Here is a 56,956-nt window from a genome sequence, read left to right as displayed (position 1 = left end):
TTTCGGCCCGCCCGACCGCATGACTGACCGTGAGGGGTGGTCCCCGTCCCTGGGGGCCGCCCCTCACGGCTAGACCGGAGGATTCGTTGTGATCCCGGTCATCTCCGTGTCCTTGGTTTCATGCCGGGGGCGCGGGCCCGTTATTCTTACCGCAATCGCCGAGGCATTCGGCGGTCGCAAGAGCCTAGGAGCCCACGTTGGCTGAGCTGCACGTCGAGCTGGTCGCAGCCGACCGCAAGGTGTGGTCCGGTGCGGCCACCATCGTTGTCGCCCGTACGGCCTCCGGTGACACCGGCATCATGCCGGGTCACACCCCGGTGCTGAGCGTGCTGGAGACCGGTCCGGTCACCATCCGCACCACCGACGGTGGCACCGTCGTCGCCGCCGTGCACGGTGGCTTCATCTCCTTCGCCGACAACAAGCTTTCTCTGCTCGCGGAGATCGCCGAGCTGGCGGACGAGATCGACGTCGCCCGCGCCGAGCGCGCGCTGGAGACCGCCAAGAGCGAGCTCGACGCGCACGCCGAGCGTCGCGCCGAGGTCCGCCTGCTCGCGGTCGGTCATCGCAAGGCCGCCTGAACGCACGTCAGCCCCTTGCGGGCTGGGTAAGACCGACGGTCCCGGGGACGCGAGAGCGTGACCCCGGGACTGTCGTATCAGTTGGTAGGACAGTGCCGCCGTCGTTGATACGACCGGCAACGGGGATGCGGGTAGCGAGGAGGTCGGTGAGCATGGTCCTCGCCCTTGTGGTGTGCGCGGCGGTCGTGGCGCTCTGCGTGCTGGGTCTGGTGGTCTTCGCGGTACGCCGCCGGGTGATCCAGCGGGTAGGCGGCACCTTCGACTGCAGTTACCGGCTCAAAATGCCGGCCGACGCCTCCACGCAGCCCGATCTCGACAGTAACGGTGAGCCCACCTCCGCCCCGGTCCCGGTGACCGACGGCAAGGGGTGGGTTTTTGGTATCGGCCGCTACAGCGGCGACTCGATCGAGTGGTTCCGGGTCTTCTCCTACGCCCCGCGCCCGCGCAAGGTGCTGCCGCGCCGGGAGATCGAGGTGCTCGGCCGCCGCTACCCCGAGGGCCAGGAGGAGCTCGCCCTGCTCTCCGGCTCGGTCGTGCTGCGCTGCCTGCACAACGGCGTCCCGCTCGAACTGGCCATGAGCGACGACGCGTTGACCGGCTTCCTGGCCTGGCTCGAGGCGGCCCCGCCCGGCCAGCGAGTGAACGTCGCCTGAGCGCGCCACACTGGTTGCAGGGGGACCGCTCCGAGAAGGAGGCCCACTGATGTTGGCCGAAGCGACAACCCACACCACCCTGCCGGTCGCCGACCTGGACCGGGCCAAGCGCTGGTACCACGACAAGCTCGGTATGGACCCGGTCTCGGAGTTCCCCGAGGGCGGCGTCATGTACGAGACGGCCGGCGGTAAGTTCGGCCTCTACCAGACCCAGGTCAACGAGCGGGCCGGCCACACCCAGATGGACTTCGAGGTCGCCGACCTCAAGGCCGAGATGGCGCAGCTGCGTTCGAACGGCGTGGTGTTCGAGGACTACGACATGCCCGGCATCAAGACCACCGACGGCGTGGCCGAGTGGCCTGACGGCGCTGCCGCGTGGTTCAAGGACTGCGAGGGCAACGTGCTCTGCATCATGCACCAGGAGCATTAACGCACGCTAACTCGTGCCGTTAGGCTGCCGCGCATGGTCAATCTCACGCGCATCTACACCCGTACCGGCGATGACGGCACCACCGCGCTCGGTGACATGAGCCGCACGACCAAGACCGACCCCCGGCTGGTCGCCTACGCCGACACCAACGAGGCCAACGCCGCGATCGGCGTGGCGCTGGCCGTCGGTGCGCTGGACGAGGACATCGCCACGGTGCTGGTCCGGGTCCAGAACGACCTGTTCGACGTCGGCGCGGACCTGGCCACACCGGTGGTCGAGGACCCGAAGTACCCGCCGCTGCGGGTGCTGCAGTCCTACGTGGACCGCCTGGAGACCGACTGCGACCACTATCTGGAGCAGCTGGAGAAGCTGCGCAGTTTCATCCTCCCCGGCGGCACCCCCGGCGCCGCCCACCTGCACCTGGCCTGCACCGTGGTCCGCCGCGCCGAGCGGGCCACCTGGGCGGCGATCGAGGAGCACGGCGACAGCGTCAACCCGCTCACCGCCAAGTACCTCAACCGCCTCTCCGACCTGCTCTTCATCCTGGCCAGGGCGGCCAACAAGGAGCGCGGCGACGTCCTCTGGGTCCCGGGCGAGAACCGCTGACGGACGGTCAGCGGCTGCCCGCGGCCTTCTTCGGGAAGACCGTATAGCTGCCCGCGATCACCAGGCTGATCGCGAGCACCCAGCCCATCCGCTGGTACCAGAAGTCGAGCGCCCCGGTCCGCGACGGGTCGTCGACCAGCCAGCTCATGGCGGCGATCAGGGTCACGGTGATCGCCGCCGCGAGCGTGGTGCGGGCGAAGATCTTCCACTCGTGGACGGCCCGGGCGGAGCCGTACTTCGGGGCGGCGACCGGCTCGGGGCCGCCCGCGAAGCGGTGGTGGACGCGGGCGTCGGCCCAGGTCACCAGGTAGTGCCCGTAGGCGACGGAGAAGCCCACGTAGGCGGCGGCCAGGCCGTGCGTCCAGCTCGCCACCGTGCCGTGCCGCAGGTCGAGCACGGTGAGCAGCAGGATCACCAGGTCGATCAGCGGCAGGCCGAGCAGCAGCGCGGTGCTGACGGTGCGCCACCTGAGCAGGTAGCGGGCGGCCAGGGCGAGGGCGAGGACGACCCAGAAGCCGATCTCGCCGGCCACGACGAGTGTGACGATCATGGGACTTCTCCTCTTCGGGGACGGCTTCCAGCCTTTCGCACCGCGCGTTCCCCGGCGTCGTCGGTACTGCCGAACCGGCGGTGCATCCTTCGATGTAGCCCCCTCCTCCTCACGGCTCSCCCGGCCGGGGCACCCGCGGTGGTGAGATGGGGTCGTGCTCCCCTTCGATCTCACCCCGCGCCAGGAGGACCGGGCGATCGCGGCCTTCGGGCTGCTCGGTGGTCTGCTGCTGATCGCGTTCGGCGCGTACGACCGCTCCGACGACATCCCCGGGTGGCTGGTGGCCGTGCCGCTGCTGGCCACGGCGGTGCTGGAGCTGTTCCGCCGGACCCACCCGGTCTGGACGGCGTCGCTGGGCGGGCTGGTCTTCATCGGTACGGTGTTCGCCGGCTCGCTGGTCGCCTCCATGCTGATGTACACCGACCTGCTGTACGCGGCGGTGCTGTACGGCACCCCCCGGATGTCGCAGGTGCTGCACCTGACCGGGATCGGCTCGACGGTGGTGCTCTCCAGCCTGGCGATCCTCTACGGCTCGGTCTCCAGCGGTCTGCTGGTGGCGGTGCTCTGCGCGCTGATCTTCCTCGGCCCGGTGTGGACCGCCGACCTGGTCCGCAAGCACCGGGACGAGGCGGAGACCGAGCGGCTGCGGGCCCAGCAGACGGCGCTGCTGGCCGAGTTCGACCGGCGCGGCGCGGTGGTCGCGGAACGGGCCAGGATGGCAAGGGAGCTGCACGACGTGGTGGCCAACCACCTGTCCGCGATCGCCATCCACGCCACCGGCGCGCAGTCGCTGGCCCGGCGGCAGAACCGGGACCCGGACGACCCGCTGCTGGCCGCGATGGCGGTGATCCGGGAGAACAGCGTGCAGGGGCTGGCCGAGATGCGGCGGATGATCGGGCTGCTCAGGGCCGGTGACCAGGAGAGCTTCGCGGCGCCCCGGCTGGACGCGCTGGACAGCCAGCTGGCCAAGGCGGCGGAGAGCGGGCGGGCCGCCGGGCTGACCTTCGGACTGACCGAGCAGGGGGAGCGCGGCGAGCTGTCCGCGCCGGTCGAGCTGGCGGCGTACCGGATCGTCCAGGAGTCGCTGACCAACGCGCTCAAGCACGCCGCGCCGGGCGCCGTCCGGGTCCGGCTGGTGTACGGGGAGCAGGAGTTGACGATCGCGGTGGACAGCCCGTACCGGCCGGGGGAGGGCCGGTCGCTGCCCGGGGCCCGGGCCGGGCTGGTCGGGATGGCGGAGCGGGCGGGGCTGCTCGGTGGCAGCTTCACGGCAGGGCCGGAGGAAGGCTGCTGGCAGGTGCGGGCGATGCTGCCGCGCGAGCCGAGGACGAAGGGGACAACGTGATCCGGGTAGTGGTGGCCGAGGACCAGGCGGCGGTACGGGCCGCGCTGGTGCTGATCCTGCGCTCCGACCCGGGGCTGGAGGTGGTCGGCGAGGCGGCCGACGGCGAACAGGCCGTCCGGCTGGCGCTGGAACTACGGCCCGACGTGGTGCTGATGGACGTTCAGATGCCCCGGATGGACGGGGTGGCGGCGACCCGGCAGGTGGTCGAGGCGGGCGCCGGGCAGGTGCTGATGCTGACCACCTTCGACCTGGACGAGTACGTCTACGGCGCATTGCGGGCCGGGGCGGCGGGCTTCCTGCTCAAGGACCTGGAGGCGGACGCCCTGATCGAGGGAGTCCACACGGTGGCCCGGGGCGACGGGATACTGGCGCCCTCGGTGACGCGCCGTCTGATCGGGACCTTCGCCCGGCCCGGCCGCCCGGACCAGCCGAAGGCCCGGGAGGCGGTGGAGGCGCTGACCCCGCGCGAACGGGAGGTGCTGGCCTGCCTCGGCGGCGGGCTGTCGAACGGGGAGATCGCCGAGCGGCTGGAGATGGCGGAGGCCACCACCAAGACCCACGTCAGCCGGATCCTGGCCAAGCTGGAGCTGCGCAGCCGGGTCCAGGCGGCGATCCTGGCGCAGGACTTGGGGCTGGTGGCCCGGTGAGCACGTCAGGAGCGTCACACCGGTCATTCGCACCACGGGGGCCCTGCTGGCACTAGAGTCCGGCGCGTGAGCGGCGCGGCTCCGGCGGGTGATCCCTGCCCTGAGCCGCCTTCAGGAGCTTAGGGGTAGCCATGAGCAACGTAGCCAGCCAGCAGATCGCCGTGATCGGCGCAGGGCTGATGGGCGCGGGCATCGCGCAGGTCTCCGCGCAGGCCGGGCACCAGGTGGTGCTGCGGGACGTCACGGAGGCCGCGCTGCAGCGCGGGATGGACGGCATCCGCGCGTCGTACGAGAAGTTCGTGTCCAAGGGCAAGCTGACGGCCGACCAGGCCGAGGCGGCGCTCGGGCGGATCACCACCACCACCGACCTGGGCGCGGTCGCCACCGCGGACATCGTGGTCGAGGCGGTCTTCGAGCAGCTCGAGGTCAAGGAAGCGGTCTTCCGCGAGCTGGACAAGCTGGCCAAGGACGGTGCGGTGCTGGCCTCCAACACCTCGGCCATCCCGATCACCCGGATCGCCGCCGCCACCGCGCGGCCCGAGTCCGTGGTCGGCGTGCACTTCTTCTCGCCGGTGCCGCTGATGAAGCTGGTCGAGCTGGTCCGCGGCTACAAGACCAGCGACGCCACGCTGGCCACCGCCCGGGCCTTCGCCGAGGGTGTCGGCAAGGAGGTCGTGGTGGTCAACCGCGACGTGGCCGGCTTCGTGACCACCCGTCTGATCACCGCGCTGGTGGTCGAGGCGGCCAAGCTCTACGAGTCGGGCGTGGCCAGCGCCGAGGACATCGACACGGCCTGCCGGCTCGGCTTCGGGCACCCGATGGGCCCGCTGCAGACCGCCGACCTGACCGGTGTGGACATCCTGCTGCACGCGGCGCGGAACATCTACGCCGAGACCCAGGACGAGAAGTTCGCCGCGCCGGAGATCATGGCCCGCATGGTCACCGCAGGTGACCTGGGCCGCAAGAGCGGCCAGGGTTTCTACCCGTACAAGTAGCCGTCGGGGCGGGGTCGTGGGTGAGCTTGCTCACGACTCCGCCGCAGACGGGTGATTTGGGTGGGAATCGAGCATGCGTGTGGAGTCCGACTGCGTATATTCCCTCTATTCCATCGGACGAGTGAACTTGCCTCGGATCTGGTGGTGGCCAGCAACCTGACCGGCTGATCCACCGTCAGATGATGGAGGGGAGACCGGCTCTGGCCGTACCGACACGACCGGCGAAGGAGGAGAGCATGCGCATCATCGGCGACCACCGCGGCATGGCCATTCAGGGCCGCCTCGACGTGCGCAGCGCCGCCGACGCCCGCGCAGTGCTGCACCAGGCGGTCGACGGCGGACTGGGCGACCTGGTGCTCGACCTCTCCGGCCTCGAGTTCTGGGACGCCACCGGGCTCGGCGTCATCATGGGCACCCACCGCCGGGCCGGCCGGCTCGGCCGCAGGCTGGTGCTGCGCTGCGTCCCGGCCCAGCTCCAGCGCCTGCTGGTGGCCACCCGGCTGCACCGCATCCTGGCGGTCGAGGGCGCCGTTCCCGACCCGTACGGCAGCACCCTCCCGCTCGGCGCGACGACCTAGACCGCCCCGGGGGGCCCTGGATAGTGCAACGGGGCCGCGCTGCTCTAGTCTCCGGTCAGACAATCGGCCGAATGAGGGCGGAGCGAGATCGTGGGACAGCCACCCGGTGAGCTCGGGCAGGAGCCGTTGCGACTGCGGACCGGGGACCTGGTCAGCGGTGAACTGCTGCTCTCCGTCGGCAGCCCGGACGGATCCGAGGCACTACCGTGCCCGGACGACTGGCGGCCGGAGCCGCGCCGGATCTCGGTGGCCCCGGGTGGCCGTACGGTGGCCGCGCTCGGCCCCAGCCCCGCCGTCGGCCCGCTGGCGCTGGGCAGTGCGGCGGCCGACCTGCCGCTGCTCGACCGCGAGGCGGACGTCGCCCAACTGCTCGGTCTGCTCGCCGAAGGCCGGTCGATCCGACTGGTCGGCCAGGCCGGTGCGGGCCGTAGTGCGCTGCTGGCCGCCGTGGCCGACGCGGCGGGCGAGCTCGCCCCGGACGGTGTGGTGCGGCTCAGCGGCCACCGCCGGACCGCACCCGACCTGCTGCAGGACCTGTACGCGGCCACCCACCAGTCGCCTCCGTTCCACCCCGACCAGTACCAACTGCAGGCCCTGCTGGCCCGGTTGGGTGCCGTGGTGGCGATCGACGACGTCGAGCTGTCCAGCCCCGAGCTGGAGCAGCTGCTGGCCACCGCGCCGGACTGCGCCTTCCTGATCTCGGTGGCCCCCGGCAGCCCGCTGCTGGAGCCGGGCTCGCGGCTGGAGGACCATCCGGTGGCCGGGCTGTCCCGGGCTGCCTGTCTGGCGCTGATCGGCCGGCTGGCCGGGCGTCAGCTGGACGAGACCGAACGGGCCTGGGCGGTCGACCTCTGGTTCGAGTCGGAGGGGCTGCCGCTGCGCTTCGTCCAGGCGGCCGCGCTGCTCCGGCAGCGGGACGCGCAGGTGGACACCCTGGTGGCCGCGCACGAGGACCGCAGCCGGGTCTTCGGGCTGGTCAAGGAGATCGCCGACCCGGACGACCCGGCCGTGCTGGAGACCGAGCTGCGCCGCTCGGTGCCGCTGCCCTCGGTGGCCGAGACCGCCGCACCGGCGGCCCGGCTGGCCGCCGGACTGACCGAACCGGCCCGGGCGGTGCTGCGGTTGGCGCTGGCACTCGGCGGCGAGTGCCCGACCGCCCCGCACCTGCCCGCCCTGATCGACGTCGGCCTGGGCGAGAGCGCCCTGCACGAACTGACGGACTGTGGGCTGGCGATCTCGATCGGCGGCCACCACCGGCTCACCGACGGCGTACTGGACGATCTCGCCGAGGACTGGCCGCCCGGCGAGGTCGCGTACGGCGCCGCCCAGCACTTCTCCTGGTGGGTCGGGCACAGCTCGGTCAGCCCGGCGCAGATCGCCGCCGAGGCCGAGGTGGTGATCGGCGCACTGCTGGCCGACCGGGCCGCGGACCGGCCCGAGCAGGTGCTCCAGCTGGCCACAGCAGCCGCGCCCGCGCTGGCGCTGTCGCTGCGCTGGGGTGCCTGGGAGCAGGTGCTGCGGATCGGCCTGGAGGCCGCCAGAGCGGTCGGGGCGGCGGCCGAGGAGGCCTGGTTCCACCACGAGTTGGGGGTGCTGGCGTTCTGCACCGGATCGGCCCAGCAGGCCGCCGGTGAGCTGGAGGCGGCGATCGCGCTGCGGGCCGCGCTCGGCCAGCCGCGCGGCACCGCGGCCGCCCGCCGGATGCTGGAGCTGCTCCGGGCCGAGGTCGGCCGTCCCGTGGCGGGAGTCGAGGCGGCCCCGGCCGGTCGACGGCCCGTCATCCGGGCGATCGCGGCCCAGGTGCCGTTCCGGTTCCGCACCACCCCCGGCGCCACCGGCGGCACCCGCAGGACGGTGCTGGCGGCCTCGGCCGCCGTGCTGGCGCTCGGGGTGCTCGGTACGGCGGTCGGCTTCAGCCTGGTCAGGAGCGACTCCAAGACCCCGGGCCACAGCGGCACGGTGAACGAGGACGGCTACGCCGGGAACCTCGACCTCGGTACCGCCAGCACCTCGCCGAGCCCGTCCGCGATCCCGAGCCCGTCCACCGAGGCGACGGACTCGGCGAGCCCGTCGCCGAGCAGCTCACGCACCTCGCGCAAGCCCTCGGCCAGCCCGTCGCCGAGCGCTTCGACCACCACGCGGCCGCCGGTCCAGCCGACGACGGCCAAGCCGACCACCCCGCCCGCCCAGACCAGCAGCCCGCCCACTCCGACCCCGACGCCCACTCCGACCCCGAGCCCGTCGCCCAGCCCGTCACCCAGCGAGTCCACCGGATAGGTCTCGCGGCCGGCTCAGAACAGCTTGAGCTTGTCGTCGTCGATGCCGCGCAGCTCGTCGTAGTCGAGCACCACGCAGCCGATGCCGCGGTCGGTGGCCAGCACGCGGGCCTGCGGCTTGATCTCCTGCGCGGCGAAGACGCCCTTCACCGGTGCCAGCAGCGGGTCGCGGTTGAGCAGCTCGAGGTAGCGGGTGAGCTGCTCGACGCCGTCGATCTCGCCGCGCCGCTTGATCTCGATCGCCACGGTGGCGCCGTCCGAGTCGCGGCACAGGATGTCCACCGGGCCGATCGCGGTGGGGTACTCACGGCGGATCAGCGCCCAGCCGGCGCCCAGCACCTCCATCCGGTCCGCGAGCAGCTCCTGGAGGTGGGCCTCCACGCCGTCCTTCACCAGGCCGGGGTCGACCCCGAGCTCGTGCGAGGAGTCGTGCAGCACCTCCTCCAGGGTGATGATCAGCTTCTCGCCGGCCTTGTTGGTCACCGTCCAGGAGCCGTCGGCCTGCTTCAGCGAGCAGGGCGGCGACATCCAGTTCAAGGGCTTGTAGGCGCGGTCGTCGGCGTGAACGCTGACGCTGCCGTCGGCCTTCACCAGGATCAGACGGGTGGCGGACGGCAGGTGGGCGGAGAGCCGACCGGCATAGTCGACCGAGCAACGGGCAATGACAAGACGCATGGTCGACCACGCTAGCCCAGCGGGGCCAGTTGATGCGAAACCGCGACAGCCGGGTGAAGAACTCGCGGAGACGGCGAACCATGGAGTCGGCACCCTTTGCCTTTGCCACTACGGCAGTTGACTGTCCGGGCATCGGGTTCCACTCAACGGGGACGGAGAACTTCGATGAACGATCCGACGGTATCCGGCCAATCTGGCCGACCAGGTGGCGTTTGCCACACAAAACGGCGGATTCGCCAGCCGCACTGAATCCGGGATGTCACGCTGTGGTGAGCGGTCGTCGCTCCACCCGCGTCACCGCCACGGCACCGGTGTGCCGCGCTTCGTGCTGCCCGCAGCCGGGCGCGGGGGCATCAGGCATGCCCTGAGCCGGCGTCAGCCCGGCCGACACCCATGATCACCACGGCACCGTAACGCCACCTTCACGGCAGGCACGAGCAGAGCACGGCAGCGGGACCGGAACGGCACCACTCACGGCACGGCACCACCCGCACCAAGGCACCACCGCACCAAAGACACGGCAAGACCACCCGGCGGCCATGCCGGGTGGACCGCGAGAGGAGAACCCATGTCGCTCGACGTCTCACCAGCCCTGCTGGAGAAGGCCGAGAGAGGAGAGGTCGACGAGAGGGAGTTCGTCGACTGCGTCCGCACCTCTCTCCCGTACGCCTGGGAGCTGATCAGTTCGCTGGTTGCCCAGGTCAAGGTCGACGGCACCGAATTCGCCGACAACCAAGTACCGCCGCCCAGCGAGCAGGCCCGTGGCCAGCTGCTGCGCGCGATGGCCAGCGACGCGATCCGAGGTGCGCTGCAGCGGCACTTCGGGGTCCGGTTGGCGTTCCAGAACTGCCACCGGGTGGCGGTCTTCGCGCCCGCCGACTCGACCGAGGAGCGGTACGCCCGCTTCACCTCGGTCCGGGCCCAGCTGCTCAACCAGTCGGACGAACTGCGCGACTGCTGAGCAGTCCGAAGGGCCGCCCCCGTGCGTCACGGGGGCGGCCCTTCGGTCCGCTCAGCTCCGGTTCAACGCAGCGCAGCTCAGCTCAGCTGCGGGAGCACCTCGGAGCCGAGCCGGGCGATGTTGGCCATGGTCGCGGCGTGCTCGCCCGACCCCTCGGCGAGCAGCGCGAAGCGCCGCAGCCCGGTCCGTTCGGCGGTGGCCAGCAGCCGGTCCGCGCACTGCCGGGGCGTGCCCACCGCGTGCAGGTCGCAGAGCAGTTCGGTGTACTCGCGCGGGTCGCGCATCCGGCGCTCCCGGCCGTCCACCGTGCGGTGTGCGCCGAGCCCGTGCTCGAACCAGCCCGGCATCGCGCCGAGCAGCCTGGCCCTGGCCTCCGAGGTCCGGTCGGCGATCTGCACCACCCCGGCCGCCAGGTGCTCCCGCTCGACCCGGGCCAGCTGCTCCTCGCCCCGGCCGCAGGCCCGCCAGGCCGCTCGGTAGGCGGCCAGCATCTGCACCTTGTCCTCGTCGCCCGAGTGCATCCCGAGCAGCATCGGCAGGCCGCGCTCGGCGGCCGTGCGGACCCCGCCGGGCGAGGTGCAGGCCACCACCACGGGCGGCCCGGCGGATTCGGCCCGGGGCGCGCCGTCCAGCCGCTGCCGGGGGAACCGGTGCAGCGTGCCGGACCGCCCCTCCAGCCAGCCCGCCAGCTCGTGCCCGGGCACCTCCGCCCGGCTGTCGGCCCTGCTGTCGGCCCGGGGCACCACGGCCACCTCGGGGAAGCTGAACTGCGGTCCGTCCGCGCCGACCCGGGAGCCGCGCAGCCAGCGCAGCAGCAGGTCGAGCCGCTCGGTGTAGCCCTCCTCGTAGGCGGCCACCCCGGTGCCGAAGACGTTCAGGTCGATCCACGGACCGCCGCGCCCGACCCCGAGGGTGAACCGTCCGCCCGAGGTCAGGTGCAGCAGCGCGGCCTGCTCGCCGAGCGAGACCGGGTGGGTGGTGGAGAGCACGCTGACGGCGGTGCCGACCCCGATCCGCCTGGTCCGGCCGAGCAGCAGGGCCGCCAGGGTCGCCGCGTTCGGGCAGACGCCGTACGGGACGAAGTGGTGCTCGGCGAGCCACACCGAGTCCAGGCCGGAACGTTCCGCCGTGACGGCGGCGCTGACGGTCCGTTCGAGCGCCTGGGCATGGCTCTGGCCGGGGAACTGGGCGGACAGCAGGAACGCGCCGACCCGGATCGAGTCGGTGGCCGGGGGCTGCCGGATGCTCGGCAGCGGCAGTGTTCTGCGGGCCGGGGCAGTGGGTGAGCTGTCGACCTGACTACCGTTCAGCGGACTGGTCTTGGTCATCGGGTGGCCTCCTCGGGTGCCGCAGGGTCTGCGAGCCCCGCCTTGTCACCTTGTTGAGTAACCGATGTCATGTGCCAATGGCACGCGGAACGGCCCAATTGACCGAAGATCGGGTGGATCTCCGAGGAAACCGTGAAGGCCCACCGGCTCCCGTGGTAGTGCTTTGGGCCTCCGTCGGTCGGGGGGTCTCTCCGCTGTCGGAGGCCCTTACCCTGGAACGACCAGTCAGAGCCCACCGAGAGGTGCAGACGTGTCGCCCCGTCGTAACCAGCAGCGGAAGTGGACCGCCGCCGCCACCACCACCGAGCCCGCCGGCACCCCGCTCGGCGCCTCCCTCCGCCGCACCGAGGAGTACGGCGGCGAGGAGTGGGTGGTGCAGACTGTGGCGGGTACCGCCGGGCGCCACTACCGGTGTCCGGGCTGCGACCAGGAGATCCCCCCGGGCGTCGGCCACGTGGTCGCCTGGCCCGCCCACGGCGGCGGCGTCGACGACCGGCGCCACTGGCACCGGGCCTGCTGGACGGCGCGCGAACGGCGCACCTCCAACCTGCAGCGCGGTCGCGGCGCTCCGCGCTACTAGCCTCGGCTGTTAGGCGAGCACGGCGGCTAGGCCAGTACGGCGGCGATCCGGTCCACGATGTCGCCCCGCGCGGTGAGCACGTCCGCCTCGGCCAGCGGTGCCGGCACCGAACCGGCCCGGCGGACGCCCAGCCGCTCGGCGTCCTCGGCGGTCAGCGACCGGCTGTACGCGCTCACCGGCATCCCCAGCGCCGTTGCACGGGCCGTCAGCGCCCGACCGATCAGCCCGAAGCCCAGGACACCCAGCCGGAGTTCGGAGAGCTGTCGCGGCCGCTGCACGGTCCTCGGCCACGTGCCCCGGTGTTGTGCTCCGGTGTTGTGCTCCGTCAGGCTGCGCAGCAGCGCCGGCAGTTGGGCCAGCGCGAACTCGGCCACCGCCGCCGTGGGCGTCAGGCGTCGCGCTTCTTCAGGACCAGGATGCCGCCGAGGATGGCGGCCGCCGTCCAGGCCAGGCAGATGGCGAAGCCGGCCCAGGGGCCGTACGGCTGGTCGGTCTGCTCGTAGACCAGCAGCATTCGGGAGCCCGCGTAGTCGGGGAAGTAGTGGGCCAGGGTCTTCACCTTCGGCACCGCCGAGAGGATCGGCGAGAGCAGGAAGAAGAACGGCACCAGCACGCCGAGCGCCAGGGTCTGGTTGTGCAGCATGGCGGTCACGCCCGCCGAGAACAGGCAGAGCATGGTCAGGTAGAGCGCCGCCCCGAAGACCGCCCGCAGCACGTGCGGTGAGCCGATCGTGGTGGAGTGGCCGCCGAGCAGGGACTGGCCGACGAAGAACGTGGTGAAGGCGGTGACCAGCGCGACGACCAGGGCGAGTGCGCCGAGCACGGCGGCCTTGCCGAGCAGCAGGGTGGCCCGCTGCGGGACGGCGGCCAGCGAGACCCGGATCATGCCGCTGCTGTACTCGTTGCCGACCGCCAGTACGCCGAAGACGATGATCGCCAGCTCGCCCAGCAGGATGCCGGAGAAGGCCGTCCCGGTGGCGTCGAACGGGCTGTCGCCGGCGCCGGCGAACTCGCTGAAGTTGTTCTTGGTGAGCAGCGAGAGCAGCGCGCCGATGCCCAGCGTGATGACGAAGGTGAGGGCGAGCGTCCAGACGGTGGAGCGGACGCTGCGGATCTTGGTCCACTCGGACTGCAGGACTGCGGGGAATGACGCCATCTCAGTTCTCCTTACCGGCGGCGGGGTCGGCTGCGGCCGCGTCCCGGGGCTGCCAGGCGGCGCCCCAGGCGCCCGCCGCGTCCCGGCCCTCCCCGTTGCCCGCGTGGTACTCCACGGAGTCCGCCGTCATCTGCATGAAGGCCTCCTCCAGCGACGCCTGCTGCGGGCTCAGCTCGTGCAGGGTCACCCCGTGTGCGGCGGCCAGCTCGCCGATGTGGGCGAGGTCGCCGTCCTCGATCTCGTACGAGCCGTCAGGGCGGGCCTCGGCGTTCAGCCCGGCTCCGTGCAGGGCGGTGAGCAGCTGCTCCACGTGCGGGGTGCGGATCCGGACCGCCGAGCGGGAGTTCTGCTTGATGAAGTCCGCCATCGAGAGGTCGGCCAGCAGCTTGCCCTGGCCGATCACCACCAGGTGGTCGGCGGTCAGCGCCATCTCGCTCATCAGGTGCGAGGAGACGAAGACCGTGCGGCCCTCGGAGGCCAGACCCTTCATCAGGTTGCGGATCCACAGGATGCCTTCGGGGTCGAGCCCGTTCACCGGCTCGTCGAACATCAGGATCTCGGGGTCGCCGAGCAGTGCGGAGGCGATGCCGAGCCGCTGGCCCATGCCGAGCGAGAAGCCCCGGGAGCGCTTCTTCGCGACCGAGCTCAGCCCGACCAGGGCGAGCACCTCGTCCACCCGCTTGCGCGGGATGCGGTTGCTCTGGGCCAGCCAGAGCAGGTGGTCGTAGGCGGTCCGGCCGGGGTGCACGGCCTTCGCCTCCAGCAGGGCGCCGATGTACTTGAGCGGCTCGTTCAGCTGCCCGTACCGCCGGCCGTCGATGGTGACCTTGCCACTGGTCGGCCGGTCCAGGTCGAGGATCATCCGCATGGTGGTGGACTTGCCCGCGCCGTTCGGGCCGAGGAATCCGGTGACCACGCCCTGCGGTACCTGGAAGCTCAGGCCGTCCACCGCGAGGGTGTCGCCGTAACGTTTCGTCAGTTCGTGCAGCTCGATCATCTGCGCTCCTTACTCTCCGTCAGGCTATGACAATTCGGACAGGCCAGCGCGCTGCCTCGGCCGATCGGCGAGCCGCTCTACGGTGGTGTCATGACTCTCCCCGCCTTCACCGCGCACGGCACAGGTACGCCACTGGTGCTGCTGCACGCCTTCCCGCTGGCCGCCCGGATGTGGCAGGCCCAGACCGACTCGCTCGCGGACGTCGCCCTGGTGATCACACCGGACCAGCGCGGCTTCGGCGGCTCGGCCCCGGCCGAGGGGGCGCCCTCGCTCGACCTGGTCGCGGACGACATCGCGGCGGTGCTGGACGAGTTGGAGATCGAGCGGGCGGTGATCGGCGGCCTGTCGATGGGCGGGTACGTGGCGATGGCCTTCGCCCGCCGGCACTCCGAGCGGATCTCCGGGCTGCTGCTGGCGGGCACCAAGGCGGTCGCGGACGGCGACGCCGCCCGGGCCAACCGGGAGCGGATCGCCAGTGCGGTGCTGGCCAGGAACAGCGTCCGGATCCTGGCGGAGGAGAAGATCGAGGACGGCCTGCTCGGCCCGGCCGTCGACCCCGAACTGGCCGACCGGGTCCGGGCGATGATCGCCGAGGCGTCCCCGCAGGCGGTGGCCTGGGCGCAGCGGGCGATGGCCGCCCGGCCCGACTCGCTGCCCACCCTGGCCGGCCTGTCGGTACCGGCCGCCGTGGTGGTCGGCGAGCACGACGCGCTGACGCCGCTGGCGGAGGCCAGGGTGATGGCCGAGACCCTCCCCGACGCCGAACTGACCGTCATCCCCGGGGTCGGGCACCTGAGTTCGCTGGAGGCGCCGGAGAGCTTCACGGCGGTGGTCCGGGCGCTACTGCGGCGCTGCTAGCGCAGGGCCTCAGCTGGTTACGGTCCAGGGGCTCGGGGAACTGCGAGGAGATCTGGAGGAGATCTGGCGTGCGGGTCACTGCGAAAGTGCCTGACCACCTACGTACGGATCACCTTGTAAGGGTCGGCGTCGCAGTTCCCCGAGCCCCTGATGGCGCACCGTGTGCCATGACAAACGGGCCCGTACCCCCTGGTGGGGAGTGCGGGCCCGATGTGATCAGGCGTCAGCGGGACTGCTGGGCCGGCACGCCGAGGGCGTCGTCGGCCGGCAGGGTGGCGGCGGCCACGGCCGCGCCGGTCAGCGTGGCGAGCATCTCGCGCACGTTGGTGAGCTGGGCGTTGATCGAGTCGCGGCGGTTGGTGAGCGCCGCCAGCTCGCGCTCGGACTCGCTGCGGATCCGGTCGGCCTTGGCGTTCGCGTCGGCCACGATGTCCTCGGACTGGCGCTGGGCCGTCTCCACCGTCTGGCGGGCGCGGCGCTCGGCGTCGGTACGGAGCTTCTCGGCCTCCAGGCGGAGCTGCTCGGCCCGGTGCTCGATCTCGGCCAGACGCTTCTCGGCCTTGGCCTGACGGGCCGCCAGGTCACGCTCGGACTGCTCGCGGCGCTTGGCCAGGTTGGTCTCGAACTCCAGCGCGGCCTGGGCGGCCTTGGTGCGGGTCTCCTCGAAGAGGGCGTCCGCCTCCTCGCGCTTGTTCTGCGCGTCCTTGTTGGCCTCGGCGCGCAGCTGGGCACTGTCGCTCTTGGCCTTGTCGACGATCCGCAGACCCTCGTCCTCGGCCTTGGCCTTGCGGTCCTTGGCGTAGTTCTCCGCCTCGGTCCGGACCTGCTGCGCGGCTGCCTCGGCCAACTCGCGGTGCTGCTCGGCGGCGCGGTGCGCCTCGTCGCGCAGGTCCTTCGCCTCCTCCTCGGCAAGGCGGAGGATCTTCTCGACCCGGGCACCGAGCCCGGCGTACGACGGCTCGGCGTCGCTGACCGCGGCCTGGGCGCTCTGGGTCTCCAGGTGGAGCTCCTCGATGCGCTTCTCCAGCGCGCCGATCCTGGACAGCGCGGAGTCGCGGTCGGCCACCAGCTTGGTGATCCGCTCGTCGACCTGGGCGCGCTCGTACCCACGGCGCACCAGGTCGAAGCCGTGAGGGGAGTGACTGTCGCTCATGGGGTTCTGGGCTTCCTGTCGTTAACCGCTGAGGTGGTTGGGGGAATCCTGACACGTTATCGGAGTGTCGACGGCGAAACGCCGTTGCTTCACGGACAATGTCCGCTCAATCGGGTGGTGCGCCACCGGAGCGATTGCCACCCGAACGGGGCGTACCCACTCCGGCACCGGCCTTCGGCGCGCCGTCCTTCTTGCCACTGCTTCCCCCGTTGCCCTGCACGACCGGTGACGGTGCCTCAAAGGCCTCCAACGCGGACAGCACATCCTGCACCCGAGAGATCTCGGTGTTGATGTCCTTGCGCCGGCGCACCAGCTCGTCCAACTCCCGGCGACCCTCGTCGGTCACGCGCTGCGCCTCGGCCCGTGCCTCGGACAGCAGTCGCTCGGCCTCCTCTGCCGCCTGGGAGAGCTGCTCCTCCGCTCCCTCGTCGGCCCGCCGCAGTCGCTTCTCGGCCTGCTCGGAGGCGGCTTCGAGCTGCTGCTCGGCCTCCTCCTGAGCGGACTTCAGCCGCTCCTCCGCCTCGGTGCGCAGTTTGTCGGCGCGCGCCGTGGAGTCGGCGAGCTTCTGGTCCGCCTCCTTGAGCAGGCCCTCGGCCTTGCGGACCGCGGAGATCCGGACCTTGCCGGCCTCCGCCGATGCCTCCGAGGTGAGCTCGGCCGCCTTCTCCTCGGCGTCGGAGACCAGCTTCGCCGCCTTCGCCTCGGCGTCGGCGACCGCCTTGGCGGACTGCTCCTCGGCCTCGGTGAGCTGCTCCTGAGCCGCCGTCACCAGGGTGTCCACCCGCTCGCCGGCCGACTTCATGGCCTGCGCGTTCTCCTTGCGGGCCCGCTCGTGCAGCGCCTCGATCTCGGCATCGGTGCGCTCGCGGAGCTCCTCCGCCCGCTCGCGGACCGCGGTGGCGTCCCGACGGGCCTCGGAGAGCAGCGCGTCGGCGTCCGCCCTCGCTCGCTCGACCTCGCCCTGCCCGGCCGCCTCGCCGGCGGCGGTGAGCCGCTCGGCCTCCTTGCGGGCGGCCGCCACCATCGCGTCGGCCTGCTCCTCGGCGGCGGCGGTGGTGGCCAGCGCGGTGGCCTGGGCGTCCTCGCCCAGCGACTCGGCGTCCGCGAACGCCCGCTCCAGCACCGACTTGGCCTGCTCCCGGGTGGCCCGGTCGAACTGCTCGGCGGCCTCCCTGGTCTCCCGGTCGTACGCGTCGGCCCGGCTCCGGGTGGCGTTCTCGTAGTCCTCCGCCAGGGTGCGGGTGGCCAGCGCGTACTCCTCGGCCTCGGCCCGCAGCGCGGCGGCGAAGTCCTCCGCCTCGGCGACGGCGGCCGCAGCTCGCTCGTCCGCGTCGTGAGTGGTCTGCCTGGCCTGCGCCTCGGCCTCCGCGCGGCACTGCTCGGCGAAGCCCAGCGCGTCCGCCCGCTCGGCCTCCGCCTCGGCCCGCAGCCGCTGGTCGTACGCCTGCGCCTCGGCCCGCTGCTGCCCGATCTCGGCGGCGGTCCGCTCGCGGTCGGCGGTCAGCTCAGCTGCGGTCCGCTCGTGCAGCGCGGTGGCCTCGGCCTCGGCGGCGGCGCGCAGCTCGGCGGTCTCCCGGTCGGCGATCTCGCGCAGTTCGGCCGCTTCCAGCTCCGCCAGCTCGCGGGTCTCGGTGCTCTCCCGCTCGGCGGTGGCGCGGAGTTCGGCGATCTGCTGGGAGGCGGTCTCGTACAGACCGGCCACCGACTGCCGGGTCTCGGCGGCCTCGTCCTCGGCGGCGGAGACCAGCTCGGCCGCCTTGCGTTCGGCCGTGGACCGGAGCTCGGCGATCTCGGCGGTGGCCTCGGTGCGCAGCTCGCCGACCTCGGTGACGGCGGTGGCGGCCCGCTCCTGCGCCTCGGCCAGCTCCCGGGCGGCCTCAGCGCGCAGCTCACCGGCCTCGGCCTCGGCGGCGGCGCGGAGTTCGGCCGTCTCGGCGGCCGTCCGCTCGGTCAGTTCGGTGGTCTCGGCGGCGACCCGGGCGCGCAGCGCGGTGGTCTCGGCCTCGGCGGTCGCCCGGAGTTCGGCGGCCTCGGCGGCGGTCCGCTCGGTCAGCTCGGCGCTTGCGGCCTCGGCGGCGGCGCGCAGCTCGGCGGTCTCCCGCTCGGCGGCGGCGCGCAGTTCGGCGGCGGCGGTGCCGGCCTCGGTCCGCTCGGCCCGGGCGGCGGTCAGCAGGTCGGCGGTCTCGCGCTGCTCACGCTCCAGCGCGGCACTCGCCTCGGCCCGCTCGCGGCGGCTCTCCTCGCGCAGGGCGTTGGCATCGGCCTCCGCCTCGCCACGCTGCTGGAGAGCCCAACTCTCGGCTCCGGCACGGTGGTTGTCGGCCCACTCGGCGGCCTCGGTACGGGTCGCCTCGGCGGTCTCCCGGGCCTCGGCGGCCAGCTGCTCGGCGGCGGCCTGCGCCTCGGCGCGCACCCGCTGGTCGAACTCGGTTGCCTCGCGGCGCAGTTCGGCGGTCTCCCGCTCGGCGGCGCCCCGGTTCTCGGCGGCGGCGGCCTTCGCCGAGGTGATCGCGTCCTGGCCCTGCTGCTCGGCTCCGGCGACCAGCTTCTCGGCCTCGGCCCTGGCCCTGGCGAGCGTCTGCTCGGCCCGGCCCTGGGTCTCCACGGCCTGCGCCTCGGTCTGCTCGCGCAGCCGCTCCACCTCGGCGGCCGCACCCGCGCGCAGCTCGTCCGCGTCGGTCTTGGCCTTGGTGAGCAGCTCCTCGGCGGTCTTCGCGGACTCCTCGATCCGGAGCACCGCCTGCCGCCGGGCCTCGCTCTCCACCCGCTCTGCCTCGGCGGCCGCCCGGGTGCGCAACTCCTCGGCCTCGGCCCGGAGTTGGGCAGCCTCGTCGTGGGCCTGGCGGATCTGCTCGCGGAGTGCGGCGGCATCCTCCAGCGCGGCGTTCTGGGCCTGCTCCATCGCGGCCCTGGCCTGCTCGCGCAGCTGCCCGGCCTCGGCGTCCGCCTCGGCCAGCAGTCGCTCTGCCTCGGCGCCGGCCGCCGCCACGGTGGCCTCGGCCTCGGCCCTGGCCCGGGTCACCGCCTCGTCGGCCTGCTTGGCGGCCTTGACCAGGTGCACGGTGGCGTCCTTGGCCCCCTCGGCCCGGCCGGCTTCCCGGGCCTCGGCGGCCAGCTGCTCGGCGGCGGCCTGTGCCTCGGCACGCAGCGCGGCGATCTCCTGCTCGGCCTCGGCCCGCAGCGCGGCGATGGTCGCCTCGGCCTCGGCCCGCAGCTGGGCCGCGACGCTCTCGGCCGCGCCGCGCAGCCGCTCGCTCTCCTCGGCGGCGGCGGCCCTGGCGGCCTCCGCCTCGGCCTTGGCGTTGGCGGCGTCGGCCTTGATCCGGTCGGTCTCCTTGGTGGCGGTGGCCACCATCCGGGCGATCTCGGCCTTGGCGGTCTGCGAACGCTGGTCGCTGGCGGCCTCGCCGTCGGCGACCAGCCGCTGCACCGCGGCCTCCGCCTCGATCTGCAGCTGCTCGGCGGCGGCCTCGGCGCGGGCGCGCAGCTCGGCGGCCTCCTGCCGGGCCCGCTCGGCCTCGGCCAGTGCCTCGGTACGCAGCCGCTCTATCTCCGCCTGAGCCTGGTCCAGCGCCTCGGTGGCGCGCTGCTGGTCCTCGGCGGCCTGCTGCTTGAGCTGGGTGATCTCGGCCTGGGCCACCGCGAGCTGCTGGTCGGCAGCGGCCTGCGCGCCGGCCAGCTGCTGCTGGGCCTCGCCGGTGACCGCCTCGGCCTGCGCGTTGGCCTGCTGGGCCTGCTCGGAGGCGGCCCTGAGCAGTCGCTCGGCGTCGTTCTGCGCGCGGACCAGCGCGGCTTCCACGGCGGCCTGCGCCTCGCCCCGGGCGGCGTCCACGTCGGCGGCGGTCTGCGCGCGGGCGTGGTCGGCCAGTGCGGCGGCCTCGGCGCGGGCGGCGGTGACCATCCGCTCGGCCTCGGCGCGGGCTTCCTGGAGCAGCCGCTGGGACTCCTGCTCCGTCCCTGCCCTGGTCTGCTCGGCCCAGGAGACGTTCTCGTTGACGTGCCGTTCGGCGCTGCGGCGGAGCTCGGTCAGCTCGTCGTCCAGCTGGCGCCGGCGAGCGGCGAGCTCGGCCTCCAGCCGGGCGGTGCGCTCGGCGGCCTCGGCCATCAGGCGCTGGGTGGCCGCCTGCGACTCGCGGAGCTGGCGCTCGGCGTCCGCGCGGAGCTGCTGGGCCTGCATCTCGGCGTTGTGCAGGAGCTGCTCGGCCTGCCCGGAGACGGAGTCGAAGGCGCGCGGCTGGGAGAGCTGCCGACGGGATTCGTGCAGCTTGGCCCGGAGCACCTCCACCTGGTAGGCGAGGTCCTCGGCATGCTGGACGGTCTTGTCCCGCTCCTTGCGAGTCCGATCCATCTCGGCCTCGAACTGGGAGAGGTGATCGTCAGCCTCGTAGCGGTCGTTGCCCCGCACTCCGCGGTCCCATCCATCTCCTGGTCGCGTCCTCGACCCGGCCGGCCGGTAACCCCACCGTGGGGCCGGATCAGCTGGTCCTTGCAGCCGTGGCGGGTGCCACGGTCGGAGCCGTCGGCCACCGGCGCGCGACGAACTCGCGCTCCGCCGTCCGAGTGGACTCCTGAGCGAACTCTTGCCTGTGGAGAATGGTGACAGATCCGGACCACAGCTCTACAGCCGCGCCCGGTTGGTGGACTCCCCTTGTGCCGGGATCAGCCCTTGCTGTCCCCGCCACCGGCCGTGCCCGCCGGACCGGTCCTCCCCGGAGCTTTGCGCACTTCGGCATTGTAGTGTGCGCGGCCCGCAGGGGAATGGGCGAGTGCCGGTTTTCCAAGGTTACCGACGGGTCGTGGGCGGGGCCTGCGTCTCAAGCCCCGCTTGGGGCGGGGCTCACAGCCCCGCCCGTGGCGTCAGTGCCCGGTGGTCGCCGAGGTGACCAGCTCGGTCAGCACGCCGCCACAGTCCTTCGGGTGCAGGAAGGTGATCCTGGATCCCATCGAGCCGATCCGGGGCTCCTCGTACAGCACCCGGACGCCCTTGGACTTGATGTCGGCCGCGTCGCCGTCCACGTCCGCGGTGCCGAAGGCGATGTGGTGCACGCCCTCGCCGTTCTTCGCCAGCCACTTGGCGACCGTGGAGTCCTCCCGGGTCGGCTCCAGCAGCTGGAGGTAGGAGGCGCCGCCGTCGCCGGTGTCGTTGATCTTCAGCATCGCCTCGCGGACGCCCTGCTCCTCGTTCACCTCGCTGTGGAAGACCTCGAAGCCGTAGGTGGCGCGGTAGAACTCGACGGTCTTGTCCAGGTCGAAGCAGGCGATCCCGATGTGGTCGATGCGGGTCAGCACGGCTGGCCTCCGGGAGGAGTGAGGGGTTTGAAGGGTGGGTACCAGTGCAGCGCACGGAGTTGAGGCAGCGCCAGCATGCCGCGTGCGAGCCTGCTCACAATTCACCCAAGCTGCGCTGACACGGTGTTGACCAGGCAGTGACACGTGCCGCTGATCACACCTCGGCTCCGGTGACGCACGGGTTACGGGTCAGTACATTGAGCCGCGTCCCCACACCCTCATGGCCTTGACGCGCGAAGGGGCTCGTCTCATGACTACTTCAGTGATCGTCGCTGGTGCCCGAACCCCGATGGGCCGGCTGCTCGGCTCGCTCAAGGGATTCTCCGGTGCCGAACTCGGCGGCTTCGCGATCAAGGCCGCGGTCGAGCGGGCCGGTCTGACCCCCGATCAGATCCAGTACGTGATCATGGGTCAGGTGCTCCAGGCCGGAGCCGGCCAGATCCCCGCCCGCCAGGCCGCGGTCAAGGCCGGCATCCCGATGAACGTCCCGGCGCTGACCATCAACAAGGTCTGCCTCTCCGGTCTGGACGCGATCGCGCTGGCCGACCAGCTGATCCGCGCGGGTGAGTTCGACATCGTGGTCGCGGGCGGTCAGGAGTCGATGACCAACGCCCCGCACCTGCTGCCGAAGTCCCGCGAGGGCTTCAAGTACGGCGCGATCGAGATGCTCGACTCGATGGCCCACGACGGTCTGACGGACGCCTACGAGGGCATCCCGATGGGCCAGTCGACCGAGACCCACAACACCCGGCTCGGCATCGGCCGCGAGGTCCAGGACCAGCTGGCTGCGCTCTCGCACCAGCGCGCCGCCGCCGCGCAGAAGAACGGCGTCTTCGACGCCGAGATCGTCCCGGTCGAGATCCCGCAGCGCAAGGGCGACCCGGTCGTCTTCAGCCAGGACGAGGGCATCCGCGCCGAGACCACCGTGGAGACGCTCGGCAAGCTGCGCCCGGCCTTCGCCAAGGACGGCACCATCACGGCCGGCACCGCCTCGCAGATCTCCGACGGCGCCGCCGCGGTGATCGTGATGAGCAAGGCCAAGGCCGAGGAGCTGGGCCTGAGCTGGATCGCCGAGATCGGCGCGCACGGCAACGTCGCGGGCCCGGACAACTCGCTCCAGTCGCAGCCGTCCAACGCCATCAAGCACGCCCTCTCCAAGGAGGGCATCGGCGTCGAGGACCTCGACCTGATCGAGATCAACGAGGCTTTCGCGGCCGTCTCGCACCAGTCGATGAAGGACCTCGGCGTCACCGAGGACAAGGTCAACGTGAACGGCGGCGCGATCGCGCTCGGCCACCCGATCGGGATGTCCGGCGCCCGCGTGGTGCTGACCCTGGCGCTGGAGCTCCAGCGCCGTGGCGGCGGGGTCGGCGCGGCCGCGCTCTGCGGCGGTGGCGGCCAGGGCGACGCACTGATCGTCCGGGTGCCGAAGGCCTGACCAGCTGACGTACTGTCGGGGCCGCCGGACGATGCCGTCCGGCGGCTCTGTCCTTAGCGAGACCGAGGAGCAACGCGCATGATCGACGTCCCCACGCTGGTCGAGCAGGCCCGGGAGGGGCGCCCGCGCGCCGTGGCGCGGCTGATCTCGCTGGTGGAGAACGCCGCCCCGCAACTGCGGGAGGCGATGGCCGCGTTGGCCCCGTACACCGGGCAGGCGTACACGGTCGGGCTGACCGGGTCGCCCGGTGTCGGCAAGTCGACCTCGACCTCCGCGCTGGTCTCCGCATACCGGCGGCTCGGCAAGCGGGTCGGCGTGCTGGCGGTCGACCCCTCCTCGCCGTTCTCCGGCGGGGCGCTGCTCGGTGACCGGGTACGGATGCAGGAGCACGCCACCGACCCGGAGGTGTTCATCCGCTCGATGGCCACCCGGGGGCACCTCGGGGGGCTGTCCTGGACGGCGCCGCAGGCCCTGCGGGTGCTGGACGGGGCCGGCTGCGAGGTGATCCTGGTGGAGACCGTCGGGGTCGGCCAGTCCGAGGTGGAGGTGGCCGCCCAGGCCGACACCACCGTGGTGCTGCTCGCCCCCGGCATGGGGGACGGCATCCAGGCGGCCAAGGCCGGAATCCTGGAGATCGGCGACGTCTTCGTGGTCAACAAGGCCGACCGGGACGGCGCGGACGCGACCGCGCGCGAGCTCAACCACATGCTCGGCCTCGGCGAATCGCGCGGGGCGGGGGACTGGCGGCCGCCGATCGTGAAGACCGTGGCCGCCCGGGGCGAGGGCATCGACGAGGTGGTCGAGGCCCTGGAGAAGCACCGGGCCTGGCTGGCCGAGACCGGCGAACTCGCGGTCCGCCGGCGGCGGCGGGCGGCGGACGAGATCGAGGCGATCGCCCTCTCCACCCTCCGGGCCCGGATCGGCGACCTGCACGGTGACCGGCAGCTGTCCGCCTTGGCGGAACGCGTCGCTGACGGCACGTTGGACCCGTACGGAGCAGCGGACACGCTCGTCGCAGGTCTCACACGGGCTTAGGTTGCACTATCCAGGGGCTCGGGGAACTGCGAGGAGATCTGGCGCCGGGGGTCACATGCGAAAGTGCCTGGCCACCTACGCGCGGATCACCTTTTATGAGGCTGGCGTCGCAGTTCCCCGAGCCCCTGTCTTCGAACCGTTTGCCCGAGCCGTCAGCTTCTTCCCCGCAGGCTGCGGAGGTGGTCGGCGACCGGGGCGAGGGCCGCGTAGAGGGTGTCGATCTGCTCGGGGGTGAAGCGGTCGATGAAGTGGTGGCGCACCGAGCGGACGTGGTCGGGGGCGACCTTCTGCAGGATGTCCCAGCCGTGTTCGGTGAGGTGGGCGTAGAGGCCGCGGCGGTCGCCCGGACACTCCTGACGGAGTACCAGGCCGGCGTTCTCCATCCGGGTGATCTGGTGCGAGAGCCGGCTCTTCGACTGGAGGGTGGCGGTGGCCAGGTCGGTCATCCGCATCCGCCGGTCGGGGGATTCGGAGAGCACGACCAGGATCTCGTAGTCGTTGTTGGCGAGGCCGTGCGGCTGGAGCTCCCGGCCGAGCTGGTAGTCCAGCAGGTGGCTGACCTCCAGGTGGGCACGCCAGAACTGCTGCTCCTTGGCGGAGAGCCAGGGGGTCTCCCCCTCCGCCGAGGACGACGGGGAGGAGACCGCTGCGGGGGTGTCGGCGGGGGTGTCCATGGCAACACTATAGCCGAGGTTGTTAAAAGTTATACAATTAGACGAACCGGTCCGCCTACAGGCCGAAACGGCGTCCGATGTCGCCGAGATTCCCCAGCCCGGGGACGTTCACGTTGGGCAACTGGCTCTGGCCGTGGCCCTGCTGCTGCGGCACGCCGTACCCGCCGCCGGGGACGCCGGCCTCCTGGTGCACCAGGCCGACCGAGCGCTCGGCCATCAGGGTCTCACTGGACTGGATCAGCACCGTGCCGGCCCCGATGAACTCGAACTGGTGCTCCTCACCGGAAGCCCCGCCGAGCCCGGTCAGCTGGCGCAGCCCGCCGAGCACGCCGTGCATGTAGCCGTGGTCGTAGTGGTGGCAGGGTGCGGGGCAGTCGGCCCAGCCGACCAGGGCCTGCGGGTCGACCCGGATCGGCGGCTCGACGAAGTGCACCGGGCCGTTCGAGGCGGCCACGAACTTGCCGGTCCCGATCAGGGTGAGGAAGCCCGGGATGATCGACTGCTTGAGCGCCAGGGTCGGTTCGAAGGCCAGCAGGTTCCCCGAACGGACCGTCAGGTTGCCGTTCTCCAGGTCGTACGAGTTGAGGTCGAAGGCCCGGTCGGCGAGCAGCAGCTTGCCCCGGCCCTCGGCCACCACCCAGTCGGTGGCGTGCAGCGGGGAGTTGAAGTTGCGGCCGAGTGCGCGGTCGATCGAGCCGTGGCCGATGCCGGAGAAGCGGACGTCGCCGTAGTAGGCGATCATCTTCCCCTTCTGCAGGTAGTACGGGCCGTTCAGGTCGACCGAGAAGGCGTACGGGTTGACGTTGTCGTTGACCGGCAGGCTGTGCGCGTCGTGCACCTGCGGGCCCTCGGGGGCGCCGTAACCGGGCTGCGGCGGCTGTGCCGGGTACTGCTGCTGGGGGGCGCCGTAGCCGGGCTGCGGCGGGTAGCCAGGCTGCTGCTGCGGATACCCCGGCTGCTGCGGCGGGTACTGAGGCGGGTAGGACATCAGAGCTTCTCCTCGCTCGCCTGGACGTACACCACACCGTTGCCGGAGAGCTCCAGCTGGAACGCCTCGCCGGAGCCGCGTCCGACCATGTCGCGCCAACCCACCGACGTGGACAGCTTGTTCTGGACCTGGCCGCGGTGCGCGACGTACGCCTGCGGGTCGACGTGCACCGGCTGGTTCGGGGTGATCGGCAGCTCGACGAAGCCGCCGTGCGCCATCACCGCGACCGAACCCTGGCCGCTCAGCTGGGTGGTGAACAGGCCCTGTCCGCTGACCTGGCCGCGCACCATGCCCATCACGCCGCCCTGCGAGCCGAGGAAGACGGTGGTCTGCCGGAGCGTGCCGTCGAAGGCGAGCAGCCGGTCGGCCTCGACGTTCAGGGTGTCGCCGGTGAGTTCGATGATCTGGATGTGGTGGCCGCCGTGGCCGAAGAGCACGGTGCCCTGGCCCTCGACGGTCATCAGCGGGACGTCCTCGTTGGCCACCCGGCGGCCGATCATGCCCATCACGCCGCCCTGACCGCCGGTCAGGTTGGGGGTGAACGCGACCTCGCCGGTGTAGGCGATCATCGAACCGCGCTGGCTGAAGATCCGCTGCCCGGAGAAGACCTTGGCCTCGATCAGCTTGCTGTTGATCTTGGTGAACGGCATCAGACGTCGCCCCCGAAGGTGAGCCGCTCGGACGGCTGGATGTAGACCAGGCCCTCGCCGGTGAACTCCACCTGCATCGCCTCGCCACCGCCCTCGCCGATCAGCGTGGTCCAGCCGCCGCCGGACTTCAGCGCGCGGTTGAGGTTGCCGGTGTGCGCGACGTACGCGCCCGGGTCCACCCGGAGCGGCTGCCCCTGGGAGACCCGGAGGATGATCGCCGGGCCCTTGGAGGTGAGCGCCGCCCAGCCGTGCCCGTCCACCTTGGTGGTGAACAGGCCGGTGCCGGAGGCCATCCCGTTCAGGCCGGTGAAGCTGGTGCCGGTCTGCAGGCTGCCCTCGGTGCAGAGCAGGTTGTCCGCCTCGACGAACAGCGTCTCGCCGTTCAGCCGTACGAGGTTGACCTCGGTGGCCCGGTCGGCGAAGAAGCAGGTGCCCTGCCCCTGGACCTCCATGACCTCCATCTGCTCACCCGTCAGCCGACGGGTGACCATGCCGCGCAGGCCGTTGCCACCGCCGCTGAGCTTCTTGAAGTTCATCTGGCCCGTGTACGCAACCATGCATCCGTTGCGGGCCTTGACCGCGTCGCCCGTCATGTCGACGGCGAGCACCTTTGATCCCTGGAGTCGAAACTGAGCCACGCGGTGACCATAGCGGCCGCTGCCCGGGTGCCGGGAGAGGGTGGCGGCCACTGGTACACATCCGGTACACACCCCGGGCGCCGGTGGCAGGTAAAGGAAGGGTCATAATGGGTGGCCGGTTTGTGCGCCGGTTCACAAGCCAGTCGATACCTGTAGTGAGGTTCCGTCGTGAAGAGCAGTGCTGTCCACCGTCTGCGCCTCGTGTCCGCCCCCGAGGGTCTGTCCTTCCTGCTGCTGCTGGTCTGCTCGGTGCTCAAGCGCACCACCGACTTCAACGCGGTGCCGGTGATGGGCATGGTGCACGGCGTCCTCTTCGTGCTGTACGTGGTCTTCCTCGCGCTGGCCTGGCAGAAGCAGCGCTGGGACGCCAAGCGCGGCGCGATCCTGTTCGTGCTCTCGGTGCTGCCGTTCGGCGGCTTCGTGGCCGAGCGGATGCTGGCCAAGGAGGAGCGCGGCGAGTACCCGGCCGCCGGGCAGCCCGCCACCGCCTGACGCACCCGACACGAAAGCCCGGGCCTCCCCTCCGAGGGGCCCGGGCTTTCGCGTGTCAGGAGACGGGGTGTCAGTTGACGTTGACCCCGGCCCAGGCGGCCGCGACCGCGTTGTACTCGACGCTGCCCGCGCCGTACAGGTCCGCCGCCGCGCTGAGGGTGCCGGTACGGGCGCCCGCGTAGTTGGTGGTGGAGGTCCAGTACACGGTCAGCGCGCGGTACCAGATCGCCGCGGCCTTGTCCCGGCCGATGCCGGTCAGGGTCGAGCCGTTGCTGGTCGGGCTGTTGTAGCTGACGCCGTTGATGGTCTTGGCGCCGCTGCCCTCGGAGAGCAGGTAGAAGAAGTGGTTGCCCGGGCCCGAGGAGTAGTGCACGTCGACCGAGCCGACGCCGGAGTACCAGGCGTCCGCCGAGCCGCCGTCCTTGGAGGGCTTGTCCATGTAACGGAGCGGCGTGCCGTCACCGTTGATGTTGATCAGCTCGCCGATCAGGTAGTCACCCTTGTCGGACGCGAGGTTCGCCGAGAACTCGACCATGGTGCCGAAGATGTCCGAGGTGGCCTCGTTGAGGCCGCCGGACTCACCCGAGTAGTTCAGGCCGGCGGTGTTGGAGGTGACGCCGTGCGTCATCTCGTGGCCCGCCACGTCCAGCTCGGTCAGCGGGTGGGTGTTGGAGGCACCGTCGCCGTACGTCATGCAGAAGCACTGGTCGCTCCAGAACGCGTTGACGTAGCTGCGTCCGTAGTGCACCCGGCTGAAGGCGCCGACACCGTCGTTGCGGATGCCGAGGCGGCCGAACGAGTTCTTGTAGAAGTCCCAGGTGGCCGCTGCGCCGAACTGGGCGTCCACGGCGGCCGACTGGCTGCTGGAGACCAGGCCGGTGCCCCAGACGTTGTCGGTGTCGGTCAGCAGGGTGCCGTTGCCCGAGGTCTTGTTGTTGAGCGTGGTGGTGTACATGTTGCCCCGGCTGGGGTCCTTCAGCTGGTACGTGCCGCTGGCGGAGTTGGTGGTCAGCGGGACCGAGCCGACGAACACGCCCTTGCCGGTGCCGGAGGCGGCGGCCGCGAGGTACTGCTCGTGGGTGGAGAGCACCTCACCGGTGGCGGCGTCGGTGACCAGCTTCTGGGCGCTGGGTATGCCGCTCTCGCGGACGCCCTCGACGACGGTCTCGTAGGCGAGACGCGGGGTGCCGGAGGTGGCCCAGATCACCAGCTTGGCGGGGGTCGAGCCGGTGACCTCCTTGATCGGGCTCTCGTCCTCGTCGATGGTCAGGCCCACGGTGGCCTGCACGGCGCCGGTGGCCTGCTTGGCCGCCTTCTCGGCCGGCACGGACGGGGTCAGGCTCGGCAGCGCGATGGTGGCCTCGGCGGCCTTGTCCACCGAGGTGACCTTGCCGACCGGGTTCAGGTGCGCGACCAGGTCGCCACCGACCACCGGCAGGCCGGCGTAAGTGCGCTCGAAGCGCAGGTGCTTGGCGCCGTTGGCGTCCACCACGGCGTCCTTGGCGACCAGCGCCTCCGAGGCGCCGAGGCCGGCGGCCTTGGCCACGGTCGTGGCGTACGACTGGGCGAGGGTCTTCAGCTCGGCGCGCTGCAGGGTGGAACCCTTGCTGCTCGCGGGAACGGGGGCGGCCTGGGCCGTTCCGACGCTGACCTGGATGGCACTGGCGAGGATCACAGTGGCCGAGAGGGCGGCGCCGACAGTCAGCTTTCGCTTCACGTGCAGGTTCCTTCCGAAGATCAACCGCGTGTGCGCGGTCGCACCTCACTCCGTGGCACCAGGGGTTAGTGCCGTCGGGGCGGAGCGGATGCTGACGTGCTGCTCCGTGCGGTCAAGCGACATCGGGCCGGAGTGGTGGGGCGGCCGATGTCGTTACGGGGCTGGCCAGAAGCATGACAATGCACATGGTGAAATGACAGGTCTCGGCTCAGAGTTGGCCAGCTCCCGCCAGCTCGGCACGCTGTGTGATGGCCTGATCGACTCCGTGGCATAACCGACAAAACGGTCAAAACCCGGCGCGGAAGCGGAGTTTCGACGCGAACGGAACCTGAACAACCGTCGAAAATCGGCAACTGTCCAGACCAATACGAAGATTGCGGCAGTGTTTCGGTGGATTGCTGTCCTGGTATGTACCAGAAACGACGCTGGCGGGACCTCGCCAGACCGTGCTCTTGATCGTCCTGCCGGGTACCTGCTAGCAACGCCGCAGCCGGGCCCCCGACCTGGGGACCCGGCTGCGGCGCGCTGCTGCGAGGGCGTCAGTTGACGTTGACTCCGGACCAGGCGGCCGCGACCGCCTTGTACTCGGTGCTCGCCGTGCCGCCGTACAGGTCGGACGCTGCCTTCAGGGTGGCGGTGCGCGCGGCCTTGTAGTTGGTGGTGGAGGTGAAGTAGACGGTCAGCGCGCGGTACCAGATCGCGGCGGCCTTGGCACGGCTGATGCCGGTCAGGGTCGAGCCGTTGGAGGTCGGGCTGTTGTAGCTGACGCCGTTGATGGTCTTGGCGCCGCTGCCCTCGGAGAGCAGGTAGAAGAAGTGGTTCGCCACGCCCGAGGAGTAGTGCACGTCCACGTTGCCGACTCCGGAGTACCAGGAGTCCTTGGACGCACCGTCCTTGGAGGGCTTGTCCATGTAGCGGAGCGGCGTGCCGTTCCCGTTGATGTTGATCTTCTCGCCGATCAGGTAGTCACCCGGGTCGACCGACAGGGCCGCGGACCACTCGACCATGGTGCCGAAGATGTCCGAGGTGGCCTCGTTCAGACCGCCGGACTCGCCGGAGTAGACCAGGCCGGCGGTGTTGGCGGTGACGCCGTGGGTCATCTCGTGGCCGGCCACGTCGATCGAGGTGAGCGGGTGGGTGTTGGAGGCGCCGTCGCCGTACGTCATGCAGAAGCAGGAGTCGCTCCAGAACGCGTTGACGTAGTTGCTGCCGTAGTGCACCCGGCTGACCGCACCGACGTTGTCGTTGCGGATGCCCAGGCGGTTGAAGCTGTTCTTGTAGTAGTCCCAGGTCGCCACCGCGCCGTACTGGGCGTCCACCGCGGCCGACTGGATGTTGGTGGCCAGCCCGTTGCCCCAGACGTTGTCCGCGTCGGTGAACAGCGTGCCGCTGCCCGAGGTGCCGCCGGCCAGGCCGACGGTGCGGGTGTTGCCCCGGGTCGGGTCCTTCAACTCGTAGGTGGAGCCCGTGTAGTTGGTGGTCAGGGTGACCGAGCCGACGTGCACGCCCTTGCCGCTGCCGGTGGCGGCCGCCGCGAGGTACTGCTCGTGCGTGGAGAGCACCTCGCCGGTCGCCGCGTCGGTGACCAGGTTCTGTGCACTCGGGACGCCGCTCTCCCGGATCCCCTCGACCACCGTCTGGTAGGCGAGTCGCGGGGTGCCGGACTGGGCCCACACCACCAGGACCGGGCTGCCGGTGCCGGTGACGGCCTTGAGCGGCGACTCGTCCTGGTCGATGGTCAGGCCGACGGTGGCCTGCACGGCGCCGGTGGCCTGCTTGGCCGCCTGGTCGGCCGGCACGGCGGGGGTCAGGCCGGGCAGGGCGATGGTGGCCTCGGCGGCCCGGTCGATCGAGGTGACCTTGCCGTTCGGGGCCAGGTGCGCGACCAGGTCGCCACCGATCACGGAGAGGCCGGAGAAGGTGCGCTCGAAGCGCAGGTGCTTGGCGCCGGAGGCGTCGATCACGGCGTCCTTGGCGACCAGCGTCTCGGAGGCACCGAGACCGGCGGCCTTGGCCACGGCCGGAGCGTACGACTGGGCCAGCGCCTTGAGTTCGGCGCGCTGGAAGGTGGAGCCCTTGCTGCTCACCGGGGTCGGCGCTGCCTGGGCGGTCCCGGCGCCGATCTGGATGGCGCTGGCGAGGATCACCGTGGCGGAGAGTGCGGCTCCGACTGTCAGCTTTCGCTTCACGTACGGGTTCCTTCCGGGAATCAACCGCGTGTGCGCGGTCGCACCTCGCTCCGGGGCACCAGGGGTTAGTGCCTGCGGGGCGGAGCGGATGCTGACGTGCTGCTCCGTGCGGTCAAGCGGCATCCGGCCGGATGTGGGTGGGGCGGCCGGTGCCGTGACGGGGCTGGCCAGAAGCATGACAATGCACATGGTGAAATGACAGGTCTCGGCCCAGAGTTGGCCAGCTCCCGCCACCGGGCCGGGCTCCGGGGATGGCCGGATCGTCCGCATGGAAACTCCGGCATATCCCTCGGAATCGGGCGGCGGTGGCGGACTTCGACGGTATTCGATTCGGCCCGATGGTCGAGATCCGGCAACTCGCTTGAGCAGTAAGGAAGTTGTCGAACCGGTGAGTGGCCTGACTGTCCCGGTATGCCCCGCAATGGGCGGTGGCGGGACTCCGCCAGGACGCCCCCTTGTCCGCCATCGTGGACACCTGCTACCCGCCGCCGGGGCCGCCGGTACGGTGGAGGGGTGGCCAAGCCCCTAGCTCTCGAATTCGACCCGATCGCCCGCGCCGATGAACTCTGGACCAGCCGCTGGGGCGGAGTTCCCTCGATGTCGGCCATCACCTCGGTGATGCGCGCCCATCAGATCCTGCTCGGCCGGGTGGATGCCGTGGTCAAGCCGTACGGGCTGACCTTCGCCCGGTACGAGGCGCTGGTGCTGCTCACCTTCAGCCGGACCGGCGAGCTCTCGCTCTCCAAGATCGGCGAGCGGCTGATGGTGCATCCGACCAGCGTCACCAACACCGTCGACCGGCTGGAGCGGGCCGGCCTGGTGGCCCGCCGCCCCAATCCGCTGGACGGTCGCGGCGTGCTGGCCGCGATCACCGACCGGGGCCGGGAGGCGGTCGAGCAGGCCACCCGGGACCTGATGGCGATGGACTTCGGCCTGGAGGGCTACGACGAGGAGCAGTGTCGGCAGATCTTCGACGTGCTGCGGCCGCTCCGGGTGGCGGCGGGCGACTTCCGGCAGTGACCGCCCTGTGCGCGGGGCGCCCGGTAAGGGCGGTTACCCTCGATGCCATGAAGCAGAGTGTGCTGACCCGCTACCGGGCCCTGGCGTATGTCACGGGCGTTCTCCTGATCCTGCTGACCCTCGGCGTGATCGGGAAGTACGCGCTGGACGTCTCGGGTGCGGCCGCCTTCACCCAGGTGGTGAGCGTTGCGCACGGCTGGCTCTACGTGGTCTACCTGGTGCTGGCCTTCGACCTCGGCTCGAAGGCCAAGTGGCCGATGGGCAAGCTGGCCTGGGTGCTGCTGGCCGGCACCATCCCGACCGCCGTGTTCTTCGTCGAGCGCAAGGTGTCCCGCGAGGTGGCCCCGCTGATCGTCGACGCGGAGCCCGTCCGGGCCTGACCCGCCGTCACGCCGAGAGAGGCGCCCCTCCCGACACGGGAGGGGCGCCTCTCCGTCTTCGGGCCACCATCGACAGATACTAGGACGTCCGAGTAAATTGACAGCACCCAAGCAGTAACTGGTCCCGCACCCACAAGGCAGCGGCCGCAACGGAGTGGAGTCGGAGTCTGATGGACGCCGAGGAGATCGAGGCCGGCCGTGCTCGCTGGCAACAGCGGTACGACAAGGCCCGAAAGCGTGAGGCCGACTTCACCACCCTGAGCGGTGACGAGGTGGAGCCGATGTACGGCCCGCCCGCCGGGCAGCCGTACGAGGGCTTCGAGCGGATCGGCTGGCCGGGGGAGTACCCCTTCACCCGCGGCCTGCACGCCACCGGCTACCGGGGGCGGACGTGGACCATCCGCCAGTTCGCCGGCTTCGGCAACGCCGAGCAGACCAACGAGCGCTACCGGATGATCCTGGACTCCGGCGGTGGCGGCCTCTCGGTCGCCTTCGACATGCCGACCCTGATGGGCTACGACTCCGACGACGCCAAGTCGCTCGGTGAGGTCGGCCACTGTGGCGTGGCGATCGACTCCGCCGCCGACATGGAGGTGCTGTTCCACGGCATCCCGCTCGGCGAGGTCACCACCTCGATGACGATCAGCGGCCCGGCGGTGCCGGTGTTCTGCATGTACCTGGTGGCGGCCGAGCGCCAGGGCGTCGACCCGGCGGTGCTCAACGGCACCCTGCAGACCGACATCTTCAAGGAGTACATCGCGCAGAAGGAGTGGCTGTTCGCTCCCGAGCCGCACCTGCGCCTGATCGGCGACCTGATGGAGTACTGCGCGACGGGCATCCCCGCGTACAAGCCGCTCTCGGTCTCCGGCTACCACATCCGGGAGGCCGGGGCCACGGCCGCGCAGGAGCTCGCCTACACGCTGGCGGACGGCTTCGGATACGTGGAGCTCGGGCTGTCCCGGGGCCTCGACGTCGACGTCTTCGCGCCGGGGTTGTCGTTCTTCTTCGACGCGCACCTGGACTTCTTCGAGGAGATCGCCAAGTTCCGTGCCGCGCGCCGGATCTGGGCCCGCTGGATGAAGGAGCGGTACGGCGCGAAGACCGACAAGGCGCAGTGGCTGCGGTTCCACACCCAGACGGCGGGTGTGTCGCTGACGGCCCAGCAGCCGTACAACAACGTGGTGAGGACGGCCGTCGAGGCGCTGTCGGCCGTGCTCGGCGGCACGCAGTCGCTGCACACCAACGCGCTGGACGAGACGCTCGCGCTGCCGAGTGAGCAGGCGGCGGAGATCGCGCTGCGGACCCAGCAGGTGCTGATGGAGGAGACCGGCGTCGCCAACGTGGCCGACCCGCTGGGCGGTTCCTGGTACGTCGAGGCGCTGACCGACCGGATCGAGCAGCAGGCCGAGGCGATCTTCGAGCGCATCCTGGACAAGGCGACGGACGGCCACCCGATCGGGCCGATGACCTCGGGCATCCTGCGCGGGATCGAGGAGGGCTGGTTCACCGGGGAGATCGCGGAGGCCGCCTTCGCCTATCAACAGGGTGTGGAGAAGGGCGAGAAGCGCGTGGTCGGCGTCAACTGCCACCCGCGCAGCGTCACCCCCGCGCTGGAGATCCTCCGGGTCAGCCACGAGGTGGAGCGCGAGCAGGTCAGGACGCTGGCGGCGCGGAAGGCGGCGCGGGACGAAGCGGCGGTGCAGGCCGCGCTGGCGGAGATGCTCGCCGCTGCGCGGTCGGGGGAGAACATGATCCCGCCGATGCTCACCGCCGTCCGCGCGGAGGCCACACTCGGGGAGATCTGCAACGCGCTCCGCGACGAGTGGGGGATTTACCGCGAGACCGCGATGTTCTGAGGTTGTTGAGGGGCTCGGGTCACGAAAGTGCCTGGCCGTTTACGTGGGTGCAGCGCTTGCTGAGGTTGGCGTCGCAGTTCCCCGAGCCCCTACCTTCCGAAGGTGAGTCGGAATTGGGCGCCGCCGCCCGGGGCCGCTTCGGCGGTGAGGGTGGCCCCGTGCGCTCTGGCGATCTGTTGGGCCATGGCGAGGCCGAGGCCCGAGCCCGGGAGGGCGCGGGCGGCGGAGGCGCGGTAGAAGCGGTCGAAGACGTGTGGGAGGTCTTCGGGGGTGATGCCGGGGCCGTGGTCGCGGACGGTCAACTCGTGGGTGGTGAGGGCGACTTCGACCGGGCCGCCGGGTGGGCTGAACTTGGCCGCGTTGTCGAGCAGATTGCCCACCAGGCGGGCCAGCCGGGCCGGTACGCCGTCCAGGGTGACCTCGCTGCCGGTCAGGTCGAACCGGATGCCGGGCCAGTGCCCGCGTGCGGTGTCCACGCAGTGGGCCACCAGCGGCCCGAGCCGGACCGTCTCGACCAGGGCCTGGGGTTCCTCGTCCCGGGCCAGTTCGATCAGGTCGTTCACCAGGCCGGTGACCGCGCGCAGCTGTCGTTGCAGACCGGTGGTCGCCCGGGCCCGCTGCTCAGGCGTCAACTGCTCGACCCGGCCGAGGAGTTCGGCGTTGGTGCGGAGGGCGGTCAGCGGGGTACGGAGTTCGTGCGAGGCATCCGCGACCAGGCGGCGGCGGGCGGTGACGGACTGCTCCAGTTCGCCGAGCATGGTGTTGAACGCCCCGGCCAGCCGGGTCACTTCGTCCTCGCCCCGGCCCTGCGGCAGGTCGATCCGGACGGTGGCGTCCCGGGTCTCGGCGATCCGTTCGGCGGTCGCGGTCAGCCGGGCCACCGGGGCCAGCCCGGTACGGGCCACCGCGTAGCCGAGCCCGCCCGCCAGCAGGATGCCGGCGCCGGCCACCACCGCCATCAACTCCCCGGCCTGCCGGACACCTTGCTGCACGGTGTCGGACCGCAGCGCGACCTGTACGGCCTGCCCGGGGCCGAAGCGGGTGGTGAGCATCCGGGCCGGATGGCCGCTCACCGTGACGTCGGAGTAGTACGCGGCCCGCTGCCCGGCCGCGACCTGCCGGGTGGCGGGGGTGACCGGCAGCAGGTACGGGACGCCCGGGTCCTCGGCGGGCCTGGCGGGGACGATCTGGGTGCAGGCCGGGGCGGCCAGGTAGCCGCACTCGCCGTAGACGGTCTGCGGGCCCTGGCCCCGGTACTGCTGCTGGACCAGAGTGGCGTGCTGGGTGAGGTTCAGGTCGAGCTGGTGCACCAACTCGTAGCGGATGATGGTGAAGGCGGCGGCGCAGACCCCGAGGGTGACCAGCGCGACGGCGGCCGAGGTGGCCAGCGCCAGCCGGGTCCGCAGCGGCCTGCGGCGACGCCAGCGGGCGTGGGTGCTCATGGGGTGTCCAACCGGTAACCGACGCCGTGCACGGTGTGCACCAGCCGGGGTCCGCCGCCGGCCTCCAGCTTCCGGCGCAGGTAACCGACGTACACCGCCAGCGAGTTGGAGTCCGGCCCGAAGTCGGCACCCCAGACCCGGTCCATGATCAGCTCGCGCGGCAGCACCTGCCCCGGGTGCTGCAGCAGCAACTCCAGCAGCGCGAACTCGGTGCGGGAGAACTCCACCGCCCGGCCCGCCCGGCGGCCGGTCCGGCTGACCGGATCGACCGTCAGATCGGCGAAGGCGTAGGCACCTTCGGGCTCCGCAGGGGCGGCCCGACGGAGCAGGGCGCGCAGCCGGGCGGTCAGCTCGTCCAGCGCGAACGGCTTGACCAGGTAGTCGTCGGCGCCCGCGTCCAGGCCGTCCACCCGGTCGCTGACCGAGCTTCGGGCGGTCAGCACCAGGATCGGAGTGCGGTCACCCAGCGCCCGCAGGCGGCGGCAGACCGCCAGCCCGTCCAGCACTGGCATCATCACGTCCAGCACCAGGGCGTCCGGCTGCCAGGCCATCAGTTCGGCCAGCCCGGCAAGTCCGTCGGGGGCGCCCCGGACCGCGTACCCGGACACCGCGAGGCCGTCCTCGACGGCGGCGCGGACCTCCGGATCGTCGTCCACCACCAGGACCTTCTGCGGGCTGCTCATGCGGACAAGCATCGCAAATGCGGCTATTAGAACTCTCTTACTACGCCTCGTCAGGCTCTGGTGTCATGACAGAACAGAGCTTGTCGGTGGTGATAGGTGCGGGCGGCACGGGTGGTCACATCTACCCCGGCCTCGCGTTGGCCGAGGCGCTGCGCCGGGCAGACCCGGGGGCGGAGATCTCCTTCGTCGGTACCGAACGCGGCCTGGAGACCGAGCTGATCCCGGCCGCCGGGTACCGGCTGCACACCGTGGACATGATCCCGTTCGACGCCTCGCTCGGCCTGCGCCGCTACCTGCTGCCCGCTGCGCTGCTGAAGTCCGGTGTGCAGTGCCGGGAGATCCTCCGGGCGCAGCGGGCCCAGGTCGCGGTCGGGATGGGCGGCTATCCGAGTGCCCCGGTGATCGTCGGCGCCCGGCTGGCCGGGCTGCCCAGCGTGGTGCACGAGTCCAACGCGGTGCCCGGCCGGGCCAACCGGTTCGCTGCCCGGCTCACCCCGCACCTGGCGCTGGCCTTCGACCGGACCAGGGACCACCTGCCGTCCGGGGCGGACGCCGAGACGGTCGGCATGCCACTGGTCGGTGCGGTGGCCGGGCTCGACCGGGTGGCCCTGCGGGCCGAGGCCCGGGTCCGGCTCGGGGTGCCGCCGGGCGCGCGGCTGCTGCTCTTCAACGGCGGCAGCCTGGGCGCGGCCCGGCTCACCGAGGCGGCCCTCGGACTGGCCGAGCGGTGGCGGGCCCGCTCCGACGTCCGACTGCTCGTCAAGACCGGTCCGGCCGCGCTCGACGCGGTACGTGAGCGGCTCGGCGCCAACCCGGTGGCCGAGGCCGTCCCCTACCTGGACCGGATGGATCTCGCGTACGCCGCCGCCGACCTGGTGGTCTGCCGGGCCGGTTCGGCCACCGTGGCCGAGCTGGCCAGCGTCGGCGTACCGGCCGTGCTGGTGCCGTACCCGCACGCACCGCACGACCACCAGACCCACAACGCCCGGGTGCTCACGGACGCCGGGGCCGGGCTGCTGCTGCCCGACGCCGAGTGCACCACCGCCCGGCTGGCCGCGCTGGTCGAACCGCTGCTGGCGGACCCGGCGCGGCTGGCCGTGATGGGTCGGGCCGCCGACCCGGGGACGCACGCCGAGGCGGCGGACCTACTGGCGGCAAAGGTGCTGCGGACGGTCCGTCAGCACCAGCACGAGACGAGGAGTGCGGCATGAACGACTGGACCGGCAAGCGGGTCCTGGTGACCGGCGGAGAGGGCTTCATCGGCTCGACCCTGGTGGACCTGCTGGTGGAGCGCGGCGCCGAGGTGCGTGCGCTGGTGCACTACAAGCCGTACGCCGAGCGCGGGTACCTGGCGGCTCATCTGAGGACCGGTCAGGTCGAGATGCTCGCGGGCGACGTCCGGGACGCGGGCCGGGTGCAGGACGCGGTGGCGGGCTGCGACACGGTCTTCCACCTGGCCGCACTGATCGGCATCCCGTACAGCTACCAGTCGCCCGAGGCGTACGTGCAGACCAACGTGGTCGGCACCCAGAACGTCGCGGCGGCCTGCCTGCGGCACGGCGCCCGGCTGGTGCACACCTCCACCAGCGAGGTGTACGGCACGGCGATCACCGCGCCGATCAGTGAGCAGCACCCGCTCCAGCCGCAGTCGCCGTACTCGGCCTCGAAGATCGGCGCCGACATGGCGGCGCTCTCCTACTGGCACGCCTTCGAGCTCCCGGTCTCGGTGGTCCGCCCGTTCAACACCTACGGTCCCCGGCAGTCGGCCCGTGCGGTGATCCCCGCCATCCTGGCCCAGCTGCACTCCGGCGCCCGGCAGATCAAGCTCGGCTCGCTCACCCCGACCCGGGACTTCACGTACGTCAGCGACACCGCCGAGGGCTTCCTGGCCGCAGCCCTGGCCGACCGCGCGGTCGGCCAGGTGCTGAACCTGGGCACCGGCACCGAGATCTCCATCGGGGAGCTGGCCGGGCAGCTGATCGCCGCCTCCGGCCGGGACGCCGAGGTGGTGGTCGACCCGTCGCGGCTGCGGCCCAGTGGCAGTGAGGTGGAGCGGCTGCTCTCCGACAACACCAGGGCCCGCGAACTGGCCGGCTGGCAGCCCCGGGTGTCCCTCACGGATGGCCTGCGCCACACCTCGGAGTGGGTCGCGGCCAACCTGGACGCCTTCGCCCCGGACCGCTACCAGGTCTAAAGGCACACGCTTGGGTGGCACACGCCAGGGGCTCGGGGCTCTGCTGACTTGCGGCTCCGCCGCGGGGCGCGGAGGTCTGGTGTTCGGGTCACTGCGAAAGTGCCTGACCATTCACGACGGATCACCTTGTACGAGGTCGGCGTCGCAGTTCCCCGAGCCCTTGGTGGTGGCTGGCTGAGCGCCTGTCAGAAGGCCGGGCAGGGGGTGGAGGAGGAGGGAGGTGAAGCGGTGGATCCACTCCGGGGTGACGGGTTCGCCGCTGACCAGCATCCGGTGTTCGACGGTGCCGGCGATGGTGTCGAAGATGATCGCGATCTCCTCGGCGGCGGTCACCTCGTCCCGGTCGGGGCCGAGTTCGCCGCGGCGCTGGGCGTTCGCCCGGCCCCGCTGGACCAGGTGCTTCTGCGGGTCGACGATCCGTTCCCGGATGCGGCGGCGGAGCTGTGGGTCCCGGGAGCCCTCGGCGAACAGGGCGAGCAGGGCGGCCTGGGTCTCCGGGCGGGCCAGCAGCTCGGCGAAGCTGAGCACCACGGCCTCGATATCGGCCCGCAGGCTGCCGAGGTCGACGATCTCGAGCTCGTCGAAGAGGCAGGCCACCGCGTCCACCACCAGCTCGTTCTTGGACGGCCAGCGGCGGTAGAGGGTGGTCTTGGCGACGCCGGCCCGGGCCGCGACGTGACCCATGGTCAGCCCGCCCCAGCCGAGTTCGGCCAGTGCGGCGCGAGTGGCGTCCAGGATCGCGAGGTCGGCGGCGGCACTGCGGGGCCGGCCCTTGCCGCGGGCGGGCGCGGGCGCGGCCGGGGCGGTGGGGGCAGAGGCGGTGGGCTGCCGGGTGGTGGGGGCCACCGAGCCTCCTTGCGGTTTACCTGCGAGTAACTTGAGCTGCACACGGTAGCGACATACCGGCGGTAGTGGGAGCCGGAAGGTCCCCGAAAGTGGGGCAGCTCACGTCCTCGGTTGCCCGGAAGGGCTTGCGGCACCTGCCCCGGATGCAGATACGCTACGACTCGTAGCGAATAGAGCGACAACCACGCGCCGACCCAGGGATCGGGTGGGCGCGGGGCGCGGATGGGGATCCGCGCCGGACTCCTTCGACTACCGGGGAGGTGACTCCCGCCGACGCCGGACCGGAAAGCCCCCGAGCCTTTCCCGGCGGTTGGCACACGTCACTGGTGCGGACGGGGGAGGATAGTGCCATGCAGCCACGGAATTCAGGTCTCAACAGCTCCGCCCTGCGCGGCGCGGTCGATCTCGCCGCAGTGAAGGCGGCTGGTGAGGCCGCACAGAAGGCCGAGCAGGCCAGGGTCGAGCGGGCCCGCCAGGCCGCCGCCGCAGAGGCGGACGGCGTCGCCCTGCCCACCGTCTCGTACCCGCTGGTGCTCGACGTCGACGAGGACACCTTCGAGGCCGAGGTCGTGCAGCGCTCGGCCGAGGTGCCGGTCGTGGTCGACTTCTGGGCCGAGTGGTGCGGGCCGTGCAAGCAGCTCAGCCCGATCCTGGAGCGCCTCGCCGAGGAGTACGCGGGCCGGATCGTGCTCGCCAAGATCGACGTCGATGCCAACCAGCTGATCGCCCAGCAGTTCGGCATCCAGGGCATCCCGGCCGTGATGGCCGTGGTGGCCGGCCAGCTCGTCCCGCTGTTCCAGGGAGCCGAGAACGAGGCCAACGTCCGCAAGATCATCGATCAGTTGATCGCGGTGGCCGAGCAGCGCTTCGGCATCGTCGGCGGTGCCGGTGCGCCCGAGGGCCAGGCCCCCGCCGCCACGCTGCCGCCGGAGGACCCGGCGCTGGCGGCCGCGCACGACGCGCTGGACCGGGGCGATCTGGGCGGCGCCGTCCAGGCGTACCGGAACGTGCTGGCCGACCAGCCCGGCAACGCCGAGGCCAAGCTCGGCCTGGCGCAGGCCCAACTGCTGTACCGGGTCGAGCAGTTCGACCCGGCGGCGGTCCGGGCGGCGGCGGCCGGCGATCCGAAGGACGTCGCGGCCCAACTGGACGCGGCCGATCTCGATCTGGTGGGCGGTCATGTCGAGGACGCTTTCGGGCGCCTGGTGGACACCGTGGGCCGGACTTTCGGCGAGGACCGGGACACCGCCCGGCTGCGGCTGCTGGAGCTGTTCGAGGTGATCGGCACCGAGGACCCGAGGGTCGGCGCGGCCCGGGCCGCACTGGCCCGCGTCCTGTTCTGAACGCCCAGTGCTGGCACGGCCGATGACCTGCGGTGCCGTGGGTGATTTGGCGACAATGCGCGCGGATTCGTGGGCCTTTATCAAATCTTGACCACACCCTCTCCTCATCACCATCGGTGACGAGGAGAGGGTGTTTCGCTGGTGTTGCCACGGAGTTTCCGAACTGACTACCCGCCAGATTGTCACTCTCCGTGAGAAATCACCGGATTTCATGATCGACGGTTACTGATGTTGGATTACTCGTCAGTAACGAACCTCTTGTACTTCGCCTGGGATTCAAGCACGATCGGCGACGCCCGGTCCTCTCCCCAGAGGTCCCCACCGGGTGGCTGCCGGCTCCGGTCGGCGGCTGAGGGCAGGGGGGTATCCGCAGATCCCAGAAAAGCGGGTCCTGTCCCTTTCCGGCCGCGCACCCCTGCGTGGCCGTAGGTTGTCGCCGCTATTGAGGACGTTGCTCTCTCCCATCCCAGCCTGGCCGGCGCGGGACGCGCCGGGAACGGCCGGAGATGTACGTCCCAGAAGGAGGACTCGCATGTCCCAGACTTTCGGCAAGACCCGCTGGAAGCGCTTCGCGCTCGTGATGGTCCCCGGCATCGCCGCCACCGCGGCCATCGGCGTGAGCCTCGCGAGCAACGCGCTGGCCGCCTCGTTCAGCGTCTCGGGCCAGGACTTCAAGGTCACCACCTCGCGCCTGGAGGGCACCAACTTCGCCCAGTTCGGCGGGGTCGACTTCGAGGTCAACGGCACGCCGCACCCGATCGCGATCTCGACCTTCGACGAGGCCACGATCAACAACATGTGCCAGTCGGTGAAGACCAACCTCGGTCCGCTCGGCGACTGGACCCTGGTGCTGAACGCCGGTGGCGACCCGGCCAAGCCGGTCACCGCCAAGAACCTGATCCTGGACGTGTCCGAGCTCAAGGCTGACGCCGAGTTCAAGAACATCAACATCGGCCAGGACGCCTCCACCCTCGGGCACAAGGACGGCGACGCGGTCGACCTGGTCCGCAAGCAGGGCAAGCTGCCCACCGGTGCCCGGGGCTTCGCCCAGGCCGCCGACACGGCCATCCTGACCGACGTCAAGCAGACCGCGTGGGCCACCACGGCGGGCAGCTTCAAGCTGAACGGCCTGAAGCTCAACATCAAGAAGGGCTCGGGCGCGGGCATCGAGTGCTACATGCCCGAGGCCGGCTGACGGTCCGTCCCCGGACGACCTGACTGACCGATCGTCACGGCCGGGGCGGACAACCGCCCCGGCCGTACCCTCTCCGACTTTCCCGCCTGCGAGTACCACCGAGGAGCTGCCTCGTGTCCAGCGCTACCGTCCCCCCGTGGCCCCAGCAGGAGGGCCAGGCGACCCCCTGGGAGAGGTTCCACACCTGGCGGCACACCCGACCGTTCTGGGGCGGGCTGCTGGCCATCCTGGCGGGCGGGCCGATCCTGTACTTCCCGTACTTCCACCTGAAGCTCGGCCAGCTCACGATGGCCATGTCGACCACGGCCGGCGCGGGTTCGCTGGTGATCGGCCTGCTGCTGATCGCGCTCGGGCTGACCGCGTGGTTCCAGCCGCTGGTCCGGGTGTTCTGCGGGGTGGCCACCACCATCCTCAGCCTGATCTCCATCCCGGTCTCCAACTTCGGCGGCTTCCTGCTCGGCTTCCTGCTCGGCCTGGTGGGCGGCGGTCTGCTGCTCTCCTGGGCCCCGCTGAAGCCCGAACCGGTGGTCGAGGCTGTCGAGGGCGCCGAGTTCGCAGCCGAGCAGCCGGCCGGCAGTGAGCCGGCCGCCGCAGAGGTGGCCGAGGCCGTCGACACCCAGGCCGCCGACACCCACGTGCTGCCCGCCCAGCCGCAGGCCGCCGATCCGGAGGGGCAACGGTGACCGACCGAGACGAGGCGGCCGACATCCGGCTGCCGGGCCCGCGGCACGCCGCGCCGCGGCGTGGCTCCCGTCTGCGCGGCCGGGCGTTCGCGCTGGCCGCGGTCCCCACCGCGCTGCTGATGGGGGCGATCCCGACGCTGGCCTCCGCGGAGAGCCCGAAGAACTGCGCCAGTGCCCCGGACACGGTGCTGGAGGAGATCCCGGTCCCGAAGAGCGAGCTGACCCCGCTCCCGGGCACCCCGGGCCTGCCCGGCGCCGAGGCGTCCATCCCCGCCGGCACCGTGCCCACGGCGCCCACCGGCTCCGCCAGTGCCACCGCTCCGGTGGGCACGCCGAGCCCGTCCGCTACGGCCTCGGAGCGTGCCTCCCGGGGGACGGTCAGGCCGAACGGCATCATCGACGACATCGTTGACGTCCTGCTGCCGCCGAAGCCGAGCAACTCACCGACGCCGAGCCCGAGTTCGACCTCGCAGGCCCCGACGGCGACGCCGAGCCCGACCACCGTGGCACCCCGGGCCGTGGCGCCGGCCGCCGTCCCGTCCGGCACCGCGTCCGCGACGTCGAAGCCGAGCGGCAGCACCAAGTCCTCGGCCACCCCGGCCAAGCCCAAGGCGGCCGGTTCGGCCTCCGCCTCGCCCTCGGCCGACCCGAACTGCGCCGTCGACACCAGCTCGGTGAAGGCCCTCAAGGGCACCCCCGGGCACGTGGTGCCGGAGCAGAACTGGACCCTGCGCTCCACCCGGCTCGCGCTGCACGGCTCGGTCTTCAACGGCGTCTACGACGTGAAGACCCCGACCGGCACCAAGCGGGTGCTGAAGTTCACCACCGCGAGCGTGGACATCGAGAACCTCGACATGTCGACGATCCAGATCCCCGGCCTGACCTTCCACGTGAAGAGCAAGCCCGGGTCGACCTCGACCATGCGGCAGGGCCCGGTCACCATGTACGTGGAGAGCCTCTCCGGCCACCTGGCCGAGGTGCTCGGCCTGCCGATCCCGATCGACCTGGGCGAGATCACGCTCACCCCGGACACCCTGCCGAAGTGGCTCTGGGACATGCTCAGCACCGTCCCGATCCCGCTCGACCTGACGCTGACCGGGGCCAAGGCCGTCCAGGCCGGTCAGTTCGGTGGCACGCTGAAGATCCCTGGCATGCACCTCTTCAACGACACCACGCCTTACTAGAGGCAGCCGAAAACGCCTGTGGGGCGCCCCGAACTCCGGGGCGCCCCACAGGCGTTACTGCTGTGCGGGGCTCAGAGAGCCGCGCGGGTGCCCAGGTGGTGCACCTGGACCATGTTGGTGTTGCCGGGGATGCCGGGCGGGGAGCCGGCCGTCACGATGACGGTGTCGCCCTCGTTCAGGCGGCGCAGCGCCAGCAGCTCCTGGTCGACCTGGGCCACCATCGCGTCGGTGGTCTCAACCTGCTCGGTCACGTACGCCTCGACGCCCCAGCTCAGCGAGAGCTGGTTGCGGGTCGCGACGTCCGGGGTGAAGGCCACCACCGGGATCGGCGAGCGGTAGCGGGACAGCCGGCGGGCGGTGTCACCGGACTTGGTGAACGCGACCAGCGCCTCGGCGTTCAGGAAGTCGCCCAGCTCGCAGGCGGCGCGGGCGATCGAGCCGCTCTGGGTGCGCGGCTTGCGGCCCGGGTTGAGCGGCTGGAGGCCCTGCGAGAGCAGCTCCTCCTCGGCCGTCTCGGCGATCCGGCTCATCGTCTTGACCGTCTCGATCGGGTACTTGCCGACGCTGGACTCGGCGGAGAGCATGATCGCGTCCGCCCCGTCCAGGATCGCGTTGGCGACGTCCGAGACCTCGGCGCGGGTCGGCCGCGAGGCGTGGATCATCGACTCCATCATCTGGGTGGCGACGATGACCGGCTTGGCGTTCCGGCGGGCCAGCGTGATCAGCTGCTTCTGGACCAGCGGCACCTTCTCCAGCGGGTACTCCACCGCGAGGTCGCCACGGGCCACCATGATCGCGTCGAAGGCGAGGACGATCTCCTCCATCGCCTCGACGGCCTGCGGCTTCTCGATCTTGGCGATGACCGGGACGCGGATGCCGACCTCGTCCATCACCTTGTGCACGTCGTGGATGTCGCCCGCGTTCCGGACGAAGGAGAGCGCGACCATGTCGACGCCCAGCTCCAGTGCGAACCGCAGGTCGTCCTTGTCCTTCTCGGACAGCGCGGGCACGTTCACGGCCGCGCCGGGCAGGTTGATGCCCTTGTTGTTCGAGAGCACGCCGCCCTCGATCACCACGGTCTTCACCCGCGGGCCGTCGACGCTGACGACCTCCAGGGCGATGACCCCATCGTTGATCAGAACCGGGTCGCCGGGCTTCACGTCGCCCGGCAGGCCCTTGTAGGTGGTACCGCAGATGTGCTGGTCCCCGGGCACATCCTCGGTGGTGATGGTGAACTCGTCACCGTTGTCGACCGTCACCGGGCCGTTGGCGAAGGTCGCCAGACGGATCTTCGGGCCCTGGAGGTCGGCCAGGATGCCGATGGTGCGGCCGGTGTCCTGGGACACCTGGCGGACCTTGTGGTACCGCTCCTCGTGCTCCGCATGGGAGCCGTGGCTCATGTTCAGTCGGGCGACGTTCATGCCCGCTTCGACGATGGCCTTCAGCTGTTCGTAGGAGTCCGTGGCAGGACCCAGGGTGCAGACAATTTTCGCTCGGCGCATATCGGTCAGTCTATCCGTTCGTGTTATGGGTGCATTCCGCTCGAATGGTGAGAGATCGCCGACGAAGCATCCCGAGGCGTGGGATGCTGACGCCTCGTCAGGCTCCGTGCACCAGGGCGAAGGACTGCTGCGCGATCTCCAGCTCCTCGTCCGTGGGTACCACTGCGACGGTCACCCGTCCGTACTCGGGGGAGATCACCCGGGCCTCGCCGGAGCGGACCGAGTTCAGCTCCGGGTCCACCGCGATGCCCAGCTCGTCGAGGCCGGCGCAGGCGGCCGCGCGGACCGGCGCGGCGTTCTCGCCGACTCCCGCGGTGAAGGCGATCGCGTCCACCCGCCCGAGCACCGCGTAGTAGCCGCCGAGGTACTTGCGCAGCCGGTGGATGTAGGTGTCGAAGGCCAGCTTCGCATCGGCGTCGCCGCCGTCCGCCCGCCGCATGATCTCGCGCATGTCGTTGTCGCCGCACAGGCCGAGCAGGCCGCTGCGGCGGTTCAGCAGCTCGTCGATCTGGTCGATGCTCAGGCCGCCCACCCGGTGCAGGTGGAAGACCACACCCGGGTCGACATCACCCGAACGAGTGCCCATCACCAGGCCCTCCAGAGGAGTGAGACCCATCGAGGTGTCCACGCAGACCCCGCCCGCCACCGCCGAGGCCGAGCCGCCGTTGCCCAGGTGCAGCACGATCACGTTCACCTCGGCCGGGTCCTTGCCGAGCAGCCGGGCGGTGGCCCGCGAGACGTACTGGTGCGAGGTGCCGTGGAAGCCGTAGCGGCGCACCCGGTGCTGGTCCGCCACCACCTTGTCGATCGCGTAGCGGGCCGCGTACTCCGGCATGGTGGCGTGGAAGGCGGTGTCGAAGACCGCCACCTGCGGCAGGTCGGGGCGCAGCGACCGGGCCACCTCGATGCCGGTGATGTTGGCCGGGTTGTGCAGCGGGGCGACCGGGATCAGCCGGCGGATCTCGGTCAGCACCTCGTCGGTGACCAGGGTCGGCGCGGTGAACCGCTGGCCGCCGTGCACCACCCGGTGGCCGATCGCGGCCAGCTCGGGGGAGTCCAGGCCGAGGCCGTCGGCGGCCAGCTCCTCGGCCACCGCCTTCAGCGCCGCGCCGTGGTCGGGGAAGACCTGGACGGTCTCCCGCGGGTCGCCGGCGCGCGGGGTGTGCGCGAGCCGGCCGTTGCTCTCGCCGATCCGTTCGACCAGGCCGGCGGCCAGCCGGGCGCCGTCCACCATGTCGATCAGCTGGTACTTGACCGAGGAGGAGCCGGCGTTGAGCACGAGGACCCGGGTGGCGTCGGTCATGAGGCCGTTCCTTCGTTCTGCGACTGGATGGCCGTGATGGCCACGGTGGTGACGATGTCCTGGACCAGCGCCCCCCGGGACAGGTCGTTGACCGGCTTGCGCAAGCCCTGCAGCACCGGGCCGACGGCCACCGCACCGGCCGAGCGCTGCACCGCCTTGTAGGTGTTGTTGCCGGTGTTGAGGTCCGGGAAGATCAGCACGGTGGCCCGGCCCGCCACCTCGGAGCCGGGCAGCTTGGTGGCCGCGACCTGCGCGTCGACCGCCGCGTCGTACTGGATCGGCCCGTCCACCAGCAGGTCGGGGCGCAGCTCGCGGACCAGTTCGGTGGCCTTGCGGACCTTGTCCACGTCCGCGCCCGAGCCCGAGGTGCCGGTGGAGTAGGAGAGCATCGCGACCCGGGGCTCGACGCCGAACTGGGCGGCGGTCTCGGCCGACTGGATGGCGATGTCGGCCAGCTGCTGGGCGTCCGGGTCGGGGTTGACCGCGCAGTCGCCGTAGACCAGCACCTTGTCGGCCAGGCACATGAAGAAGACCGAGGAGACGATCGCCGCACCCGGCGCGGTCTTGATCACCTCGAAGGCGGGGCGGATGGTGGCGGCGGTGGAGTGCACCGCGCCGGAGACCATGCCGTCGGCGATGCCCTGCTCGACCATCAGGGTGCCGAAGTACGAGACGTCGGTGACCACGTCGAGTGCCAGCTCGACGGTCATGCCCTTGTGCGCGCGCAGCTTGGCGTACAGCTCGGCGAACTGCTGGCGCAGCGGGCTGGTGGCCGGGTCGACCAGCCGGACCTGCGCCTGGTCGCCACCCTCCTGCGGGAGCGTGATGCCGAGCGCGGCGGCCTTGCGGCGGATCGCGTCCGGCTCGCCGAGCAGGGTGAGGTCGCAGATGTTGCGGCGCAGCAGAATCTCGGCGGCGCGCAGCACCCGCTCCTCGGCGCCCTCGGGCAGCACCACGTGCCGACGGGCCGCCCTGGCTCGCTCCAGCAGCTCGTGCTCGAACATCATCGGGGTGACCCGCTCGGATCGGCTGAGCTCGATCCGGCTGGTCAACTCGGCGGTGTCGACGTGCAGTTCGAACAGGCCGAGGGCGATCTCGGCCTTCCGGGGGCTGGCCTGGGTGAGCTTGCCCTCCAGGTGGGTGAGCGCAGCGGCGGTCAGCCAGCTGCCCTCCGGGACGACGGCCACCGGGGTGCCGGGGGCCAGCCGGGCGGCCAGCGCCATCACGTTCGGGCCGGGGTGCTGACCGAGCGTCAGCAGCAGGCCGGCGATCGGCGGGGCACCGGCGGCGTGCGCGGCCAGTGAGCCGATCACCAGGTCCGCCCGGTCCCCGGGGGTGACCACCAGGGCGCCCTCGGTCAGCGCGGTCAGGAAGGTCGGCAGCATCGCGCCGCCGAACACGAAGCCCCGGACATCCCTGGCCAGGCCCGCCGCGTCGCCGAGCAGCAGCTCGGCGCCGGTCGCCTCGACCAGCTGGGCCACCGTCGGGGCGGCCAGCGCGGGCTCCTCCGGCAGGACGTACGCGGGGAGGGCGAGCTTCTCGGCCAGGGTGCGCTGGATCTGCTGCTTGGCGCCGGGGGCGACCCGGTTGGCGATCATCGCCAGTATCGAGCAGCCCAGGTCGCGGTAGGCCCGGTGGGCGTTGCGCACCTCGGCGATCACCGCCTGCGGATCCTCGTCGTGGCCGCCGACCACCGGCAGCACCCAGGCGCCGAACTCGTTCGCCAGCCGGGCGTTGAAGGCCAGCTCGTCCGGGATGTTGGTGTCGGCGAAGTCGGTGCCGAGCACCAGCACCGCCTGGCACCGGCGCTCCAGCTCGCGGAACCGGTCGACCAGAGCGGAGACCAGCTCGTCCTGCCCCTGCGCCGCCTGGAGCGCGGCCGCCTCCTCGTAGGTGAGGCCGTACAGCTCGGTGGTCGGCAGGTCCAGCCGGTAGCGGTTGCGGAGCAGCTCCACCACGTGGTCCGAGCCCGGCTCGCCGGGGGCGTGGGCGTGGACCAGCGGACGGAACACACCGACCCGGTCCACCTGACGGGTGAGCAGTTCCATGACCCCGAGTTCGACGGCCTGCCGGCCGTCCCCTCGGCCGATCCCGGTCACGTACACGCTGCGCGCCACGGTGGGAGCTCCGTTTCGGTCGTCCTCGGTCAGCGGTCGTATTGACCATACATTCGCACCGGGAACGGCTGCCCGCATGCGCGACCGGCCGAAGGGGGCAAGGGACGAACGTCCCCGGACGGCCGGGCGGAAGGCCCGGCCGCCGGGGACGGACGGGGGGTCAGTTCGCCGGGCGGAGCCAGACGGTGGCCAGCGGCGGGAGGACCAGCTCGGCGCTGCGCGGCTGGTCGTTCCAGGGTGTGGCGTCGGCCTTGACGGGGTGGGAGTTGGCGACGCCGCTGCCGCCGTACTCGGTGGCGTCGGTGTTCAGCGTCTCCTCCCAGAGCTGGTCGGTGGTCTCCAGGGCGGGCAGGCCGACCCGGTAGCAGTGCCGGACCACGGGGGAGAAGTTGCAGACCGCCACCAGCGGGCTGCCGTCGGCGGCGAACCGGACGAAGGAGAGCACGTTGTCCTCGGCCGCGCCGCCGTCCAGCCAGCGGAAGCCGTCCGGGGTGGTGTCCTGCTCCCAGAGGGCGGGGCTGTCCAGGTAACGGCCGTTCAGGTCGGCGACCAGGCGCTGCACGCCGCGGTGCTCGGCGGCGGCCGGCCAGTCCTCGCCCAGCACCCACCACTGCGGGCCCTGCTCGTGGTCCCACTCCGCGCCCTGGGCGAACTCCTGTCCCATGAACAGGAGTTGCTTGCCCGGGTGGGCCCACATGAAGCCCAGGTAGGCGCGGTGGTTCGACCGCTGCTGCCACCAGTCGCCGGGCATCTTGGASACCAGTGMCTGCTTGCCGTGCACCACCTCGTCGTGCGAGATGGGCAGCACGTAGTTCTCCGAGTACGCGTAGACCATCGAGAAGGTGATCTCGTTGTGGTGGTGCTTGCGGTGCACCGGCTCCTTGGACATGTAGACCAGCGAGTCGTGCATCCAGCCCATGTTCCACTTCAGGCCGAAGCCCAGGCCGCCGGTGTCGGTCGGCCGGGTGACACCGTCCCAGGCGGTGGACTCCTCGGCGATGGTGACCACGCCGGGGCAGCGCCGGTAGACGGTGGCGTTCATCTCCTGCAGGAAGGCGGCGGCGTCCAGGTTCTCCCGGCCGCCGTACTGGTTCGGGGTCCAGTCGCCGGCCTCGCGGGAGTAGTCGAGGTAGAGCATCGAGGCGACGGCGTCGACCCGCAGGCCGTCGATGTGGAACTCCTCGCACCAGTAGACGGCGTTGGCCACCAGGAAGTTGCGGACCTCGGTGCGGCCGTAGTCGAACTCCAGCGTCCCCCAGTCCGGGTGCTCGGCCCGAAGCGGGTCGGCCGGCTCGTACAGCGGCTCGCCGTCGAACCTGGCCAGTGCGAAGTCGTCCTTCGGGAAGTGCGCGGGTACCCAGTCGACGATCACCCCGATGCCGTGCTGGTGCAGGGTGTCGACCAGGAAGCGGAAGTCGTCCGGGCTGCCGAGCCGGGCGGTCGGCGCGTAGAAACCCGACACCTGGTAGCCCCAGGAACCGCCGAAGGGGTGCTCCATCACCGGCATGAACTCCACATGGGTGAAGTTCAACTCCTGGAGATAGGACGGGAGTTCGGCGGCGATCTGACGGTACGAGGTGAGGTCGGGGCGCCAGGAGGCGAGGTGCAGCTCGTAGACCGACATCGGGGAGCGGTGGTGAACGGCCGTGGCCCGGCGGGCCAGCCAGTCGGCGTCGCCCCACTCGTACGTCGACTCGGTGACCACCGAGGCGGTCTCCGGCGGGCACTGGGTGGCCCGGGCCATCGGGTCGGCCTTCTTGAGCACCCAGCCCTGCCGGGTGTGGATCTCGTACTTGTACTGGGTGCCCGCCCCGAGGCCGGGGACGAAGAGTTCCCAGACGCCGGAGGAGCCGAGCGAGCGCATCGGGTGGCCGGTGCCGTCCCAGTGGTTGAAGTCGCCGATCAGCCGCACCCCGGCGGCGTTCGGGCTCCGGTCCCGCGATCATCGCCAGCGCCGCGACCGTCGCGGTCAGCCTGATNGAGACCCGGCCGTCCTGGGCCCACACCTCGTACTTGTAGCGGGTGCCCTCGCTGATCCAGGGGACGAAGAGTTCCCAGACGCCGGAGGAGCCGAGCGAGCGCATCGGGTGGCCGGTGCCGTCCCAGTGGTTGAAGTCGCCGATCAGCCGCACCCCGGCGGCGTTCGGCGCCCACACCGCGAACGCCGTACCGGGAATGCCCTGCACCGTGCGCAGGTGCGAACCGAGCGCCTGCCAGAGCTGCTCGTGCCGCCCCTCCGCGATCAGNGCCCACACCGCGAACGCCGTACCGGGAATGCCCTGCACCGTGCGCAGGTGCGAACCGAGCGCCTGCCAGAGCTGCTCGTGCCGCCCCTCCGCGATCAGGTGCAGATCCAGCTCACCGAGCGTCGGCGGCAGCCGGTACCCGTCCTGCTGGACGTGCTCGACCCCGGCGTACGAGACCTGGAGCCGGTAGTCCGGGATCTCGACCGCGCTGGGCAGCAGGCCGGTGAACAGGCCGGACTGAAGGTGGGTCAGCTCCACCGGGCCCTGCTCGGTGAGCACCACCACCCGCTCGGCGAACGGGCGCAGCACCCGGATCGAGACCCCCTCCGAGGTCAGGTGCGCGCCGAGCAGGCCGTGCGGGTCGTGGTGCTCGCCGGACAGCAGCCGGTCGATCTCGCTGGGCGGCAGCGTCGCCTCCGGCAGCCGGAGCGCGGCATGCGGCAGCGGCGCCGCCGGGGCCGGCGAAGCTGCCGCGGCCCGGCGGCGGCCGGGCTTGCCCACCCGCTCGGGCAGGAAGGTGGCGGGCACGGGCGTGCTGCGGTCGCGCTTCGGGCCGAGCGGGGTCACGGCGGAGTCCTCCTGCTGAGTGGGGTGGTTCAGACGGTCAGGGCCAGGCGGTTGATCGCGGCCAGCGGGATGGGCAGCCAGCTCGGCCGGTGCCGGGCTTCGTAGACCACCTCGTAGACCGCCTTGTCGATCTCCAGCGCCCGCATCAGTTCGGGCGCCGAGGACGGCTCCATGCCGCCGCCCGCGGTGTAACCCGCGCAGTACGCCGTCCGGTTGCGCCCGGCCCAGGACGCCGCCAGATGGGCCAGCTCCGGGTCCGAGGGGGTACCGGCCAGCAGGTGGGCGGCGGCGTAGTCGAAGGAGCGGAGCATCGCCGCGACGTCCCGCAGCGCGGGCTGCGGGAGTCTGCGCTCGGCCAGCGGTTTGGCCGGCTCGCCCTCGAAGTCCAGCAGCACCCAGCCGTGCGGGGTGCGCATGGCCTGCCCGAGGTGCAGGTCGCCGTGGATCCGCTGGACCGGCAGGCCGTCCAGGTGATCGGCCGTCAGGGCCTGGAACGCGGCCTGCAGCGCGGCCCGGTACCTGGTCAGCCCCGGGACGGCGGTGACCGCGCGGTCCAGCCGCTCGGTCATCGCGGCGGCCAGCTGGTGGGTCTGGGTCCGGTCGAGCCGGGCCACCGGCATGGTCCTGGCCAGCACCCGGTGCACCTCCGCGGTGGCGCGGCCGAGCCGGTGCGCCTCGATCGCGAAGTTGCCCGGGGACGGGTCGCCCTTCAGCCGTCCGACCTGGTCGAGCGCCAGCTCCCAGCCGTCCTCCGCGTCCGGCAGGTAGCGCTGGAGCAGCCCGAGGGTGGCCGGTTCGGCGCCCTCCATCCGGCTCTCGAACCAGGCGGCCACCCGGGGGATCCGGGTCGAACCGGCCCGGGAGAGCGCCAGCGAGAGCTCCAGGTCGGGGTTGGTGCCCGGACTGATCCGGCGGAACAGCTTGAGGATGAAGGCCGTCCCGTAGATCACCGAGCTGTTGGACTGCTCGGCGGTGGAGGCCCGCCCCGGCAGGTTGCCCGGCAGCCCGGGGCCCGGGGTGCGGCGGAACGACAGCGCGCCGAACCGGTCGCCGGTGGCCAGGTGCCCCAGCAGACGGCCGGTCAGCTCCGGGTCGTGCACGGCGTCGTAGAGCGCCGCGCCGTCGTACGGCCCGCTGCCGAGCCGCCCGAGCACGGCCCCTGGGCCGATCCCCGGCGGCTCCTGCGAGCGGATGCCGAGCAGCAGCTGGTAGATGTCGCGCTGGGACGAGCCGCCGTCGCCCGCGTACTCGACCTGGAGCAGCAGGTGCAGCAGCGCGGGGTCACCGACCTGGAGCGGGGTGCCGACCACCGGGGTGATCCTGGTGATCGCGCGGCCCTTGCCCGCGTACCAGCGCTGACTCGGCAGCCAGCCGATGATCAGGGGCAGCGCGGCCTGGACCAGCTCGCTGACCCCGACGGTGGTCCTCCGAGCCCCCGCGTCACGTGCCCCGAGTGGTCTCGGGGCATCCTGGCGCAGATGGGCTTGAGAACGGGAGGTTTCGGACATGACTCCCTTTCCCCGGAAGCGGGCCGACTGCCCGACGGGTCTGGCCGGGCCCGTCAGTCTTCCGGATTTCGGCGGCGCGACGGCGACGGCACGCGAGCCGGGCTCGGGTGTCACGCCTTAGTGTGGGTGGCCGTTGGGCTGTTCTCCGTACGCGGTGGTGCAGAGATCGCTCGGGGGCGCGTGAATTCTCTTCGCGCCCCCGAGGGAAGTGAACTGACTGATCGTTACTTCACTGCTTGTGAGGGTTGCGCAGCTGGAACCAGTAGAAACCGTGCCCGGCCAGGGTGAGCAGGTAGGGCCACTCGCCGATCGACGGGAAGCGAACGCCTCCGATCAGCTCCACCGGATAGCGTCCCCCGTACCGCCGCAGATCCAACTCGGTCGGCTGTGCGAAGCGCGAGAAGTTGTTGACGCACATCACCAGGTCGCCTTCGTACTCGCGGACGAAGGCCAGCACTGCGGGGTTGCTCGAGGGCAGTTCGGTGTAGCTGCCGAGGCCGAAGGCCGGATTGAGCTTGCGAATCTCGATCATGCGACGCGTCCAGTGCAGCAGCGAACTCGAACTGCTTTGCTGTGCCTCGACGTTGGTCACCTGATAGCCGTACACCGGGTCCATGATGGGCGGCAGACTGAGCCTGCCCGGGTCGGCGGAGGAGAAACCCGCGTTGCGGTCGGGCGTCCACTGCATCGGGGTCCGGACGCCGTCCCGGTCGCCCAGCCAGATGTTGTCGCCCATGCCGATCTCGTCCCCGTAGTAGAGGACCGGCGAGCCCGGCAGCGAGAGCAGCAGGGCGGTGAACAGCTCGATCTGGTTCCGGTCGTTCTCCAGCAGGGGTGCCAGCCGGCGGCGGATTCCGACGTTGGCCCGCATCCTGGGGTCCTTGGCGTACTCCGCGTACATGTAGTCGCGCTCCTCGTCGGTGACCATTTCCAGGGTCAGCTCGTCGTGGTTGCGCAGGAAAATACCCCACTGGCAATTGCCGGGAATGGTCGGCGTCTTGGCCAGGATTTCGGAGACCGGGTAGCGGGACTCCCGGCGGACCGCCATGAAGATCCGCGGCATCACCGGAAAGTGGAATGCCATGTGGCACTCGTCGCCGCCGGAGGCGAAGTCGCCGAAGTAGTCGACCACGTCCTCCGGCCACTGGTTGGCCTCGGCCAGCAGCACCGTGTCGGGGTAGTCGGCGTCGATCTCCTTGCGGACCCGGCGGAGGAACTCGTGGGTCTCCGGCAGGTTCTCGCAGTTGGTCCCCTCCCGGGCGAACAGGTACGGCACCGCGTCCAGCCGGAACCCGTCGATCCCGAGGTCCAGCCAGAACCGCAGCCCCGCGATCATCTCCTCCTGGACCCGGGGGTTGTCGTAGTTCAGGTCGGGCTGGTGGGAGAAGAACCGGTGCCAGTAGTACTGCTTGCGGACCGGGTCGTAGGTCCAGTTGCTGGTCTCGGTGTCGACGAAGATGATCCGGGCGTCCGGGTACTGCTTGTCGTCGTCGGCCCACATGTAGAAGTCGCCGTACGGCCCGTCCGGGTCGCGGCGGGACTCCTGGAACCACGGGTGCTGGTCACTGGTGTGGTTCATCACGAAGTCGATCACTACCCGCATACCGCGCTTGTGCGCGGCGTCGGTGAACTCCACGAAGTCCGCCAGGTCGCCGAACTCCGGCAGCACGGACTTGTAGTCCGCCACGTCGTACCCGCCGTCCCGCAACGGCGAGGCGAAGAACGGCGGCAGCCAGAGGCAGTCCACCCCGAGCCACTGCAGGTAGTCCAACTTCGAGGTGAGGCCCCTGAGGTCTCCCACCCCGTCCCCGTTGCTGTCCTGGAACGATCGCACCAGTACCTCGTAGAACACCGCCCGCTTGAACCACTCCGGGTCGAGCTTTCCCGGAGAGGTCTCGGCGAAGGTGTCGGGCACGGGCTCGTTGACTGTCACAGAGGGTTCCTCCGAACCGTGAGGAGGTGGGCCGGCCCGGTGGTGGGATCGAGCCGGACGTAGTTGTGGCGGTGCCAGGTCCAGGAGGCTCCGGTGAGCTCGTCGTGGACTGCGAGCGGCCCGTCCCAGGGCAGGGTGACGGTGGTCTCCTGCGGGTTCCGGGGGTCGAGGTTGACCACGGTGATGACGTGGTCGGTGAGACCGTCCTCGGTGGTGGCGGTCTTCGAGAAAGCGAGGATGTGGTCGTTGTCGGTGGGGTGGAAGGTGAGGTCGCGCAGCTGTTGGAGGGCGGGGTGGCGGCGGCGCAGCCGGTTGAGCACGGTGATGAGNGCGAGGATGTGGTCGTTGTCGGTGGGGTGGAAGGTGAGGTCGCGCAGCTGTTGGAGGGCGGGGTGGCGGCGGCGCAGCCGGTTGAGCACGGTGATGAGTGGGGTGAGGGTGTTGGTGGTGGTCCAGTCGCGGGGSCGTAGTTCGWACTTCTCGGAGTGGGCGTACTCCTCGGAGCCGGGCTTGGTGGGTTCGTTCTCGGCGAGTTCGAAGCCGGCGTAGATGCCCCAGCTGGGGGCGAGGGTGGCGGCGAGGACGGCGCGGACGGCGAAGGCGGTGGKGCCGGCCTGGGCGAGGTGTTTGGGGAGGATGTCGGGGGTGTTGGCGAAGAAGTTGGGGCGCATGTAGGCGGCGGCGTCGCCGCTGAGYTCGGTGAGGTATTCGRYGAGTTCGGTTTTGGTCTCGCGCCAGGTGAAGTAGGTGTAGGACTGGTGGAAGCCGACTTTGCCGAGGGTGTGCATCATGGCGGGGCGGGTGAAGGCTTCGGCGAGGAAGAGCACGTCGGGGTCGGTGCGGGCGATGTCGGCGAGGACTTTCTCCCAGAACAGCACCGGTTTGGTGTGGGGGTTGTCGACGCGGAAGATCCGGAYGCCGTGGGCCATCCAGTGCCGCAGGATGCGCAGGGTTTCCTTGACCAGGCCGTCGAGGTCGTGGTCGAAGTTGATCGGGTAGATGTCCTGGTACTTCTTCGGSGGGTTYTCGGCGTAGGCGATGGTGCCGTCGGGGCGGTGGGTGAACCACTCGGGGTGTTTGTTGACCCAGGGGTGGTCGGGGGAGCACTGGAGGGCGAAGTCGAGGGCGATCTCGATGCCGAGGGCGGTGGCTTCGGTGACGAAGTGGTCGAAGTCCTCGAKGGTGCCGAGGTCGGGGTGGACGGCGTCGTGGCCGCCTTCGGGGGAGCCGATGGCCCAGGGGGAGCCGACGTCGTGCGGGCCGGCTGTCAGGGTGTTGTCGGGGCCTTTGCGGAAGGCCCGGCCGATCGGGTGGATCGGGGGGAGGTAGAGGACGTCGAAGCCCATSGCGGCGACGGCGGGCAGGCGCAGYGCGGCGGTGCGGAAGGTGCCGGAGACCGGCGGCTGGTTGCCGTCCGGGTCGATCACCGCACCCTCGGACCGCGGGAAGAACTCGTACCACGACCCGAACAACGCCCG

At 71.3% G+C, this 56,956-nt stretch carries 48 protein-coding genes and 3 pseudogenes; 24 read left to right on the top strand and 27 right to left on the bottom strand.

The genetic code is table 11. The features are described 5' to 3' along the window. The first annotated feature begins 197 nt into the window (after positions 1-197). The 4 genes from ASC99_RS00250 to ASC99_RS00235 all read left to right on the top strand — a co-directional run bounded on the left by ASC99_RS00250 (position 198) and on the right by ASC99_RS00235 (position 2,267). Positions 198-578, top strand: coding sequence for a F0F1 ATP synthase subunit epsilon (locus tag ASC99_RS00250; RefSeq protein WP_057226839.1), 381 nt, complete (start codon positions 198-200; stop codon positions 576-578). Between the two features lie 152 nt (positions 579-730). Continuing rightward, complete coding sequence (locus ASC99_RS00245; protein ID WP_057226835.1) at positions 731-1,231, top strand: DUF2550 domain-containing protein; 501 nt, start codon at positions 731-733, stop codon at positions 1,229-1,231. Between the two features lie 49 nt (positions 1,232-1,280). Next, positions 1,281-1,661, top strand: coding sequence for a VOC family protein (locus ASC99_RS00240; RefSeq protein ID WP_057226832.1), 381 nt, complete (start codon positions 1,281-1,283; stop codon positions 1,659-1,661). A gap of 33 nt (positions 1,662-1,694) precedes the next feature. Further along, positions 1,695-2,267 (top strand): cob(I)yrinic acid a,c-diamide adenosyltransferase, encoded by a 573-nt coding sequence (locus ASC99_RS00235; RefSeq protein WP_057226829.1) that lies wholly within the window; start codon positions 1,695-1,697, stop codon positions 2,265-2,267. 7 nt (positions 2,268-2,274) lie between these two features. Here ASC99_RS00235 and ASC99_RS00230 read toward each other — a convergent pair whose 3' ends face one another. Further along, positions 2,275-2,817 carry a hypothetical protein gene (locus ASC99_RS00230; RefSeq protein ID WP_057226826.1) on the bottom strand — a complete coding sequence of 181 codons (543 nt, stop codon included), beginning with the start codon at positions 2,815-2,817 and terminating at the stop codon, positions 2,275-2,277. A 154-nt stretch (positions 2,818-2,971) separates the two neighbouring features. Between ASC99_RS00230 and ASC99_RS00225 the strand changes: the two genes are divergently transcribed. From ASC99_RS00225 to ASC99_RS00205, 5 genes are all read left to right on the top strand, one after another. Beyond that, the gene (locus ASC99_RS00225; protein ID WP_057226823.1) at positions 2,972-4,162 is read left to right on the top strand and encodes a sensor histidine kinase; all 1,191 of its coding nucleotides are present in this window, start codon (positions 2,972-2,974) and stop codon (positions 4,160-4,162) included. Then, on the top strand, positions 4,159-4,809 hold the full coding sequence (locus ASC99_RS00220) for a response regulator transcription factor (RefSeq protein ID WP_057226820.1): 651 nt from the start codon (positions 4,159-4,161) through the stop codon (positions 4,807-4,809). The genes ASC99_RS00225 and ASC99_RS00220 overlap by 4 nt, the downstream gene beginning before the upstream one ends. Positions 4,810-4,940: 131 nt before the next feature. After that, the gene (locus ASC99_RS00215) at positions 4,941-5,804 is read left to right on the top strand and encodes a 3-hydroxyacyl-CoA dehydrogenase family protein (protein ID WP_057226816.1); all 864 of its coding nucleotides are present in this window, start codon (positions 4,941-4,943) and stop codon (positions 5,802-5,804) included. Between the two features lie 236 nt (positions 5,805-6,040). Further along, positions 6,041-6,382 (top strand): STAS domain-containing protein, encoded by a 342-nt coding sequence (locus tag ASC99_RS00210; protein ID WP_057226813.1) that lies wholly within the window; start codon positions 6,041-6,043, stop codon positions 6,380-6,382. A gap of 90 nt (positions 6,383-6,472) precedes the next feature. Continuing rightward, positions 6,473-8,659 carry an ATP-binding protein gene (locus tag ASC99_RS00205; RefSeq protein WP_157531314.1) on the top strand — a complete coding sequence of 729 codons (2,187 nt, stop codon included), beginning with the start codon at positions 6,473-6,475 and terminating at the stop codon, positions 8,657-8,659. 14 nt (positions 8,660-8,673) lie between these two features. On the opposite strand, the gene nucS is transcribed toward ASC99_RS00205, so the two are convergent. Further along, on the bottom strand, positions 8,674-9,333 hold the full coding sequence (nucS, locus tag ASC99_RS00200) for an endonuclease NucS (RefSeq protein WP_057226809.1): 660 nt from the start codon (positions 9,331-9,333) through the stop codon (positions 8,674-8,676). A 568-nt stretch (positions 9,334-9,901) separates the two neighbouring features. Here nucS and ASC99_RS00195 point away from each other — a divergent pair. After that, positions 9,902-10,294 (top strand): SCO5389 family protein, encoded by a 393-nt coding sequence (locus tag ASC99_RS00195; RefSeq protein WP_057226806.1) that lies wholly within the window; start codon positions 9,902-9,904, stop codon positions 10,292-10,294. A 77-nt stretch (positions 10,295-10,371) separates the two neighbouring features. Here ASC99_RS00195 and ASC99_RS00190 read toward each other — a convergent pair whose 3' ends face one another. Next, entirely contained in the window at positions 10,372-11,511 is a 1,140-nt protein-coding gene (locus ASC99_RS00190; RefSeq protein ID WP_057227919.1) for an LLM class flavin-dependent oxidoreductase, read from the bottom strand. Positions 11,512-11,872: 361 nt separating this feature from the next. Between ASC99_RS00190 and ASC99_RS38210 the strand changes: the two genes are divergently transcribed. After that, entirely contained in the window at positions 11,873-12,202 is a 330-nt protein-coding gene (locus ASC99_RS38210; RefSeq protein WP_057226803.1) for a hypothetical protein, read from the top strand. Between the two features lie 26 nt (positions 12,203-12,228). On the opposite strand, the gene ASC99_RS00180 is transcribed toward ASC99_RS38210, so the two are convergent. The 3 genes from ASC99_RS00180 to ASC99_RS00170 are packed head-to-tail and all read right to left on the bottom strand — an operon-like array spanning position 12,229 to position 14,355. After that, entirely contained in the window at positions 12,229-12,576 is a 348-nt protein-coding gene (locus ASC99_RS00180; RefSeq protein WP_057226801.1) for an NAD(P)-dependent oxidoreductase, read from the bottom strand. Between the two features lie 14 nt (positions 12,577-12,590). After that, entirely contained in the window at positions 12,591-13,358 is a 768-nt protein-coding gene (locus ASC99_RS00175) for an ABC transporter permease subunit (protein WP_057226798.1), read from the bottom strand. A 1-nt stretch (position 13,359) separates the two neighbouring features. After that, a complete protein-coding gene (locus ASC99_RS00170) occupies positions 13,360-14,355 on the bottom strand; it encodes an ABC transporter ATP-binding protein (protein ID WP_057226795.1) in 996 nt (331 codons plus the stop codon). 90 nt (positions 14,356-14,445) lie between these two features. Between ASC99_RS00170 and ASC99_RS00165 the strand changes: the two genes are divergently transcribed. Continuing rightward, entirely contained in the window at positions 14,446-15,213 is a 768-nt protein-coding gene (locus ASC99_RS00165) for an alpha/beta fold hydrolase (protein WP_057226792.1), read from the top strand. A gap of 223 nt (positions 15,214-15,436) precedes the next feature. Here ASC99_RS00165 and ASC99_RS00160 read toward each other — a convergent pair whose 3' ends face one another. The 3 genes from ASC99_RS00160 to mce form a co-directional block, all read right to left on the bottom strand. After that, positions 15,437-16,366 (bottom strand): hypothetical protein, encoded by a 930-nt coding sequence (locus tag ASC99_RS00160; RefSeq protein WP_057226788.1) that lies wholly within the window; start codon positions 16,364-16,366, stop codon positions 15,437-15,439. Between the two features lie 106 nt (positions 16,367-16,472). Next, positions 16,473-20,771, bottom strand: coding sequence for a hypothetical protein (locus ASC99_RS00155; RefSeq protein ID WP_057226783.1), 4,299 nt, complete (start codon positions 20,769-20,771; stop codon positions 16,473-16,475). A gap of 452 nt (positions 20,772-21,223) precedes the next feature. Then, positions 21,224-21,655, bottom strand: a complete 432-nt coding sequence (gene mce / locus ASC99_RS00150; RefSeq protein ID WP_057226780.1) for a methylmalonyl-CoA epimerase — start codon at positions 21,653-21,655, stop codon at positions 21,224-21,226. 250 nt (positions 21,656-21,905) lie between these two features. On the opposite strand from mce, the gene ASC99_RS00145 reads away from it, so the two are divergent. Both ASC99_RS00145 and meaB read left to right on the top strand, forming a co-directional pair. Continuing rightward, positions 21,906-23,093, top strand: a complete 1,188-nt coding sequence (locus ASC99_RS00145) for an acetyl-CoA C-acetyltransferase (RefSeq protein ID WP_082597967.1) — start codon at positions 21,906-21,908, stop codon at positions 23,091-23,093. A 78-nt stretch (positions 23,094-23,171) separates the two neighbouring features. Next, positions 23,172-24,128 carry a methylmalonyl Co-A mutase-associated GTPase MeaB gene (meaB, locus tag ASC99_RS00140; protein ID WP_057226773.1) on the top strand — a complete coding sequence of 319 codons (957 nt, stop codon included), beginning with the start codon at positions 23,172-23,174 and terminating at the stop codon, positions 24,126-24,128. 152 nt (positions 24,129-24,280) lie between these two features. Here the strand turns inward: meaB and ASC99_RS00135 are convergent, their stop codons facing one another. From ASC99_RS00135 to ASC99_RS00120, 4 genes are read right to left on the bottom strand one after another with little or no spacing between them, the layout of a single operon-like run. Further along, a complete protein-coding gene (locus ASC99_RS00135) occupies positions 24,281-24,802 on the bottom strand; it encodes a MarR family winged helix-turn-helix transcriptional regulator (RefSeq protein ID WP_057226770.1) in 522 nt (173 codons plus the stop codon). A 55-nt stretch (positions 24,803-24,857) separates the two neighbouring features. Beyond that, positions 24,858-25,790, bottom strand: a complete 933-nt coding sequence (locus ASC99_RS00130; protein WP_082597966.1) for an AIM24 family protein — start codon at positions 25,788-25,790, stop codon at positions 24,858-24,860. Beyond that, positions 25,790-26,440, bottom strand: a complete 651-nt coding sequence (locus tag ASC99_RS00125) for an AIM24 family protein (RefSeq protein WP_057226768.1) — start codon at positions 26,438-26,440, stop codon at positions 25,790-25,792. The genes ASC99_RS00130 and ASC99_RS00125 overlap by 1 nt, the downstream gene beginning before the upstream one ends. Further along, the gene (locus tag ASC99_RS00120; RefSeq protein WP_082598042.1) at positions 26,440-27,078 is read right to left on the bottom strand and encodes an AIM24 family protein; all 639 of its coding nucleotides are present in this window, start codon (positions 27,076-27,078) and stop codon (positions 26,440-26,442) included. The genes ASC99_RS00125 and ASC99_RS00120 overlap by 1 nt, the downstream gene beginning before the upstream one ends. 168 nt (positions 27,079-27,246) lie before the next feature. Between ASC99_RS00120 and ASC99_RS00115 the strand changes: the two genes are divergently transcribed. Continuing rightward, positions 27,247-27,570: a DUF3817 domain-containing protein gene (locus ASC99_RS00115; RefSeq protein WP_057226763.1), complete on the top strand. Its 324-nt coding sequence runs from the start codon at positions 27,247-27,249 to the stop codon at positions 27,568-27,570. 70 nt (positions 27,571-27,640) lie between these two features. Here ASC99_RS00115 and ASC99_RS00110 read toward each other — a convergent pair whose 3' ends face one another. Both ASC99_RS00110 and ASC99_RS00105 read right to left on the bottom strand, forming a co-directional pair. Further along, on the bottom strand, positions 27,641-29,287 hold the full coding sequence (locus ASC99_RS00110) for a M4 family metallopeptidase (RefSeq protein WP_082598041.1): 1,647 nt from the start codon (positions 29,285-29,287) through the stop codon (positions 27,641-27,643). A gap of 539 nt (positions 29,288-29,826) precedes the next feature. Beyond that, the gene (locus ASC99_RS00105) at positions 29,827-31,476 is read right to left on the bottom strand and encodes a M4 family metallopeptidase (RefSeq protein WP_057226757.1); all 1,650 of its coding nucleotides are present in this window, start codon (positions 31,474-31,476) and stop codon (positions 29,827-29,829) included. Positions 31,477-31,989: 513 nt separating this feature from the next. Between ASC99_RS00105 and ASC99_RS00100 the strand changes: the two genes are divergently transcribed. From ASC99_RS00100 to ASC99_RS00090, 3 genes are all read left to right on the top strand, one after another. Continuing rightward, the gene (locus ASC99_RS00100; RefSeq protein ID WP_057226754.1) at positions 31,990-32,496 is read left to right on the top strand and encodes a MarR family winged helix-turn-helix transcriptional regulator; all 507 of its coding nucleotides are present in this window, start codon (positions 31,990-31,992) and stop codon (positions 32,494-32,496) included. A 47-nt stretch (positions 32,497-32,543) separates the two neighbouring features. Next, positions 32,544-32,876 (top strand): DUF3817 domain-containing protein, encoded by a 333-nt coding sequence (locus tag ASC99_RS00095; RefSeq protein ID WP_057226749.1) that lies wholly within the window; start codon positions 32,544-32,546, stop codon positions 32,874-32,876. 170 nt (positions 32,877-33,046) lie between these two features. Beyond that, entirely contained in the window at positions 33,047-34,732 is a 1,686-nt protein-coding gene (locus ASC99_RS00090) for a methylmalonyl-CoA mutase (protein WP_057226746.1), read from the top strand. Between the two features lie 89 nt (positions 34,733-34,821). On the opposite strand, the gene ASC99_RS00085 is transcribed toward ASC99_RS00090, so the two are convergent. Both ASC99_RS00085 and ASC99_RS00080 read right to left on the bottom strand, forming a co-directional pair. Continuing rightward, on the bottom strand, positions 34,822-36,174 hold the full coding sequence (locus ASC99_RS00085; protein ID WP_200948253.1) for a cell wall metabolism sensor histidine kinase WalK: 1,353 nt from the start codon (positions 36,172-36,174) through the stop codon (positions 34,822-34,824). Beyond that, positions 36,171-36,857, bottom strand: a complete 687-nt coding sequence (locus ASC99_RS00080; protein ID WP_057226743.1) for a response regulator transcription factor — start codon at positions 36,855-36,857, stop codon at positions 36,171-36,173. Before ASC99_RS00080 ends, ASC99_RS00085 begins: the two co-directional genes overlap by 4 nt. A 65-nt stretch (positions 36,858-36,922) precedes the next feature. On the opposite strand from ASC99_RS00080, the gene ASC99_RS00075 reads away from it, so the two are divergent. Then, positions 36,923-38,068, top strand: a complete 1,146-nt coding sequence (locus tag ASC99_RS00075; protein WP_057226740.1) for a glycosyltransferase — start codon at positions 36,923-36,925, stop codon at positions 38,066-38,068. After that, positions 38,065-39,051, top strand: coding sequence for an SDR family NAD(P)-dependent oxidoreductase (locus ASC99_RS00070; protein ID WP_057226735.1), 987 nt, complete (start codon positions 38,065-38,067; stop codon positions 39,049-39,051). Before ASC99_RS00075 ends, ASC99_RS00070 begins: the two co-directional genes overlap by 4 nt. A 111-nt stretch (positions 39,052-39,162) precedes the next feature. Here the strand turns inward: ASC99_RS00070 and ASC99_RS00065 are convergent, their stop codons facing one another. After that, the gene (locus ASC99_RS00065; RefSeq protein WP_057226732.1) at positions 39,163-39,897 is read right to left on the bottom strand and encodes a TetR/AcrR family transcriptional regulator; all 735 of its coding nucleotides are present in this window, start codon (positions 39,895-39,897) and stop codon (positions 39,163-39,165) included. 350 nt (positions 39,898-40,247) lie between these two features. Between ASC99_RS00065 and trxA the strand changes: the two genes are divergently transcribed. From trxA to ASC99_RS00045, 4 genes are all read left to right on the top strand, one after another. Beyond that, positions 40,248-41,240 carry a thioredoxin gene (gene trxA / locus ASC99_RS00060; protein ID WP_057226729.1) on the top strand — a complete coding sequence of 331 codons (993 nt, stop codon included), beginning with the start codon at positions 40,248-40,250 and terminating at the stop codon, positions 41,238-41,240. A 532-nt stretch (positions 41,241-41,772) separates the two neighbouring features. Next, positions 41,773-42,435 (top strand): DUF6230 family protein, encoded by a 663-nt coding sequence (locus tag ASC99_RS00055; protein WP_057226727.1) that lies wholly within the window; start codon positions 41,773-41,775, stop codon positions 42,433-42,435. A gap of 113 nt (positions 42,436-42,548) precedes the next feature. Next, positions 42,549-43,118 (top strand): DUF6114 domain-containing protein, encoded by a 570-nt coding sequence (locus tag ASC99_RS39600; RefSeq protein ID WP_057226725.1) that lies wholly within the window; start codon positions 42,549-42,551, stop codon positions 43,116-43,118. Continuing rightward, the gene (locus tag ASC99_RS00045) at positions 43,115-44,302 is read left to right on the top strand and encodes a hypothetical protein (RefSeq protein ID WP_057226720.1); all 1,188 of its coding nucleotides are present in this window, start codon (positions 43,115-43,117) and stop codon (positions 44,300-44,302) included. Before ASC99_RS39600 ends, ASC99_RS00045 begins: the two co-directional genes overlap by 4 nt. 71 nt (positions 44,303-44,373) lie before the next feature. Here ASC99_RS00045 and pyk read toward each other — a convergent pair whose 3' ends face one another. The 9 genes and pseudogenes from pyk to ASC99_RS00005 all read right to left on the bottom strand — a co-directional run. Beyond that, positions 44,374-45,804: a pyruvate kinase gene (gene pyk, locus ASC99_RS00040; protein ID WP_057226717.1), complete on the bottom strand. Its 1,431-nt coding sequence runs from the start codon at positions 45,802-45,804 to the stop codon at positions 44,374-44,376. A gap of 97 nt (positions 45,805-45,901) precedes the next feature. After that, positions 45,902-47,107, bottom strand: a complete 1,206-nt coding sequence (locus ASC99_RS00035) for an acetate kinase (RefSeq protein WP_057226714.1) — start codon at positions 47,105-47,107, stop codon at positions 45,902-45,904. After that, entirely contained in the window at positions 47,104-49,224 is a 2,121-nt protein-coding gene (pta, locus tag ASC99_RS00030; protein WP_057226711.1) for a phosphate acetyltransferase, read from the bottom strand. Before pta ends, ASC99_RS00035 begins: the two co-directional genes overlap by 4 nt. A 160-nt stretch (positions 49,225-49,384) precedes the next feature. Next, positions 49,385-51,154, bottom strand: a pseudogene (gene glgB, locus ASC99_RS00025) (1,4-alpha-glucan branching protein GlgB); the annotation flags it as partial. A 50-nt stretch (positions 51,155-51,204) separates the two neighbouring features. After that, positions 51,205-51,470 (bottom strand): annotated as a pseudogene (locus tag ASC99_RS40005) (1,4-alpha-glucan branching enzyme); the annotation flags it as partial. A gap of 596 nt (positions 51,471-52,066) precedes the next feature. Then, a complete protein-coding gene (locus tag ASC99_RS00015) occupies positions 52,067-53,545 on the bottom strand; it encodes a maltokinase (RefSeq protein ID WP_082597964.1) in 1,479 nt (492 codons plus the stop codon). Between the two features lie 229 nt (positions 53,546-53,774). Next, positions 53,775-55,478: a maltose alpha-D-glucosyltransferase gene (gene treS, locus ASC99_RS00010; protein WP_057226705.1), complete on the bottom strand. Its 1,704-nt coding sequence runs from the start codon at positions 55,476-55,478 to the stop codon at positions 53,775-53,777. Next, positions 55,475-55,798, bottom strand: a complete 324-nt coding sequence (locus ASC99_RS40000) for a hypothetical protein (RefSeq protein ID WP_369825069.1) — start codon at positions 55,796-55,798, stop codon at positions 55,475-55,477. The genes treS and ASC99_RS40000 overlap by 4 nt, the downstream gene beginning before the upstream one ends. 10 nt (positions 55,799-55,808) lie before the next feature. Next, positions 55,809-56,956, bottom strand: a pseudogene (locus ASC99_RS00005) (alpha-1,4-glucan--maltose-1-phosphate maltosyltransferase); the annotation flags it as partial.

It is taken from the genome of Kitasatospora sp. Root107 (assembly GCF_001424875.1).
In the GTDB taxonomy this organism is placed as follows: Bacteria; Actinomycetota; Actinomycetes; order Streptomycetales; family Streptomycetaceae; genus Kitasatospora.
Note: the sequence above shows the minus strand (reverse complement) of the source record. Positions and strands in the feature narration are given on the sequence as shown.

Coding starts and splice junctions, on each gene's coding strand:
- ASC99_RS00135 (WP_057226770.1), bottom strand. CDS start 24,802: ATGGACACCCCCGCCGACACCCCCGCAGCGGTCTCCTCCCCGTCGTCC.
- ASC99_RS00235 (WP_057226829.1), top strand. CDS start 1,695: ATGGTCAATCTCACGCGCATCTACACCCGTACCGGCGATGACGGCACC.
- ASC99_RS00085 (WP_200948253.1), bottom strand. CDS start 36,174: ATGAGCACCCACGCCCGCTGGCGTCGCCGCAGGCCGCTGCGGACCCGG.
- ASC99_RS00245 (WP_057226835.1), top strand. CDS start 731: ATGGTCCTCGCCCTTGTGGTGTGCGCGGCGGTCGTGGCGCTCTGCGTG.
- ASC99_RS00170 (WP_057226795.1), bottom strand. CDS start 14,355: ATGATCGAGCTGCACGAACTGACGAAACGTTACGGCGACACCCTCGCG.
- ASC99_RS00160 (WP_057226788.1), bottom strand. CDS start 16,366: ATGAGCGACAGTCACTCCCCTCACGGCTTCGACCTGGTGCGCCGTGGG.
- ASC99_RS00080 (WP_057226743.1), bottom strand. CDS start 36,857: ATGAGCAGCCCGCAGAAGGTCCTGGTGGTGGACGACGATCCGGAGGTC.
- ASC99_RS00090 (WP_057226746.1), top strand. CDS start 33,047: ATGGACGCCGAGGAGATCGAGGCCGGCCGTGCTCGCTGGCAACAGCGG.
- ASC99_RS00130 (WP_082597966.1), bottom strand. CDS start 25,790: ATGTCCTACCCGCCTCAGTACCCGCCGCAGCAGCCGGGGTATCCGCAG.
- ASC99_RS00015 (WP_082597964.1), bottom strand. CDS start 53,545: ATGTCCGAAACCTCCCGTTCTCAAGCCCATCTGCGCCAGGATGCCCCG.
- ASC99_RS00175 (WP_057226798.1), bottom strand. CDS start 13,358: ATGGCGTCATTCCCCGCAGTCCTGCAGTCCGAGTGGACCAAGATCCGC.
- trxA (WP_057226729.1), top strand. CDS start 40,248: ATGCAGCCACGGAATTCAGGTCTCAACAGCTCCGCCCTGCGCGGCGCG.
- nucS (WP_057226809.1), bottom strand. CDS start 9,333: ATGCGTCTTGTCATTGCCCGTTGCTCGGTCGACTATGCCGGTCGGCTC.
- ASC99_RS00210 (WP_057226813.1), top strand. CDS start 6,041: ATGCGCATCATCGGCGACCACCGCGGCATGGCCATTCAGGGCCGCCTC.
- ASC99_RS00035 (WP_057226714.1), bottom strand. CDS start 47,107: ATGACCGACGCCACCCGGGTCCTCGTGCTCAACGCCGGCTCCTCCTCG.
- ASC99_RS00240 (WP_057226832.1), top strand. CDS start 1,281: ATGTTGGCCGAAGCGACAACCCACACCACCCTGCCGGTCGCCGACCTG.
- ASC99_RS00230 (WP_057226826.1), bottom strand. CDS start 2,817: ATGATCGTCACACTCGTCGTGGCCGGCGAGATCGGCTTCTGGGTCGTC.
- ASC99_RS00055 (WP_057226727.1), top strand. CDS start 41,773: ATGTCCCAGACTTTCGGCAAGACCCGCTGGAAGCGCTTCGCGCTCGTG.
- ASC99_RS00145 (WP_082597967.1), top strand. CDS start 21,906: ATGACTACTTCAGTGATCGTCGCTGGTGCCCGAACCCCGATGGGCCGG.
- ASC99_RS00095 (WP_057226749.1), top strand. CDS start 32,544: ATGAAGCAGAGTGTGCTGACCCGCTACCGGGCCCTGGCGTATGTCACG.
- ASC99_RS00070 (WP_057226735.1), top strand. CDS start 38,065: ATGAACGACTGGACCGGCAAGCGGGTCCTGGTGACCGGCGGAGAGGGC.
- ASC99_RS00165 (WP_057226792.1), top strand. CDS start 14,446: ATGACTCTCCCCGCCTTCACCGCGCACGGCACAGGTACGCCACTGGTG.
- pyk (WP_057226717.1), bottom strand. CDS start 45,804: ATGCGCCGAGCGAAAATTGTCTGCACCCTGGGTCCTGCCACGGACTCC.
- ASC99_RS00195 (WP_057226806.1), top strand. CDS start 9,902: ATGTCGCTCGACGTCTCACCAGCCCTGCTGGAGAAGGCCGAGAGAGGA.
- ASC99_RS00215 (WP_057226816.1), top strand. CDS start 4,941: ATGAGCAACGTAGCCAGCCAGCAGATCGCCGTGATCGGCGCAGGGCTG.
- ASC99_RS00075 (WP_057226740.1), top strand. CDS start 36,923: ATGACAGAACAGAGCTTGTCGGTGGTGATAGGTGCGGGCGGCACGGGT.
- meaB (WP_057226773.1), top strand. CDS start 23,172: ATGATCGACGTCCCCACGCTGGTCGAGCAGGCCCGGGAGGGGCGCCCG.
- ASC99_RS00125 (WP_057226768.1), bottom strand. CDS start 26,440: ATGCCGTTCACCAAGATCAACAGCAAGCTGATCGAGGCCAAGGTCTTC.